This is a genomic window from Desulfobacterales bacterium (assembly GCA_028704555.1).
Taxonomy (GTDB): domain Bacteria; phylum Desulfobacterota; class Desulfobacteria; order Desulfobacterales; family JAQWFD01; genus JAQWFD01.
The window spans coordinates 1-57,671 of record JAQWFD010000005.1 but is presented as its reverse complement, the minus strand read 5'-3'; the positions used below and the strand labels follow the sequence as shown (position 1 = coordinate 57,671).

Genomic DNA, 57,671 nt, shown 5'->3' with positions numbered 1-57,671 from the left:
TCCAGAAGCCAGCGAACCGCCGGTCCGTTCATGTCCTCTGCCAGCTTTTCCACATTTGTACTGAACGCGGTTGAAAACATCTCCGGTAAGATAATCAGCTGCGTATCCTCCTGGATCGAATCTATTTTCCGGGTCAATATCGACAGATTGGATTCCACATCTTCCCAGATCAGCTCTGTCTGAACCAATGTAACCTTCAAATCACGCATATATTTTTCCCTGTCTACTCATCAGTTGAACTCCATGGATCAACTCAATACCCATTTCAATTGCAGACATCGTCAAATCCGTTGAGCCGAAAAATACAATCATCCATTCAGCAATCAGGGCCTCGGTAAATATCCAGTTTACCTGAAATCAGCGGTCCTGTGTCTGCAACCCCTAAACGACACGTCTGCCCTACCCGTTTGTTTCCGGACTGGAAACGCTCATCAGTGCCTATCTTATAAAAGTTAAAATCCCGGATAGACACCCGTTGACGGGGTCTGTAAAACAACCCGGTTATTTTACTCATAAAACCGCAGCCGTTACAACTGAAAATCAAGCTCACCCAAGCCCCGCGGCAATAAGATGCGGGAACACCATAGCTGAATATATGGCCGCAGTTATGATCAGGCCCGGATGAGGCTATCAGGTGTGAAATCGGGGATTCTGAAATTTACATAAAAAATGGCCCCTGCTTCTCACATACTGTGTGACGGGAGAAACAGAGGCCCTTTTCGTGGAGGATGGAACGCAAAAACAGTTTCATTCAGGATTCTAAGACCAATTCAGACGCCTTGGACGTGGCCGCTGCTTTTACCGGTTCAATCCAGGGTTTACCGACGGGCACAACAATGCCAAAATCGGCAAGAATGACATGCGCCATGACATACCATGCCAGAGCCGCGCATACGATCAGATCCCATGCCGCCACTTTGGTCATTGCCGGATAGCCGAAATGGCCCAGATCCAGCAGAATGAAGCCGGCCAGCAATGTCGCAAACGTCCATGCCAGAGCGCTGTTGGTTCTCATGGAACCGACAAACATGATAGCGGTGTAGAATGTCCACACGACAAGAAAACAGCCCACATCAGTTCCACTGGCCTTGTAAATGCCAAAATGGTTTAAAAGAAAAATAACGCCCAGGCAGATCCAGAACGCGCCGTATGAGGTAAAAGCGCTGAAACCGAATGCGTTGCCTGTCTTCTGTTCCAGAAAACCGGCGATCATCTGGGCCAGGCCACCGTAGATCAGACCGCAGGCTATAACTGGGCCTACACCACACCACCCCAGATTGTGAAACTGCAGAATCATGGTGGTTAACGCGAACCCTCCCAAACCGACTGCCGCCGGATTTACTAATTTTTGTTCAGCCATAATGTCCTCCTTTTGTAGTTTAAGTTACCTCGTGTCCGAACCAAACCTGTCAAGGCTCTCCGAATACGCCAGGTTTAAATTGCAATCCTCGGGACGCACACCGTATCGAGGATAAAATTTTTGTCTGATTTGCATTCGGGAAATGCTATCGGATTTTTGTTCCGGCATTTCTTATTCTCTCCGAAAAGAGAACTTGCACGATTTCAAACAAAACAAAAGACGGCCCTGTTTTTTCTCTGCTGTACGATGTACCAGTGGATTTTGAATCCACCTGAAATCTCACCAGAAAAGGTGGATCATTTACGGATTCTGCGTGAAATGAATTATTTTGATTTGTATAATTGAATTTCAATCGATGAAGTAAATTCATTTTATTACATCCAATGTGTTTGTCAATACATATTTCTCAGTAAAATGAACGTCCATCTATTGAAATTATTCCCGGCATAATGTAGAGGGGAAGGGAGGCTATCGCTGGCCAACCACGCTGTCGCGTCATGACATATGGCCCGGCTGTGAAGCAACACGCACATTCAGTATGGAGAAGCCCATTGAAACACCTGTTCAAAATCATAGTGATTCTGACGATTCTGATCATATCCGGCTTTCACCAGGGACGGGCCGAATCCGAAAATCCCCGGGTAAGGTTAGAAACCCGTCTCGGTCATATTCTTCTGGAACTCGATTCAAAGGCGGCCCCTGCCACTGTCAGCAATTTTCTTTTCTATGTTCGAAGCGGATTTTATGACGATACGATTTTCCACCGGGTAATCCCCCGCTTCATGATCCAGGGGGGCGGCTTTGATGCAACTTTAGCCAAAAGGGATACGGATCATCCCATTTTAAACGAGGCGGACAACGGGCTGAAAAATCTGCGCGGAACCATCGCGATGGCACGCACAACAGCTCCCCATTCGGCCACATCACAGTTTTTTATCAACACCGTGGACAATGATTACCTGAATTTCAAGGCAAAAAACCGCCGGGAATGGGGGTACTGCGTATTCGGCAGAGTCATCGATGGCATGGACACGGTCAATGCCATTGAAGGCGTCCCCACCACATCAAAGGGGGGGCTTCCGAATGTACCGTCCACGCCGGTCACTATCAACAAAGCCGTCATCATCCAGGAATAACGACTCAACAGCCCATGGACATCATAACATTAACCGACATTCACGGATATGCACCGGGCATCGACCGGATATCCGATCAACTGGCCGCTGCCGATCTGGTCGTCCTGGCCGGAGATATTACCCAATTTGGCGGAACGTCGGCGGCAAAACGCATCATCCACCACATCCGGAAGCACACGCCCCGTATACTGGCTGTTTCAGGTAACTGTGATTATCCGGAAGTCGAAGCCTGGCTGAACGAGGAGGGCCTGAGTCTTCATTGCCAATGCAAACGGGTACACGGAATTCAGTTTACCGGCATTGGCGGCTCTTTGCCCTGTCCCGGACTGACACCCAATGAAATGACCGAGAATCAATTCAAACGCTGTTCAGAGCAACTGGCCTCCGGGCTTTCAGTTACCGAACCGCATATTCTGGTCACGCATCAGCCGCCGTTTCAAACCATGAACGACACGACAACAGACGGCAATCATGTCGGCAGCCAATCCATCAGACAATTGATTGAAGATGTCAAACCGATGATGTGCATTACGGGCCATATCCATGAAGGCGCCGGCATCGATACGATTGGATCCACCCGGGTCTTTAACCCGGGACCATTTTTCGGGGGGTACTACGGCTGCATAACGATCGGACGACAAATCGAATTCATGGAGATTCGCTCGTATTCAAGCTAAGACATAATTTTTATTGAATAAGTGCCCTGCGGACGGCTTGAGGAGCGTTATCCGCTGGCGGGGCACTTCGGTTGAGACAAAATGTAAAAAAAGGGCTTGATCATAACTGCGGCCATATTTTGCTGTGCGCAGCCTCGGAGTCCCGCCCGTTGCCGGCGTACGACATGGCGCGATCCGGGGAAAAGATGTCGGGGCCATGAAGCGTTAAGAAGCGCAAATTGTTTGAGGCTTGCCGAGTTTTTGCGCTTTAGCTTCATGGGCCCGGCATCCCCCGGATCGTGCTGGAGAAGCCGGCAACGGGCGGGACGGACCCCGTGACATTGTGGCCGCAGTTATGATCAAGCCCAAAAAAACAATTCCGGCTTGCCGGGGCAAGGATACAATAGATCATGGAACTGCAGGACATTAAAAAAACGGATCGTCTTGAAAAACAAATTCAATTTATCATTGAAATTGACAAATTAAAAGCCATTCGCCGACAGACCCTTCTGATGAATCGGTCCCGGCAGGAAAATGATGCGGAACATTCATGGCATATTGCCGTCATGGCAGTTCTGCTTTCCGAATATACCGGCAAGCAGCAGCTCAACCTGCTTCGTGTTATTCAGATGCTGCTCATTCATGACCTGGTTGAAATCGATGCCGGAGATACCTTCTGCTATGATGAAATCGCCGCTCTGGACAAGGCCGAACGCGAACGCATCGCAGCGGATCGTATTTTCAACATACTGCCCGTTGACCAGGCAACCCTGTTCCGGGAACTCTGGGATGAATTTGAAAGCAGACAAACCCCTGAAGCCTGTTTTGCTTCGGCTATCGACCGGCTTCAGCCAGTTCTGCACAACTACAATACTGAAGGGGAAACCTGGAAAAAAAACGGGATAACCCGCACCCAGGTCGTATCCCGGAACCTTCCCCTGAAAGACACAGCGCCGGAACTATGGAACTATTTTACCCATATTATGGATAATGCGGTGAGCAAAGGACTCTTGAAGGACTGAGGACTGAGGCCTTCGCGCCCTTATATGTGTTTTATGCATCAGGGCCGCAGGTGGGCTGGGCGGTGGATTACTGCTGGCAAAATTTTTCTCATTGCAGGGTATGCCTTTTAAAACTCCCATATTATGCGCATCTGCTCCGGTAGGGTTCAATACACGGGTCTTCTCCTCCAGAACACGACTGGATGTTGAATTTGCCGCAAGCCTGGTTTTGATATCCGCGGCATCGGTTCTGCTATACATTCCTTTGCGCATCTCAATCTTACCCTGAAAAAAATTCAATAAGTTATGCCTTACTTTGATTTTTCATAACAGGTGTGCTTTTATACCAAAAGATAACCTTAATTATGAAGGAGGTCCTTCCTGATCATGAACATTCTGAAAAAGCTGTCCCTCCTTTGTCTCAGTACATCTTTTATCTGGGGGTGTGCGTCCGGCTCAACCATCACCCCGTCCAGATCATATGCCATCAGTTATAAGGGCAAGGCCAGACAATTTACCGAAAAATAATCAACAAAACTAAAGAGAAATCAAAGAGGGATAACATGAAAATCAGTACAGTTAAACAAATGAGAAATCTGGACAGAAACGCCATTGAGATATTCGGCATAAAAGATGAACTGCTGATGGAAAACGCGGGATTGGCATCCTGTACCGTGATGCTGACAGAATTTGGAATCAGAAATAAAACATTTATCGTTTTCTGCGGTATCGGCAACAATGGAGGAGACGGATTTGTTGTCGCCCGAAAGATCCACTCAAATGGCGGTATCGTAAAAGTATACATTCTGGGCGATCCGGCCAGATTCAAAGCGACTGCCGGGTTGAATATGGATATCGTCTCCCGGCTGCCCGTTGCCGTCAAGCAGGTTGACTCGATCGAATCCGTAAGGATGGACGTACTTCACAGCGACGCCATCGTGGACGCGATTTTCGGCACCGGTCTTGCCCGTGACGTCGGGGGCATCTATGCCGATGCCATCGACCTGATCAACGCCAGCGGTAAAACCGTTTTCAGTCTGGATATTCCTTCCGGTGTCAACGGCGATACCGGACAAATCATGGGCAACGCAGTAAAGGCCGATTATACCATCACCTTCGGTCTTCCCAAAATCGGCAACATTCTCTATCCCGGATACGACCTGTGCGGCAAACTCTATGTCACCCATATTTCCTTTCCGCCCGCCATGTATATGGGCGATGGTTTCAACATACAGATCAACAACCGCCTGCCGCTTCCGAAAAGAGATAAAAACGGGCATAAAGGCACATTCGGTCAGACCCTTTTTATAGCCGGCGCCGCCAGTTATTTCGGCGCCCCCTATTTTGCCGCCGAATCCTTCCTGAAAGCCGGTGGCGGCTATTCCAGACTTGCCTGCCCGAAATCCATCACCCCGTTTATCGCCGGCAAGGGAAGTGAGATCGTTTTCATCCCCCAGCATGAAACTCCTTCCGGAAGCATCTCACTGAAAAACAAACCGGATCTGCTTGAACTGGCCGATAAAATGGACATGATCGTTATCGGCCCGGGCCTGTCGCTGAATCCGGAAACCGGACAGCTGATCAGAGAGCTGGCCGAAGAAATCCACAAACCCATGCTGATCGACGGGGATGGGATCAGCGCCATATGCGATCATGCGGAAATCATCCGCCGGCGAAAATCGCCAACGATACTGACCCCTCACATGGGCGAAATGTCACGAATTACCCATATCAGCACGGCCGAAATCAACACCGGCAAAATCGACATCCTGAAACGCGCGGCAACGGACCTGAACGCGAGTATCGTCCTGAAAGGGGCCCACTCCCTGATCGGGCTTCCGGATGGACAGATATTTATCAACATGAGTGGAAATCCGGGGATGGCGACCGCAGGTTCCGGCGATGTCCTGACCGGCACCATCGCCGCCATGTCCGGTCTGGGTCTTACGATCGAAGAGGCGGTCCGAAAAGGCGTTTTCATTCACGGCCTTGCAGGCGATATGGCCGCAGGCGATAGGGGCGAAGACGGCATCACGGCACAGGATATTCTCAACTATCTGCCCGAAGCCTTGAAAGCAGACCGGAACGGTCTGAGCAAGATGCTGCAGGAACGCTACACAGGGGTTCGGGTAGTATAGTTACCGGCTATGGGTTATCTGCTATCAGGAAATAATTTACTGATATCTGATTATCGAGATGAATATGGGCCATCCTTCAAAAACGTTCATAACCCTTGGCGTCCTGTTCCTCCTCGGACTACTGACTGATGCCATCGGACGGCGCACCCGGCTGCCGAGAGTGACGCTTCTGCTGATACTGGGGATTTTGATCGGGCCTTCGGGATTACATTTTCTGACCCCGCAGGAAAATCCCTGGTGTCACATTGTGTCCAACATGGCGCTGGTCATGGTCGGGTTCCTCCTGGGGGAGAAATTTTCGCTGCCGGCTGTCAAGCACCATGGGCATCTGGTTCTCTGGCTGTCCATTACCGAGGTAATTGCAACCGTCCTGGCGGTTTTATCCGGGTTAATGTTAATCGGCGTTCCGGCAAATATAGCACTCCTTCTGGCCGGCATTGCAACGGCAACCGATCCGGTGGCGACCTCGGATGTGGTAAATGAAATCAAATCCGACGGAATATTTTCCAGAACCCTGATGGGAATTGTTGCCATCGACGATGCCTGGGGTCTGATTGCCTTCAGTCTGATGCTAACGATCAGCCAGACCCTCATCGGGCAACATCATGGGGTTACACTTATATTGACTGGATTATGGGAAATCGGTGGTGCCCTGATGGTCGGAATCATGCTGGGCATTCCCATGGCGTATCTCACCGGCCGGATAAAACCCGGAGAGCCGACGCTGATTGAAGCACTGGGGCTTGTTTTCCTCTGCGGCGGCATCGCTCAGTGGCTGGAGGTATCTTTTCTCCTGGCATCCATGATGATGGGGACCGTGGTCGCCAATCTGGCCCGGCACCATACCAGACCCTTTCATGCCATTCAGGGGATTGAGTGGCCATTTATGATTTTATTTTTTATGCTGGCCGGCGCTTCGCTTCATCTGAACTCACTTTATCGGGCAGGGCTGATCGGGTCTGCCTACATCGTTTTCCGAATTATCGGGCGATTGATCGGAAGCTGGGTTGGCGGCCGCATCAGCGGGGCACCTTCCGTCATTACCCGATGGATGGGCATGGCACTGATGCCCCAGGCAGGCGTTGCTCTGGGCATGGCGCTGATCGCCATACAGCGCCGGCCGGAACTGACGGATCTGATCCTTCCGATTGTTGTTGCATCCACCGTGCTGTTTGAGGTAATTGGACCTGTATTGACACGGACCGGAATCGTGCGGGCGGGAGAAGCTCGTTTGCAGAATTGAAGAAAAAAAATAATCAAGGAGAAACGTTGAATGCCAAAGGCAAGTGAATTTAAAAAAGGCATGATCGTCTCGATTGACGATCAGGTCTGTATTGTCAAACAGGTTGAAGTCCAGTCACCATCCTCACGTGGCGCCCCCACGCTTTATAAAGTCAGGTTTACCAATATTCAAACCGGTCGCAAGATAGATCAGTCCTTCAAAGGCGATCAGTTTCTGGCCAATGTTGAAGTGGATCGTCGCCCGGTGCAGTATTTATACCGTGACGGCGATATGTTAACCTTTATGGATATGGAAGATTACAACCAGCACAGCGTATCGGCCGATGATATAGAGGATCAGATGCCATGGCTTACCGACGGTATGGAAGGTATTACGGCACTGCTGATTGAGGGGTATATCCTGTCCATAGAACTTCCGCAGACGGTCGAACTGGAAATTATTGATACGGGACCGGCAATCAAGGGCGCTACCGCCAACGCCAGGACAAAACCGGCAACCCTGTCCAACGGGATTGAAATCCAGGTGCCTGAATACGTGGAAGCCGGTCTGATGGTAAAAGTGAATACTGAAACCGGAAAATTTCTTTCCCGCGCTTAAGGGGGTATGGATCAGCGGGCAGCGGTAAAACAGAAGGAATTACAATGAAAGGGATATTATTGATCGCTCACGGGAGCCGGCGCAGCGAATCCAACGAAGAAGTGCAACAGCTGACCTATACGTTACGCAACCGGTTAGACAGAAAAACAATCATCCTGTGCTGCGCGTTTCTGGAACAGGCCCGTCCGTCGATCCCGGAAGGAATTGATGCATGCATTCAGGCAGGCGCCCGCAGCATCCTGATCCTGCCGTATTTTTTATCCGCCGGCCGCCATGTCTCACGGGACATTCCCGAGCTGATTCACAACAAACAGATTCAATATCCGGATATCACCTTTCATCTTCGTCCCCATATCGGTTCATCCGAAGGCATGACAGACCTGTTACTGTCCATGATCCACCCGGAAGCAAAATAGTTTTTACTCAAAACCGGGGGTTCTGAAATTAAGTCTTGATTTTATTTGCCGGATACCTAAATATTGCCCATCCGGAAATACATTACTTACACAGACCCAGAAAGGAACCGCGATAATGCTCTATCTGGCAAATTTTTCATTCCAGTCATCAGACGATGCCCCGGAATACGGACACTTCAATTATCTTGCTGAAGCTGAAACCGTCAATGCGGCTTTAAATCTGATCAGAGAAAAACTGAACTCATTTCGCAAGGATTCAAACCTGTTTCAGGGAAACCATCATATTTACCTGAACCAGATCATAGAGGTCAGCCAGTTACCGCAGGACGGTATCATGACCCATTTGAGCATTCATTCGGGAAGGTATCCGGAGGTGATGGGCTGCTCACTGCCGGCACAGGATATCACCGGGGTTACTGCCTACAGCTCGGTCAGGGGAGATGACAAAGGAACGGATGTAACCCGTCTGCCCCCATTTGCCGTGTTTGATTAGTCTGACACCGGCTCATGGAAAGGATTTACCATGAACATTTATATCTGGCGGCACAGCAAGCAGTTCTCCAGCTGGTCGATGATGGATGAGCCCCATATCTGCAGGGACAATTACATCCGGGCAAACGTAATGGTTCTGGCAGAATCAAAACATCAGGCGCTTGAACTTCTCGGAAACGACAGCTACTGGAATGTTGATGAACTGCAACGGATCGAGCCCGAAGTGATCCGGGCTTCTGAAGCAGCGATCGTGGGCAAATTCATCTGCTGAAAATATTGTTTTACTCAGGTACCCGGATATCAAACGCCTCTTTTGCCCATTGAGTCAGGCTTTTGTATGGGCCGTAAAATCCGGTTTCCCCGTCAAATTCACCGGTATCCGGATCGATTCCCACAAAGGGGATATTTGAGTGCCTCGCGGCATTCAGATCCCCTTTCCCATCGCCAATGAGCACACATTTCAAAGAAGCAAAATGAAATTCATCCATCAGACGAACCAGAGATTCGGTTTTACTCCAGTCCCCTCCCCCGCGGACGATATCCAGTCGGTTGTCAAGCCCGTGAGCTGACAGGCATTTTCCGAGTTCTTCAATGGGGGTATTGGATAACGCCACCCGCGTACGGTGACACCGACCGAGTTCATCCAGCAGCTGCCTGCATCCGGCTGTCTGAGGAACGGTGAGCATGGCCTCTCCGGACAACTGCCTGAACCGGTTCCAGCGAATTTCAAATTCCCCGTCTCCAAACGGACGCTGAATCAGTTCATGCTGAATCCGTCGTATTTTGCTTCCCCTGTCAATGCCCGTCAGTTTCAGGTATAAATCGGAAATCTGAAGCTGAAGCGTCACATCTTCAGTAAAGGCTTTTGCCATGGCACCGGCATTGGCCAGATTTGAATTGATCAATACCCCGTTGACATCAAATATATAAACATCAAATTCTGTAAAATTCATGACTCTTTCCTGAACAAACAAGTAAGATAGGATTGATACGGTACACCATGCTATGCAAAAGAAAGTGTCGTGTCAACCGTCAATCCGCATTTCTCACCCGCCCGTCAGGGCGGCGACACGCAGGCGTTGTGACAGCGTCATGGTTTGATTTTTTCGGGCTTGATCATAACTGCGGCCATATTTTGCCGTGCGTAGCCTCTGAGTCCCGCCCGTTGCCGGTGTACGACATGGCGCGATCCGGGGAAAAGATGTGGGGGCCATGAAGCGTTAAGAAGCGCAAAGGGTTTGAGGCTTGCCGAGCAAATCTGCGGCAAAGTTATCCATATTCATTTTCACATTGAAAAACGAAATCGGGTAAGCTATGAAGATGAGATTCATTCTTATTAATCGAAATAAGGACTTTTCATGACGAATCAGATACGAATCAACAGCTGGAATGAACTCGTTGAAAAGCTCTATGATGATTCAATGGACACGGGGATCGGCCGATTCCGGTCCAGGAATGCCTTTCGGGGACTTTCGGACTCCGAATATCACCTTGAAACTACGTTAATCCGCCTCGGCGGGGATTATTCCGAGCTTGAACGGCATCTGCTGAGAAATTTTAAAAAATATGCGTATCGCAATGTCGTGGAAAGCGATTCCGTCTGGAACTGGCTCTCTGTCGCACAGCATCACGGGCTTCCAACCCGGCTTCTGGACTGGACCTATTCCCCCTTTATCGCCATGCATTTTGCGACGGCAAACATTGAAAAATTTAACACCGACGGGGCCATATGGGCCATCAATTATGTCAAGGCCCACCAGCTGCTGCCTGATTGTCTCAAGCAGGAACTTCACCAGGAAGGCGCCAACGTATTTACCGTTCCAATGCTGGCAAATTGTATGCATTCGCTTCAGGAGCTTTATGAACTCTCCCATCATGATTTTTCCATATTTTTCGAGCCGGCTTCTGTGGATGATCGCATTGTCAATCAATTTGGTTTTTTTTCGGTATTTTCCAACGCCATTGACCCGTATGATGACTGGCTCAACAACCACCCGGATATATGGTATAAAATCATTATTCCCTCGGAGCTGAAATGGGAAATCCGCGATAAATTAGACCAGGGGAACATCACCGAACGGGTTCTTTTTCCCGGACTTGACGGATTGAGCCGATGGCTCAAACGCCATTACAGCCCCAAGCTGTGATCTTGTGCCCTGCGGGCGGACCGAGGCGCGCTATCGCTTGAGGCAAAAAAAACCATAAGGACAGAGAGGTGAGCGATGCCCATCTATTCGTTTAACCGGATGAACCCCGAGATTGATCCGACGGTTTTCATTGCTCCGTCAGCCACCATCATCGGTGATACCATCATCGGAGAAAATTCTTCCGTTTGGTTTAACTGCGTGATCCGGGCTGACGGTGATCGGATTAGGATCGGACCTGAAACAAATATTCAGGACATGTCCGTGCTTCATTCCGATCCGGGGAGCCCGATTTGCATCGGACGTCAGGTCAGCATCGCCCATCGGTGTATCATTCATGGATGCCGCATCGAGGACCAATGTGTTATCGGCATGGGCGCAGTGATTATGAATGGCGCCGTCATCGGAAAAAACAGCATCGTGGCCGCAGGTTCCGTTGTTACCGAAAACACCGTCATCCCTCCATCATCACTGGTTACGGGGATACCGGGTAAAGTGAAACGTTCAGTCAATGAAGACGAAATCAGAAAAATATCGACTATCGCCAATGCCTATACCACCCATGCCGGAATGTACAAAAGGGCCGATATCGTGTCAGAGTTGACGGCGTCGTAAAAAATCCATGTGCGTTGCGCCTCATTCCGTATTCACTGCGGCTGCACAAGGACCTCGGCAGGCACCGATTGCGCTTGCCCCCCGGCTGTGTTGCAGGCGTCTGTTGCAAAATAATTATTTATCGTGTAAAAATAGTCACCGCAAAAAACTGATACAGAAAGTCACTCATGGAACATCCTGTACTGAATTTATGGACCGTGGCACTGATAGTGCTCATACTGAATCTTCCGTTCGGATTCTGGCGGGCAGGCGTTAAAAAATTTGCCATCCCCTGGTTTATGGCGGTCCACCTCCCGGTTCCCTTTGTGATCGGACTGCGTTTTATGACAGGCCTCGGGTGGCACTTTATTACGTTCCCTGTGTTGATCGGCGCCTATTTTTCCGGACAGATCGTGGGGGGCAGGATGTTCCGCTGGTGGAAAGACAGGGGCTGAGCCTTCAGCTTTTCCGTTTCACCGCATCCAGAGTTTCCCGGACCGCTCCCCCTATTTCCCGGATGACAAACAGTTTCAGGAGTATTTTTTTTATGCCGGCTTTCAGGGCTGTCTGTTGAATCAGCCGATCGCTGTATCCGGTATACAAAATTACCGGAATATCCGGTCGGATAGACATCACTTTTTCAGCCAGATCCACTCCGGTCATAATTGGCGCGGATAGTTTTTGCCGCGGATTTTTTCTTCTTTTGGCGTCTCAGAACATTGAGAAATACAGCCGGTTTTTAAAAAAAGAGGGGTGAGGGCTATCAGCTATCTTCCCCGGCATGCAGCACGATTCCCGATGGCAGGGATTCTCCAAAAATAGCGATTTGCTCCTGTCTTTCCATATGAACCACGTCTCTGACCAACCGGATTTGATTCTCCGAAATTCCGTTCCGGTTCATCCATTCAATGATTTGCTCCAATACGGAAGGGTCAACGTCCCTTACGCGGTCACCGGTTTTCCGGGCAATCTGGGATACGGCAGCGCCAACCGGATTCAGGTTCCGCCAGGGTTCCTTCAGCAGCTTTTCGGTCCACATGGAGGCTTCCTTTGGTGAAATCACCCGATCTGCCGGACCATACAACAGCTCCCTGGCCCCCAGTCGGGATAATGCCCAGAACTCCTGGGGCATACATTTTTTTGGCCTGATTTCATCCAGAAGCTGACGACCCCATTTGATCTTGTCCTTTACCATGAGCCGTTCCATATTGGCCACCGCCATCCATATTTCAAGGCGCTCCTGAGGTGCGATTCTGACTTTTGTCCCTTTTTTAGGCATTATCGCCGGTGTCAGGTCCTGAAGAAATTGTCTCTGCTGCCCGGATGTCAGTCCGCCGGCAATTCTTCTCCACATGATCCACCACTCCGAGCGGGACTGAGCATTGTTTTTAAAGCAGACACCGCCCTTATACATTTTCCAGATCTGCTTGATGCGATAGTCATCAAAACCATCTCCAAATCCGGGTCTGATGCAGAATCCGGCTAAATTCAACCACCGGCTTTCATGGTCCGGAGAAAGTTTTCGCGCATCAATCCGGTCGACCAGCTCATCGGCAATCGAACGGATCAGGCCCAGCGGCCATTTATCTTTGGGGCGCTGAACGATATCGACAATATCCCTGGCCAGGTTGTTCAGACAATTTTTATCGCCGTTTCCGCTGAATGCATCCCGGACTCGGCAACGGACAGCCTCTACCAGAGAGGTGTCAAAAATTTCCTGTTCCGCCACCTCTGCCGCGGACGTTTTATCTCTCAATTGAAACTGGAGTTTCCAGCGATGAGAACTTGTCAGTGACCGGCACCAGATAGCCAGGGTGCCGATTTCCGTGTAACTGGCTTCCACGTGAACCGGAATGGACGCTTCAGCCCCTTTTTTCCCGTAGGTGATCACGGTCTGAATCGGAGGCAGCGCTGTCAGGGTATCATCCACTGTCACCAGATCGCCGCATCTATCGCCGCTGCGATAACTGGAACTGTAAATTTCAAAATGTACCGGCTGATTGGCCAGCACTTCAAACTTTTTGTCTTTGAGCTCGATGTCCGACCCCTCTTCCAGTCCCCTTTCGATCAGACACATGGCCTGACGCTGATCCGCGGTATCTCCTTTTACGGATACGCCCAGGTAATAGGCCCTGGCACTGCCGCTGCCGACCCGGACACCGCGTCCGGTTTTAACCAGTCCGTAATAGGAAGCGCCCAGTGCCACGGACAGATCCGGGTCCGGATTTTCAAGGACCCGCGGGATCCCGGGGTTATCTTCCTTAAACCAGTATCGGATGGCTTCGCGGATCCGGTCCTGAATGACATCCGGCTTCAACGATCCCCCGTTGAAAAGGATCAGATCCGGGGCATATTGCTCTTTGCCCAGCACCTGTTTGACATTTTCCCCGTGTTTCTCGAGAAATTTTCCCAGATGAAGGGTAACCGCGGGTTCGGGCTCATAGGGAAGTCCGAATTCAGTGATCCCCTTTTTTGCCGGCGTGTTCATTGCGCCGGCTGTATCGATCAGCGGGAAAAACCCCTCCACAACCGCATCCTGCACTTCTTTTCGATCCAGATCCGCCGAAAGCGTTCCGGCGATCAATCGGCTGCCTTCGCCCATCAGCGTAATTCTTGCAGACTGGGCCCGTCCATCCAGCAGCAGTTCCTTGGCCTGCCGGCACTGGTGGCAAAGCGATTTCCACTTATCTCCGCTGACGGAAAATTTTTTCTGCTGAAAGCGCATTTCAATGCGTCTGGCAAGGGCAAGGTCTACATTGTCACCACCGAGTATCAGATGGTCCCCGACGGCGATTCGTTCAAACCGGGGAGTTCCATCCACTTCCCTCAAGGTGATGAGGGTAAAGTCCGTGGTGCCGCCGCCGACATCGCAGACCAGAATCAACTCGCCCGGCTGGACAAAATCGCTCCAGTTATGTTCATGCCGGATCAGCCAGCTGTAAAATGCCGCCAACGGCTCTTCCAGAAGCGTGATATGGGTTAACCCGGCCTGGTATGCCGCTTCAACGGTCAGATCACGGGCGACCTCGTCAAACGAGGCGGGTACCGTAATGATAACGACCTGATTTTCCAGGTACAGATCGTCATCCTCTCCCTTATCCGCATTCCAGGCATTTCGAATATGATTTAAAAAACTGGCGCTCGCCTGTACCGGGGATACCTTGGCCACCTCTTCACCCGAACCCCACGGAAGGATTTTAGCCCTGCGGTCGACTCTGGAGTGACAGAGCCAGCTCTTGGATGAGGATACCAGCCGGGCCGGCACTTTTGCGCCGTGGTCCCGGGCAAATGCCCCGACAAAATTGTCATCCCCTGTGTCCCACTGTTTGATGACCGCTTCACGGGATATATCATAGAGCCCCGGAATATAAAGAAACGAGGGCAGCACCGGAAGCCCGGACACTTCACCGGCGCCGGTCAGCTGGGGGATATTGAATATCCGGATCTGCGGAGCTTTTCCTTTCTCTACCTGAAGGTCCACATACGATACCGCTGAATTGGTCGTTCCCAGATCGATGCCTACGATGTAACGCTTGTCTTTAAGCTCCAACGGACTCTTTCTCCCTTACATTAAATTCCAGGTGCCACCGCTGACCGTCTTCTCCGGAAACGCACCACAATTCAAGCGTACCGACCCCGGTAACCTTGATTTCAAGGCTCACGGGTATCACCGTGCCATATTCTCCTTCCAGGGTGGTTTCCAGTGTGGTAATTTCCTCAATCCCGCCTTCCCAGTCCTCAACCACCGTTCCGATATGATCATCATGACGGGTGGACGATCCCAGAAAATCGAATTTAACCGGTTCTCCCACCACGAGCACGAAGGCCTGGGTTTCCACTGTAGCGGTGGTGCCTTCCTCCATACCGAATGGCGCCACGCACAGGGCTTTCATGGGAACGGGCATCCCCGGAACTGCCGGCAGAGACGCGGCCACACCGATATAATAGGACCGGCCCAGGCCACCGCGAATTCTGATTCCCTCCCCTCTCCGGGTCAATCCGTAATACGCCGCTCCCCTGGCTACGGCAAGATCAAGATTCCTGGATTCGATCTCACGAACGGCCGTGGTGCTGCCGGGTTCCATCCACGATGACACGACATCCAGAACCCGTTTTCTGGCAGGCGCGGCCTTCATCACACCGCCGTTGAACAAAATGGCGGTGGGCAGCTCCATGCCCCCCTGTTCCCCGGATTGCTGACGACTGACAAACTGTGCCAGATGATGGGTAATGGCAGGATCGGATTCATACCTGAGCCCCAGCTCCCGGATACCGGCTTTCTGCTGTTCAACCGGCCGGGCTGTTTTATCGCATATCGGGAAGAACCCGTCCAGGATCACCTGGTCTACCTCATTTGCGGTCAATTCCGCCTTCAGGGTCCCTCCGATCAGGCTGCTGCCCCGGCCAAGAATTGTCAGGGAATAATTTTCAATACCGGAGGCCGACAGTATCGTTTCCTTGGCTTTCCGGCAACTGTGCCACAATGCCCGTATCTGCCATGAATCCAGACGGGTGCCTTTTTTTGCCAGGGATCCGGCAACCGAATAGGCAAGGGCCAGATCCATGTTATCCCCCCCGACCAGAAGGTGACTGCCGACCGCAATTCTCTCAAGGGCCAGATCCCCGTCTTCTTCAGATACCCGGATCAGGCTGAAGTCACTTGTCCCGCCGCCGATATCACAGACGAGGATCAGATCGCCTTTTTGAATATGATCGCGCCACTGCTCGCCCATCGCTTCAATCCAGGCATAGAACGCTGCCTGAGGTTCTTCCAGGAGGGTAATATTGGACAGGCCGGCCATTTCCGCGGCTTTGACCGTAAGCTCTCTGGCGACCGCATCAAACGATGCGGGTACCGTCAGAAAGATATCCTGGCTTTCCAGACAAAGCAGTTCATCGTCTGAGGCCATGCGGTAATTCCAGGCGTCCCGAATATGGCTCAGCATGGCCGCAGAGGCTTCGACCGGTGATAACTTCGTGCTGTCTTTCGGGGCATCCCATGGCAAAATCGGCTTATGCCGGTCCACCATGGTATTGCAAAGCCACGATTTTGCGGAAGATATCAACCGATGCGGCAGTTCCTCGCCCCGGTTTTTCGCAAATTCTCCGATGCCAATCCGGCTGTCTGTTTTCCAGGGCAGTGCCAATGCGCCTTCCGGAACATCGAGTTCACCCGGCACCAGTATAAATGCCGGCAGCATATCCCGCGTTTCAACTGTTCCGACCCCGGTCACCTGTGGAATCTCAAAAATCCGGATCTCCGGTTTCTCCCCTTTCCGGATCTCCGCACGCGTATACGACACCACACAGTTGGTGGTTCCCAAATCAATGCCTACGATATAAACCGGTTCAGACAAAACAATTTATCCTTTCCACGTGTTTTCCTCTTCCTGATCCCAATCCACCAGCTTTTTTCCGCTTCCGGCTGTCTACGCTTTCCCGAGCCCATACGCCTTACGCTATCTGCCCTGTACCCTGGCCCCTGATTTAAAGGATCTCCACCTCGGCGGGGGCAATGACTCCCGGGTCCTGTGCACCGGACAATGTCGGAAGGTCCACTTTTTCCGCTTTCCAGCCTCTGTGACGCACCACACCGGCAAAGGGAGGCTCACCGGTCACATTGCCGGTCAACCGGACTGTATTGGGATCAAATCCCTTGTAAATGGTTATCTGCTCTCCTTCAGCTTCCGATACCACTGCCTGTGGCGCCAGATATTTATCCACCACCTTCTTGCAGTTTTCCTGGATATTTCTTACGGCAGCGCCTATCTGGGCATCCTCATAAACCGTCAGATCCTCGGAAAAAAAATCCATCAACCGCCCTTCCCGCTGCAGCACCGTCATCAGATGCACAAAGAGCCGTTTATCCTGATTTTCCTTTTCTTTCCGGGCCTCCGGTGATGTGGCTTTTTCGGACGGTTGTTTTTTTCGGACAGGCTGCTGGATGGATTTGATCACGCTGGCGGTCAGCCCCCTGGCAATGGCCCAGCTCAGAATAAAAAAGATAAAAAATATTCCGGCAGCAACCGGAACGGCGATCGTAACGAAAAAATCATTGAACATGGCGATCTGACCGGAGATATCCTGCGTTTCAGACAGGGACGGGTCTGCGTTGGCCAGCGTTACCAGAAGACTTTCGGATGCCATATTCAGGCCCAGATAACCGGCCGCTGCCACCGCGCAGAACAATAACAGCGTACCTGTGAAGAGCACAGCAAACAACCGCCGCGAACACGACTTGACTGGATCCATAATATTCAACTCCTTTTCAGTTTGCATCCCGGATGAGACGGCTTTTTCAAGTTATAGGAAGTCAAAGATTTTAAGCGGATGAATCCATGGCGTATCCGGAGGCTTAAAATCTTTGTTTCTGGCATCGCCGAATCAGTCATTAATGATTAATCGATCAACTGTCAAGAAGCTTATCGGATGGAGCAACCCGGACCGGCAACCCATATCCGTGCACCTGTACCCCATTTCTGCCACTGCTTACTCCCCGCTGCCATCTTCCCCAGCTGCTGTCAACGACAATACGGACCTGCACCGTACGCCGTCTACCCAGCCCCTGCTTTTATCCACCGGAGACCGGCAGCTGTCTAAACGGTTGTGATATGGTAATCATATATGATATGGTATTGCAAGAAAACGATTATCAATATCACAAAAGATGAAAAATGCCGACGCGGTGAAAAATCAACATGCAAAGCGGAAGGCGATAGATTTAAAACAATTTTTCGAATGAACCCATATGGACAATAAAAATTTTACTCACAGATTCGATTTCGATATCGGCTACCTTGTCAAAAGTCCCTGCAAAGGATGTGCAAACCGTGGAAATTTTCCGGCCTGTTCCGATGAGTGTGTCATACTGGATCAAATCCGGACCCGACTGGTCGGATGCGTATCCAGTACAAAAAATTATTCATCGGCTGACGACTATGCCTTAAACAATGAGGGGTAGACATCCGGTCAGCAGTGAACCCGGGGTGAAGCGCAACGCACAGAGGCTTTTTACGACGCCGTCATGACTGATCGGAAAAATCCGGAGAACACCATGATGTCAAAATACCCGTCACAATTGCAAGTCTGGACACGTCTTTGCGCGCATGCGGAGGTAATTGATCGGCCTGAAAATCATTTGCGGCATCTGATTCAACAGGAGCACCGGCTTGAAACTTTTTCAGCCGAAGGTTCCGGAGTTTTTTTGGATTACTCCCGCCAGCGGGTGAATGAAACCACGATGGGACTTTTGCTGGCGCTTGCCGAAGCGCGGGAACTCAAACAGCGGTTTACCGCCATGGCCACCGGCGAAAAAGTCAATCTGACCGAGAACCGGGCCGCGCTTCATATGGCATGCCGCCGCTTTTCAACCGGACCGCCTCTGGCAGACGGCCCGGATGTAATGGGTGACATTCAAGCCGAAAGAGAAAAAATAAAAAATTTTGCAGATGCGGTTCATTCCGGCCGGATTAAAGGCGCTGCCGGAAAGCCCTTCCGGCATCTGGTTGTCATCGGCATCGGGGGGTCATATCTTGGCACTGAATTTGTGGCCCGTGCGCTGAAATCCCGTGCGGCCGAAGGCCTGTCACTTCACTTTCTTTCAAATGTTGACATCCATAATTTCGGGCAGGTAGTGTCAGAAATTGACCCGGAATCCACCTTGTGGATCGTCATTTCAAAAAGCTATACCACACCGGAAACAACGGCCAACACGAATCAGGCCTATGCGTTCATGAGGTCCAAGGGCCTGGACCCGTCACGCCATGTAGTGACGGTCACCAGCAAGGGAAGCCCGGGAGATGATCCTGAAAATCCGGTACTCGAAACATTTTACATGTTTGATTTTATCGGCGGCAGATACAGTGTCACCTCTGCGGTGGGCGGCGTGCCGCTCAGCCTTTATCTGGGATACGAGTGTTTTGAGCGGTTTCTCAAAGGCGCAGAAGAGATGGACATTCATGCAACCGAGGCGCCGGCCGGAGAAAATCTTCCGCTCATTGCCGCGTTGATCTCGGTCTGGAACAACAATTTTCTCGGGTACCCGGCCCAGGCAATCATCCCCTATGCCGAACCGTTGAGCAAACTGGCGCCGCACATCCAGCAGCTGTACATGGAAAGCAACGGCAAATCCGTCACAGCGCAGGGCCGCCCGCTGGACATCTCCACCGGGGTCATTATTTTCGGAGAACCGGGCACCAATGCCCAGCATTCCTTTTTCCAGCTGGCGCATCAGGGCCGTGCGTTTCCCATTGATTTTATCGGTGTCATTCATCCGGATTACAACCAGTACCCATGCACGACAAAAGGGGTTACCAATCATCAGGAGCTGTGGGCCAATCTGATCTCCCAGCCGCTGGCGCTGGCAGCCGGAAAAGATGATCCCGATCCGGCCAGACGATTTTCCGGTAACCGTCCGTCGTCCACCCTGATCCTCACCGACCTTTCACCGGAAAATATCGGCCGGCTGCTTTCCTTCTATGAAGCCAGAACCATTTATGAGGCCTTTGTCTGGGGAATCAATCCGTTTGACCAGTTCGGAGTGGAGCTGGGAAAAATTCTGGCATCCGGTATCAGGGATCAGATGGCTGCCCGGAACACGGATACCCGTCACGCATTTGAAGGAACAGATTCGATCAGCCGTTTTTATCTGGAGATGCTGTTTAAAGGGGCAAGGGGCTGAGTTTCCCACAGCGCCCTGCTGAGCCCGGACGCACGCCGGATGGTTCGACCGATGGCTGAGGCCAGGACCCGGTCGGTTCCCCATACGGACACATGGTCCCTTGCGCGGGTAACCGCCGTATAGATCAGTTCCCGGGTCAACACGGGACTTTCCCTGTCCGGCAGTATCACGGCGATGCGGCCAAACTCGGATCCCTGGCTTTTATGCACGGTCATGGCAAACGCCGTCACATGCTCGGGGAGTCTGTATGGCAGAAACCGTCTGAGACGCCCGCCTTCACCTGCGAAATAGACATACAACTCATTTGCGGATGAATCCGGGGCCGCCAGGGTAATGCCGATATCACCGTTAAACAGATCCAGGCTGTAATCGTTGGCGGTAATCATCACGGGCCGGCCCGGGTACCAGGGATTTTCAGGGTCATGATCGGCTGGAATCAGGTTGTTTCGCCGCAGGATGTTCTCGATGAGCCGGTTAACCGCCGTTACCCCGTAGGGGCCGACCTTCAGCGCGCACAGTATTCTGAATTCGGCAAACCGGTCAAGGGCATCGCCGGGCTCCGGACTGGTCAGAAAGGCGGCGTAATTTTCCATAACGGCTGATGACAGTGCCCGGTCCAGATCAATTTCAGACCGGACGATTTTCCGGCTGACATGAGAATCCCCACCCGCATGGAGCAGGCCGGCAACTTGATCCGCCCGCCCGTTTTTAACCCCCGCACTCAGCGCACCGATGCCCGCAGCATCAGAAAACCGGTAGTTTTTCATCAACTCCACAATACAGTCCTGCAGACCGGTTCCGGATGTATTCCCGGAGCAGGAACCGCTGAGTCTCTCCCCACAGATTTTGGCAACCCTGTCGGAAAACCGGTCTGAAAAACCGCCCGCACGAGGCCCGCCGCAGATATCCCCGAGCACGGAACCGGCCTCGACCGAAGCAAGCTGATCCTTATCGCCGAGCAGGATCAGCCGAGCGTCCGGGGAAACCGCCTGGATCAGCTTGGACATCAGGGCAAGATCCACCATGGACGCCTCATCCACCACCACCACATCGGCGGGAAGCGGATTTTCTGCATGATGCCGGAAATAGGGAGAGCCGGGGATCGTTTTGAGCATCCGGTGAATGGTACCGGCTTCATCCGGAATACCGTCTTTGACAGCGCTGCTGCAGTCCAGAGCGGCCTTGACCGATCGAATGGATTCACTGAGCCGTGAAGCCGCCTTGCCGGTCGGGGCACACAGCATGATCCTGAGCCTGCGGTCAGCAGGCTGCTCCAAGAGAAGCGCCATGATCCTGGCGACCGTTGTGGTCTTTCCGGTACCCGGCCCCCCGGAAATCACGCAAAAACGCTTCAGCGCGGACACCACGGCCGCGACCCGCTGCCAGTGGGTCCCCTCGGATGGATCTTCGGGAAACAGCCGTCTGATACCGTCTGTTAACCGGGCTTCATCCACGGATCCGATGGCCTGCCCGACTCTTTTCCGAATCAGATCCGCCAGAATATGCTCATACTCCCAATAGCGGTAAAGATAAAGCCGGCCTGCTGCATCCAGAATCAATGGCCGGAAGTCTCCGGGCGCACCCACCACCGGAAGCTGCATCAATTTTTCCCGCCAGGGAAAAAGCGCAGGACATTTGGCAGACGATGCGTCACCGGATGAATCACTTAACACTTTTCCTGCAATCGATCCCAGATCCAGGCACACATCGGCCTGCTGGGTTGCCCGGCTGCACAGTGCGGCCGCCAGCGCCACATCCGAATCATCCTGATTATCCTGATTATCCGAACCGGACAGCCGCAGGATAAACTCCGCAAAGGCCACATTGATATCCGACAAATATCCTTTTTGATACAGGTATGTTATCCGCTTATCGTTCATATTTCACTTTAATTTAATTATGGATTAGCTGGCAGTGCCTTATTCCTCAGACTCTGTCAAAAAAACAAAAAAATTATTTTTCTATCTTAATAGCCGCAAAGAGTCACAAAAGTCGTAAAAAGACGTAAGAATCGTAAAAAGATTTTTGTGACTTTTGTGCGGCTGGTACTTTACGGAGATGCTTGGTTTTTCTTTGCCGGGATAGGGATGGATTCCATCCGAAACCCCGGGATCATCGCCTTTCCCAGGTCCTCGATCAGTCCGGCCGGCGGAACCTCGTGATAGATTCCGAAATCAGGCCCCTTGCGGCTGTCCACCCCCCGGATAAACACATAGAATACGCCGCCGAAATCCGATTCATACCGGAATCCGGGGATCCGATTCTGAAAATACTGATGCAGGGCAAGTGTATACAGGCAGTACTGAAGAATATAGCCGTGTGAGCTCATGGCAATGGAAAGCCGGGGCGTGTCGTAATCGGCGATATCCGTGCCCAGCACATTGGATTTCCAGTCCAGCAGATAAAAGCGTCCGTCGAAGCGGAACACCATATCCATAAAGCCTTTCATAAATCCCCGGGCCGGTGAGAACGTCAGTTTCCCAATCTGGCCGGCAAACGCATCACCAGCCGGATCTTTTCCGTAACGGGCAAAGATCTGGCTGAGCCCCCGGGGAGATACCGGAAGAATGGGAAAGTAAAACTCCATCTCGTTGAGTCTGTCCGCATTCCGGACCGCTGAGAGGACAAAATCGTTGCGGCCGGCTGCCAGCGGCACCGAAAGCACCTGTTCCACCATCCGGCAGACCGTATCGGCCCATATCGATTCAAACCCGTATTCACGAAGCTTGCAGGTGACCAGATCGGTCATTTTATCCGGATTTTCGGCGGCAAAATCAAGATGCTCAAAAATATCATGAAAAAACAACCCGGCACGCGCGCCTTTGGGAAATGAGAAAATATCCGTCAGATCCGTTATCCGTCCGGAATCCGAATCCAGGCTGCCGGATACAACCGGGCTATCGTCCCGGTCCGGCAGCTCGATTTCAAGCGCCGGTCTGCCGGAAAACATGCCGGAAACCAGAGCGGAAAAACTCGATATTTTCCAGCTGGTGTCAATATGACCGGCAAATTTGCGGCAGAACAGCCTGTCTTCGACCGTTTGAATGCGCCCATGAGCTTCGCAGGCGGTCTGGGGCAGCGGCTGGATGTCAATGCTTCCGTCCGAGGCTGCCGCCAGGCGCTTCAGGTCGACCATCAGATCCATATCGGTTTTGGAAGAAAACAGCGTTTTCATGGCGCCGGGTATATTGTCAGGATCGATTTTCTCGTCCGCATGAAACAGGTAGGCCAGTGCCGATGTCTGGGCCTTGTTGATCCGCCCCCAGACCAGATAGCACCGGGTTCTGGCACGGGTCAGGGCCACATAGAGCAGCCTCAGGTTTTCAGCCAGCAGCTCGTTTTGGGCTGCTTTTCGGTGGATCTCCTGATCCTCAGATCCCAGATCGCAGGTCAGCTGACGGCTCTCATCCATATCGTGAAACAGGATGTCGCTTCCGGTGACCTCTGATCCATGCCAGGAAAAGGGACAGAACACCACCGGATATTCAAGCCCTTTGCTTTTATGGATGGTAACAATTTTTACGGCAAATTCGTCACGCTCCAGCCGCAGCTGAAAGGCATCCGTGCGGGCAGCGGACGGATCTTTCTGCACGGCGAGCCACTTCAGCAGCCCCTTTATGCCCAGATGACGTTCAACGCTCTGCTGATGTAAAATTTCCGACAGATGAAGCACATTGGTAAGGCGGCGTTCACCATCGATAAATCCGAGGAGTCTGCTTTTTACATTTTCACGGGCCATGAACAGACGAAACATCCGGATAAATCCATGCCCGGCCCACAGATTCCGGTAGGCCCTGAAATCCGCCACTTTCTGTTCCCACCACAAAAAATCGTCCTGAACGGCATCGATCCGGTTTCCGCTGATTCCCAGCATATCGGCAGCCAGGGCCGCCCGGAGCCGGTCAAGGTCGGCCGGCTCCGAAAGGCTCAGCAGTATCCGCTGCATCTCGTCAGCTTCATGGGAATCAAACACATTTTCCGTACCGGTGACAACCGAGGGGATGTTCTGTTCCGCCACGCAGTCCCGGATCATGGCTGCCTGCCGATTGGTCCGGACCAGCACCGCAATATCACCGGCACGGACACGGGCTGTCCCCGGCTGATGAATCAGCCGGCAGATTTCATCGGCAACGGCCCGGGCGATAACGGGTTCGGCATCGGTTTTGTTTACGGGCTTGCCCTCTTTCGCGTACAGTTCTGATGACAGATACCACAGGGTCAGCGGCGCCCCGGACGCATCCGGTGCCAATTGATCCGTTTCAAATGCTTCCGGCTTGCCGGATATGGCCGGATCAAAACCGATTTGACTGAATACAAACGGATGCCGGGTGCCGGAGAATACCGTGTTGACCGCCTGGATCAGACGCGGGTGAGAGCGCCAGTTTTCCCTGAGCGTATACTGCTTTCCGGCATGATCCGCCGCATCCATATAGGAAAAAATGTCCGCTCCCCGAAAGCTGTAGATGGCCTGCTTGGGATCACCGATCATAAACAGGGTGCTGTTTTCCGCAGAAAAAAAGGTATTGAAAATATCATATTGAACCGGGTCGGTATCCTGGAACTCATCGACCAGGGCCACCGCATACCTGTCCCGGACGGCGGAAATGAGCCGGGAGCTTCCGCCGGCAATCAGGGCCTGTTTCACAAGGGTCAACAGGTCATCAAAAAATACGATATTGCTTTGCCTCTTTTGACGGGCCAGTTCCTTCCAGGCAAAATCAATAAACCGGCGCTTTGCCATCAGCAGGGCTTCACGCATTTCAGCCGTCAACAGATCCGCTTTTTTCCAGATTTCGTCACAAAGGCAAAACAAATCATGATCAGGTGTCGGCTGGCCCTTTTTAACACTGCTCTGAAGTTTGTCTGCCGTAAACCGTTCAAACTTGTCAAACAGGGGAAACCCGATATGCTTGTCATCTGCAAACCGGTCCATGTCCTCGAGCATCGCCGCCACGGTCGCCAGGCGTTTCGGAGGATCGGTCGTTCCCTTTTTCGGTGTTACCCCCCCGTAGACCGTGCCGTTCAGAGAGGGGCTCTTTAACAGCTCCGCTACCTCATCGCGCGACACCCGCCACCGGCTCCGAAGCCTGCGGATCAGGTTCCGGAATTCGTCCAGATGCTCGAACCCGAATCCTTCAGATGACGGGACGTTCATCCCGGGAATGATCCGGACAGACGGGCTCTTCAACCGGCCGAGCAGCGACAGAAAAACGCCGGGACCGCTGCCGCTCTGCCCCATACAGAAACTGACGAATTCAACCGGAGCCGTATACATGCTCTTTCGCCAGTAATCGTCCGCAACGGTCTGCAGCAACCGGCTCTGGTCGGTGACCAGCTCCGTATCAAAAAGGCCGGCGGTTTCAAACGCATGTTCCTGAAGCAGTCTCTGGCAAAATCCGTGGATGGTAAAAATCTGCGCCCGGTCAAAATCAACCAGCGCATCGTGTATCCGTTCAAGGCCGACCGAAGGATCATGGCAGCCATCCGCCAGGGCTCCGATCAAACCGTCCCGGCTGCCGCCCCTCAGGAACGCTTCCTTTGCTTCGATGAGCCGGCTGCGGATTCTGCCTTTCAGCTCATCGGTGGCTGCCCGGGTAAAGGTGACCACGAGAATCTGATCCACGGAAAAACCCTGCTCGATGACCAGACGCAGAAAGAGACCTGCGATCGTATACGTTTTTCCGGTACCGGCGCTGGCCTCAATCAGGTTGACACCGCTCAGGCGGCTGTGAATCAGGTCAAACTGTTCCATTCAATTTACCCTCTTTCCGGATTGTAAGATATAAGGATCATCTGTTTGCCAACTGCCTGCAAATGTGCTAACAGAAAGAACTTCAACGTTAAATATCAAAATAAAACAGGCACTGTCCGTATTAGTCCCGAACGGATCTTTGACCGCGCGGATATCAAGGCGCACAGGTTAAACACATAACACGAACAGCCAAGCACTCAGCTGTGGGGGAGCCTCTTGTCCGGAATCCAGGAAATCCTTCTGATAGCCGTCATCATTTTAATTCTGTTTATCATACCGAGAATGCCCACCTCCGGACGGCCGGACAGAGTCATGCGGTCCGTTCGTATTTTCCCGGCTGTGAATCTGTCGGGTCACATGCGGCTGGCCATTGTCATATCCGTTATCTGGCCGGTCGGATGCGCCGCCTGGCTCAGGCCATGGGAGGGGCCCCTGTTTCCGTTTCTGTATCTGGGCCTCTGTCCGGTAGCCGCGGCATGGGGCTTTGCATGGGTCATCCGGGGCTTTAAAAAATTCAGGAGATAGATCACAAATCAGGCCTTTACCTCCCGCCAATGCTCAAGCATGGGCGTAAACACCGCTTCGGAAAACGCCATGAATTCCTCATCCAGCGGATCAGCGCTGCAAAAGCACAGCGCGGTATACGGGTTGGAAAATTCACCCGGCCAGGCATCTGACCCCAGCCATTTACTTCTCGCACCGGCCAGCGCCTCTTCACTCGATTTGCCATGATGCATCTGAAGGGCATAGTGAAACGATGCCTCCGGGAAAAAATGAAGGGGTCGGGTCAATCCGGTCCAATACAGGTGAAGCAGTCTGGCGAGGATATCCGTCGCGTCTTTTACCGGGCTGTATTCGACCCTCCCGTCGCTGCATACCAGGCAGGTGCCGGAAAACGCGTTTTGCGGGCTGCTGCAGAGCGCCAGATGCGCAATCCAGGCGCTCAGGTAATCGCGCACCTTTTTACGGGCAAAACGAACACAAACCAGACGCTGTTCATAGAGACCGTCGATTTTTCCGCACAGGTGAAACCCGTCGATTTTAAGATCGATTTCAACGGCCCGCGGAATTTTTCCGTGTGTATACCGGTTAACGGTAGCTGCGAACCGGTCGGTATCCAGACTCATTTGGCTGTAGGCCACCTCGCCCACCGCAGCATGAGGCAACCGGCCGGAGGCCTTTTCCAGCGGGAAAAACGCCTTCAGATCCGGGGCTGACTGGCGGTATGCATACAAATCCTGATGAATCTGATACCGGTTCAGCCCCTCCGTGGAAAAATACTCCCGTTCATCCAGTACGGTTTCGGGTTCTTCCAGAAAAATACCCAGGCGGTTTTTGAGCAGAAGTCGCGCCGGATTGGCATAAAAGCGGGCCAGATGAGCCGGATCCATGCATCGGTATTCATCCGGAGCCGGCGGCAGGGCGCCTTCAATAAACGCCCTCTCTTCCCTGTCCTCGGGAGCTCCGGCAAGACTGGCGCCGGCGGCAAGATCTTCTTCCGAGTAGCTGAACAGCGCTGATCCGTCTGTGAAATACCAGGGGGAAAACGCCTGAAGTCTGTGGCGCGTCACGATTTTTTCCTGCAAAATGCCGTAACTGTCCCGAATGTAATCCAGCAGTTCGCTGACCGGCACGCAGGGGGGGATCGTTGAATTATCCTGGATGCTCTGCCCGACATAGCTGATATACAGCACTTTTCTGGCTGACATCACGGCCTCGAGAAAAAGGTAGCGGTCGTCATTCCGCCTTGACCGGTCTCCGGGTTGAGGCCGGCTGGCCATCAGATCAAACGCCGGGGGCCGGCTGTCCCGCGGAAACGCATCAATGTTCATTCCAACCAGGCATATGACATCAAACGGGATACTTCTCATCGGCAGCATGGCGCAGAACGTGACGCCCCCGGAGATAAAGCCCGATCCGAATCCGTCACGCTCAAGCTGATGCCCGAGATAGGCGCGAATCACCTCAAATTTGACCTCCCGGTCGAATCCGGCTTGACCGGCAATGCTTCCCATGTCATGAATGACAGAACGGATCGTCTGAATCTGCCGCATGGCGTCATCATCGGCCGGAAAAAACCGGCCCAGCAGATCGTCCAGGCATTGCTGCCATTGCGCCGGCGTTCTGGCCCTGCCGAACGCGGTCACCCGTTCAACGACCGTATTTACAAACCGGATCAGCCTGCCCAGCAGCGCGGCATCATTTCCTTCAACCGGATCATAGGCCAGCAGACCGCCAAACATCCGCCGGCCCTGACCCGGCATGGCATAGCCCAGCAGCATCCTGTCCAGACCGGCTTTCCACGTATTTTCTTCAATACCGGGCAGCCCCAGACTCTCCCGGGTGTGCTGATCGATGCCCCACCGGATGCCGGTTTCCCGAACCCATCGTTCAACCGTCGGCATATCGGACTCGGATATGTCGAACCGGTCGCGGATGTGCGGTGATTCCAGAAGGCCCATCAGGTCGGTCGCGCTGAAACGGCTGCCCTTCAGATCCAGTATGGCAAAAAAGGCCTCGATGATACGGCTTTCGGATCTCATGCTCTGATCGGCAATGCTGAATGGAATCCGGTGAGCCGGCTCGGTCTGGGCATCGAACACGGCCTGGATAAAGGGCGCATAGGTCTGGATATCCGGAGTCATGACGACAATGTCTTTGGGAAGAAGCACCGGGTCCTGTTCGAACATATCCAGAAGCTGGTTGTGCAGCACCTCGATCTCCCGCATGGGGCTGTGGCAGGAATGGATCTGAACGGATGGATCAGTCTGATTCGTTGCCGGGCATGAAACCGGTTCGGCCGGCGGTCCGGTCAGGTTCACGATATCCGACTGGATGCCCGAGAGCAGGTTAACAGACGGTGGATCATCAAACAGCTCAACCAGTTCAAAATCGGTTTCACTGATGAGCCGGAAAAAGTCTCTCCCCAGCATTCCCATGGAGGCCAGCAGCGGATTTCCTTTTTCCAGAAACAGATCCTGCTCTGAAAATTCACTGCCATAGCGTTTTTTCGTCTTCCGGATTTCACGTTCCGACAAGATATCGGCCCAGTACTCCCGACAGGGATTCATCAGAAACAGGTTTACCTCAATCAGGTGTGACAGCGCGGCAAATGCACGGAAATAAAACGGCGGCAGACTGGATATGCCAAAAATGGCGAGCCGTTCGGGAAGCAGACTGACATCGCCCGAAAACCGGTGGATCGTTTCCATCAGATGTTTCTGAAGAGATGCGCGATGGCCGGCCGCATTTCCCCCGAGGTTCAGGCTCAGCTCCCGCCACAGATGCGCCTGCCATTGGTGATCCGGCAGCGGCTCTTCCAGCCCTTTTTCCCATTGGAATATCATCTCCGGCCGAAATACCTGATACTGATCAAACAGACCGGCAATTTTCCCGGACAGCTGAAACAGTTTCAGCCCGTCCGGATCATCCGCCAGATAGCGCCCCAGGCTTTCAAAACCCGGCAGTGACAGACAGGCCGGCAGAATCTTCATGATCCGGAACGCCATGATCTCCGGCGTAAACAGATCCATTTGCGGCGATTCCCCCAGCAGGCTTGCGCTGATATCCTGCAGGAACCGATTGGGAAACGGAAACTGGCAGTTGGCGCAGATTCCCGTATGACGGGCAAGCTCAAGCGATATCCACCGCTGCATCCCCTTGCTTTGAACCACAATGACTTCCGGTGTAAACGCGGAACCCGGGGGGATGCGGATAACGCGGGCAAGCGCTTCTCCGAGAATTTCCAGCCGGTTGCTGGTATAGATGCTCATGCCGGGCATAAGTAATTTACCTTGTTTGAGGGTTACCCTGATATTGGATTCACTTATGGATTACCCTCTTTATCCCGGCCCGTCAAGCAAACAGAAGGGATACCCTTACGATTGACCAGACACTGTCAAGCCGGCAGGCCTCAGCCCTTGAACGAACACACTGAAGCCATCCCCCGTCATTTCTGACAGGCGCCAGGTGTATGCACTTTAAACAAGTTCATGCATTTTAAAACTGTCATTTGGGGCACAATGGTTATCCTGCCCTCTCAACCCATCTGGAATACAGATATGAGCGCCATCATCCAACTCAATTACTTTGATATGGGTGTTATACAGGTTATACAAATTGATTCGATTGATCATCTGTAAAGCGTCTCCATCCGCAATCACCTTTCCGGCCTTCAACATGACGACACGGTCTGAAAACCAAAGGGCATGGTCGGGAAAATGGGTGGTTTTGATAAAAGTATACCCATGACGCGCCAGATCCGTGATGCGATACAGCAGACGGATCTGGTTGCCATAATCCAGGCCATTGACCGGTTCATCCATGATAAAAATATCAGCGCCCTGGACGATAGCGCGGGCAATCAGCGTCATTTGGCGTTCACCGCCGCTGACCTCGGTGTAGGGCCGATCTTTAAGGTGGTCGATAGAAAGCCGTTCCAGGGCGTCAAGCGCTGCCTTCTGGTCGTCATTGCTATATTGGAAGAAAAACGGCTTATGAGGGATTCTTCCCATGAGGACAACGTCCATCACGCGGTAACCAAATGCAAGACGATGAGATTGAGGCACATAGGCAATCCGTCTGGCTATCTGTTTAGGCGGAATTTCGGAGACCGACCGGCCTTCAAACAACACCCGGCCTTCCTGAGGGCGGTATAATCCCAGCAGTATTTTGAGAAAGGTCGTTTTGCCGCTGCCGTTGGGTCCCAGAAGTGAGACAATTTCACCCCGTTTAAAAGTGAGCGAAATATCTTTGAGCACGGGTTTTCTGGAATAACCGTATGTGACATGATCGACTGAAATCAAGGTCATCAGTTTCATCCTTTTCTGGCGTTACGAACGACAAGGGCGAAAAAGGGGATGCCTACCAAAGAGGTTAAAATTCCGATGGGGATCTCTATACTGAACAGCAGCCGTGCGATATCATCTGCAATCAGCAGATAGGCGGCACCAATCAATGCGGATGCCGGCAGCAGGATGCGGTTATCCGGGCCAACGAGCATTCGGGCGATGTGCGGAATCAACAGCCCTACCCAGCCAATGACCCCGCCCATAACCACCGTCAGCGAACTGATAATGGTGGCCAGGAAAATGAACAAAAGACGCAGAAAACGAACATTGACCCCTAGTGAACGGGCTTCTTCATCGCCCATGCTCAATACGTTCAGATAACCGGAAAGCAGCAGCAGGCTCAGAATACCGATCAAAACAGGCCCGCACACAGCCAGAACCGTCACGCTGTCAATGGCGGAAAGTCCGCCCATGAGCCAGTAGATTATGGCTGGTAACTGTTCGTAGGGGTCAGCCATGTATTTAACCACTGAAAGTAAGGAAGTAAACAACGCACCGCTGATGATGCCGCCTAATATTAACATCAGAAGCTGATCCCTGCGACTGATCGAAGAGATTGCCAGGGCAGCAAGCACGGCGATCAAGCCGAAGGAAAATGCCCCCAGTTGAACCACAAACCAGCTCCTGGCGACGATCATGCCCACCGAGGCGCCAAAGGAGGCGCCGGCCAGGACGCCCAGCAGTCCCGGAGAAACCAGAGGGTTCATAAACATGGACTGAAAGACCGCACCGGAAACCGAAAGCGCCGCACCGATCAGGATGGCGGCCGTGATGCGCGGCAGCCGGATGTCAATCAGGATATTTTTCAGGATAAGGTATTGATGCTCGTCCGTGACCGGTTGATCCGATACCATCAGCCCCATAACCCGGAGGATGTCGCCGACACTGACCGGATAACGTCCAAGCGACAACGATATCAGGGCTGTCAGGCATAACACGACAAACAGGACGGAAATCATCATTGATGGTTTCATGGCTGTAAAAGCGCCCGGGTTGCCGCATCATCAAGGCAGATATTTAAAAAGAGCTTGTAAAAGGACTGCGTTTCAGCCATGAGATTGAGCGGATAGACCGAAGGATAGAGTGTATGCATGAGCCATTTGACCCCTAACAGCCGCATGAATGACGGGGGACGGTCAAACCAGTTGAACGGTTCTTTCGGAATTCTGTAAACGCGGCCATCCCGGACGGCGCGGATATTTTTCCATTTGGGATTCGCGGCGAGCCGGCTGAAAAACAGCGCCTCATGAGATATGATAACCTGAGGGTTGTATTTCAAAACCTGTTCCATGGATACCTTCTGCATGCCATAATTGCCCTCATCGCTGCAGCGGTGTACGTTTTTACCGCCGCTTAAGGAAATCAGCTGAGCATGAAGCGAGGTGTGGCATTCGGTGCTCAGGCCGTCGGCGCCTTCAGCATAATAGACCGTAACCCGGCTGTCCTCCGGAATGGCGGCGCGCACCCGGACAATCTCATCAAGGGTTTTTTGGGCATATCGGCTGAGCATTTGTCCCCGCTCCTGTTGGTTCAGCAGCTGGCCAAGGAAGCAGAAAACGTCCGGGTAATCGGCCAGAGCGTCCAGGGGAACATGCACCACCGGAATTTGAAACGGTTTGACCACCCGTTCGACCATCTCATTGGCAGCAGACTTCTGCCACATACAATCGAGTATAATATCGGGATGGACCTGCAATAAGGTTTCCAGATTGGGTACCCGCCCCTGACCGAACCAGCCGCCGATCAACGGCAGTTTCCGCAAACGTTGGTCCAGGAATTGCTGCTCCGATTGATTTAATGGAAAATTGAGTCCTGCCACCCGTCCGGGATCAACCGCATACACCATGTAGGTGGATGGTGGCGAAGTACCGTACACCTTTCGGATTTCATCCGGAACGGTCAGCCGCCGTCCGGTCATGTCGATTATGTCCCTGGCCGCAGCATAGGGACCGCACACGGTCATGATGATGAGCACAACAAAATAGCAAAGGCGGTTTTTCAACATCAGGTTTCCTCGGCCACCCGGCTTTTTTCCATTTTTTTGACGCGGCCCCCATCCGGGACATCCCACCAGATAACAGCCCATCGAACGGCCGGTGTGCCCGGCAGAACCCAGCGGCCGTTTTGCCGGGTCAGATGATTTTGAAGAAAATCCCTGAGCCGCTCTTCCTCAAAAGATGTCATATTGCTGAGCATCCACTGGCTTTTCTTGAGTGCATCTTCATGATTCGCGTAGGTCCGGTTAACCGGATGGAATGTAAACGAAAGGTTGGCATAGATACCCATCTGATACAGAAGGTTCAGAAGACAGATATAATCGGGGCCTGATTGGTAACCGCGGCCGACCGCCTTGAAAATGCGTCGATCAAAGGGGCCGTCGCCTACCACGGTGGAAACATAAATGCGTCGTCTGGCAAACCGATTCAGTTTGATGATGGCGCGCTTTAAATCTTCTACGTTCAAGGAACGAGATGCGATGATCACATCATGAACCTCGATTCCCAGACTTTCCCAGTCATCTTCCCAGGCCGCCTGAAGCGGTCTGATATTCGTAATTTTTTTCTGCGTGTATTCTTCTTTGAGTATGGAAAGCATGCGTTCTGAAAAATCCATGGCGGTTATGGAAGCCACTTGACTGGCTAACGGAATGGCTATCGTACCGGACCCGCAGCCTACATCCAGAACGCTCCACTCGGGTTCAGGATTCAGTATCCGGATCAATTGATACGGATAATCGCTTTTATGCTCCCGGTTATCTGAAAAATCGCGGGCACGCTTGTTCCAGAACGCGGCTCCCCGGGGTTGACAGTTTAAACGGCTTTTTCGCTGCGCGGTCTGCCAGGCGGCATTCCAATCGATTCGTTGAATATCGGTTTCCATGATGTGAGACTCCATGCCATTATTATCGCCCTCACAAGTTTTTTCCCTTTTCCGCCGTAACCCAAATTCTATAATCGTTCCTGGAAACAGGGTCCATGCGTTCAAATACTGTTTTGTAATTTATAAGTGATATTGAAGGCCTCCTAACATGTGCCGTTTATAAATGTCAATATGTAATTTTTAAGCTTATTATTTGCGTAAGGTGTCGGATGTAAGTGATATTTCTATCCCTCAGCCGGATTGGGCAGGAAAACAGGGTTATAAAAATAAGAATATTTTAACAGGCGGTTGAAAAGGAGGAAGGAAGCAATACCGATACGCTGTCCAAATCAGGTGCGCGGCAGCAGTGTTATAATCCGGCAATGGTCTTACCGGTCACTGCGCCATCGTAGCCCGGAATTGCGTCAATTTCCCTGCGCAATGCGGCAGACTGGAGCACGTCCAGAAGAATTTTGACCGTGGGATGGTTACTCATATCGGCCGGTATGACCAGATCACAGCGAGCGGCCGTAACAGGTACAAAATCCAGATTATAGACATCCGCAAGCGCCCTCAGGCCCAGAGCGGCATCCGCTACATTACAGGCGATACGATAGGCGCCTTCACGGTGCGAAGTGACTTCATTCTGATAGCCGTTGATGGCTGAACCGGGTATCCCGGCGCGCTGCAGGTGATCATCCAGCAGAATGCGCAGGGCAGCCCCTGGTTCCCGATTGACGAAGCGCACCATGGGCTGGGCCAGGTCGGCAACGGTACGAATTCCCAGGGGGTTGGCTCTGGCCACCATAAGGCCTTCCTCAAGAAGGGAAAAGCCGATGACAAGGCTCCGGATTCCGGCCAGCTTTTGAGCGGCCAGGGTTACATTGGATTCTGTCGTTCCCGTGTTATGCAGGTGGGTTCCAGCCACGTGAGCCAAACCGTTCGCCAGGCTGTCGATTGCATGATGGCTGGAAGCGAATCGACAGTATACGCGCACATCGGGTGCTTTGCTGGAAATGTGATAGCCCAGAATCCCGAGGGCGGGATCACAGCCCATCAGAATAATGGTTTTATTCAAGCGATCCGGAGTCGAGAGGATCTGCGTATTTTTTCCATCTTTACTCAACAAGCCGTCAGCCGGAGAAAAGCCAAATGGCATGGATTCGGCGCCCTGCAGGGGAAAGCCGATCAATCGATCGCGTACACGGCCCAGGATCAAACGGGTTGCCGGTTTTTGCTCGCCGTTGACCACGTGGACAGGCTCGATATCCGGCTGCTCCTCCTGAACAAACAGATCTTCGACGCGACAGCCGAAAACGCGGGCTAATCGAAGCGCGATAGCCGTATTGGGCAGATAGCGCCCGGATTCAATATCGTAAACCGCCTGACGCCGGACGTCGATTTTTTCCGCCAGCTCTTCCTGAGACCAGCCTTTGGCCAGACGGTATCGCTTTACATACGATTTGATGGGGTTATCCTGCTTTGTCATGGGTACCTCAACGGTTTTAACTGACATGAAGCAATGTCAGTCTAAAAAAATATTGACAAAATCCATACTGCATGTAACTTACTCAAGTCAATAAATGTTTAAAAACGTCATTTGGGCTATCGCTATTAATCATGTTCTAAACGTAGTGTTCTGTTTTAAGACAGATATCAGCCATAGAATAGATTGAAGCGGCGTTAAAATCAATAGCCTTTTCCGGTCACCGCCGGCCGGAGGGTTATATGGCCCCTTCATAGGCGGGGAGATGCTTGAGGGTTGGGGATGTTTCCGTATAAAACGAAACGACCAACGAAAATAATAATTAAAAAACGGAGATTGGACATGGCCAAGCAAATTCGGAAAGAGGCGCGAACAAAATCAACAAGCTGGAAGCTATACGGATTGTCAGTCATGATGATGGTCTGGATGGGAGCCGGGATCTTCCCGTTTTCTCCTGTCGCCAGTGCATCAGAAACGGAATTGGTGGTATTTGCGGCCGCTTCCACCACGAATGCCGTTACCGAAGTCGGAGAAAAATTTGCCGTCCGTAATCCGGGCCACATCAAAACGTCATTTGCCTCGTCTTCCACCCTGGCCAAACAGATTGCCAACGGAGCACCGGTGGATGTTTATATCTCAGCGAATAAAAAGTGGATGGATTTTCTTGAAGAAAAAAATTTATTGGCGCAAGGCAGCCGGTTTGATCTGCTGAGCAACCGCATCGTGCTCATTGTCCCGGATGACAGCCGTTTGGAACCGGTAACACTGGGGCCTGATTTTCCCCTGGCTGCCATGCTGGACGGCGGGCGCCTGTCTCTTGGCGATCCCGAGCATGTACCCGCCGGTATATACGGGAAAAAAGCCTTACAGTCCCTGGCGATATGGGAGAGTGTAAAAGATCATCTGGCCCCCATGAAGGATGTGCGGGCAGCGCTGACATTGGTGGAGCGCGGGGAAGCGCCTGTGGGGCTGGTATATGCCACTGATGCCGCCATTTCTAAAAAAGTGCGCGTGATCGGGGTGTTTCCCGAGGAGAGTCATCCCCCCATTGTGTATCCGGTAGCCGTAATGTCCGAACGGTTAACACCGGCAGCCGAGCGGTTTTTAAATTTTCTGAAGACCCCTGAAGCCATGGCGGTTTTTGAAAAATACGGGTTCAGCAGTATACGCTGATGGATTTATTTCGCCTGACGCCCCTGGAAATAGATGCCTTACGACTGAGTCTTGTGATATCCGGATGGGCCGTGGCCGCCAGTCTGCCGTTTGGAATTCTGGTAGCCTGGATATTGGCCCGCATGCGTTTTCCGGGCAAGAACCTTCTGGATGGTCTGGTACACCTGCCGCTGGTGCTGCCGCCCGTAGTGACCGGTTATCTGCTGCTTCTGCTTATGGGGCGAAATGGCCTTGTCGGGGCGGCTCTGTACAAATATATGGGGATAGTCCTTGCGTTTAACTGGAAAGGGGCTGTCTTTGCCGCTGCAGTGGTGTCTTTCCCCTTGCTGGTACGTTCGGTGCGCTTATCCCTGGAAAGTGTGGATCAAGGGCTGGAAGCCGCAGCGCGCACGCTGGGGGCGGGTCCGTTACGAGTTTTTTTTACGGTTACGCTGCCGCTGATGGTGCCGGGAACCATAACCGGTACGATTCTCGCGTTCGCCCGCAGCCTGGGGGAATTTGGTGCCACGATCACGTTTGTATCCAACATCCGGGGGGAGACCCAGACGCTGCCGCTGGCCCTTTACACCCTTACCCAGGTTCCGGATGGCGAGGCAGGGGCGTTGCGGCTGTGTATTTTATCGGTTATCGTGGCCATGGGCGCCTTGATATGTTCGGAAACGCTGGCTCGACGGTTTGCCGCCCGAATGAAAGGATGAATGCTCCTGGAAATTAACGTTAAACGCAAACAGGGCAACTTTGTCATCGATGCCGCATTCAAGGGCGCAGGATCGGGTATCACCGCCCTGTTTGGCCCTTCCGGTGCCGGCAAGACCTCTGTGGTCAACATGGTGGCAGGGTTGCTGCGGCCGGATAGCGGTCAGATCACGATCAATGGCTGCTGCCTTTTGGATTCGGCAAAACACATCAATCTGCCCCCTGAACGGCGTCGGATCGGATACGTTTTTCAGGATGGCCGGTTGCTGCCCCATCTTTCAGTTCGTTCCAACCTGACGTACGGGATGCGCCTTGTTCGGCCGGACCAGCGTTTCGTCAAATTTGATCCGGTAGTGGATCTTCTCGGGATCAGTCACCTGCTGGATCGTCGCCCGGCCAGACTTTCCGGCGGCGAAAAGCAGCGGGTGGCGATTGGCCGCGCCTTGCTGACCAGCCCCACCTTGCTGCTGATGGATGAGCCCTTGGCCTCACTGGATGCGGCGCGAAAGGCCGAGGTACTGCCGTTTATCATTCGGTTGGCCCGCAAGTTCTCCATCCCTGTTCTTTATGTCAGCCACGCCATGGATGAAATTCTTAATCTGGCGGATCACATGGTGCTGATGGACGCCGGGCGTGTGCTGGCTTCCGATTGTATTGAAAAACTCTTGTCCCGTACGGACTTTCAATCCCATTTAGGGCAGGCTCAAAACGTCAATGTGATTCCGACGGTCGTTGACGTTCCACGTGACAATTTTGGCCTCACCCACCTTCGTTTTGGCGGTGGAATCCTCAGGGTGCGTCACTTCCAGGCGCCCCGGGGCGCCATGGTAAGGGTAGGCATCCCGGCCAGCCACGTGGCTATTGCCCTGGAATCGCCCTGTCAGACAAGTTTTCAAAATATCTTTCCCGGTAAAATTCGAGAGATTTTCGATGATGGCGCTTCATTCATTAACGTGCGCATGGATATCGGCAGTACGATCTGTGCTCGAATCACCCGTCAATCCTGCCAGCACCTATGTCTGAAACCCGATCTGCCTGTTTATGCCCTAATCAAGAGCGTTTCGGTTTCTCTGGGGATATCGCCCGAATCAACGGGTTATAAAAATCACCTCACCCGCAGGCCATATTCAGATTGACAGAACCCATGATTCGTATATAACCATATGTTTTTTAGATCCCTTCTGGGGCCGAAACACCCGAATCAAAAAAATATCAACCGATCAGAAAAGGCTTTCATGTTAACCCACACGTTTCATCACATACCCGGTATCGGCGAAAAAAGCGAAAACCGCCTGTGGGCATCGGGTGTGACCGGCTGGAACTGCCTGGAAGCACTTGACACGATCAAGCTGCCGGCCCGAAAGCAGGATATCATCACAAACGCTATCCGCGAATCGATCCGGCATCTGGAAGCAGAAAACCCCTCGTACTTTGAGCAACGGCTGCCCGCACACCTGCTCTGGAGATTTTTCCCGGACTTCAGGCATCAGACCGCATACCTGGACATTGAAACCGACGGTCTGGATCGATACGGCGGACAGATTACCACCATCGCGCTTTATGACGGCCAGTCCATCTGCTGGTATGTAAACGGGGAGAATCTGGACCGGTTCGTCTCTGACATCCGACGGTATAAGGTCATTGTCACTTATAACGGAAAATGTTTTGACATTCCGTTCATCGAGGAGTTTTTCGGCATTCACATGCCCCATGCCCATATCGATCTGAGATATATTCTGGGCAGTCTGGGATACAGGGGCGGGCTGAAAAACTGCGAAATTGATCTGGGCATTGACCGGGGCGAGTTAAAGGGAATCGATGGACGTTTTGCCCCGCTGCTGTGGGAGGACTACCGAAGGAACCATAACCGAAAAGCGCTTGAGACGCTGATAGCCTATAACATTGAAGATGTCATCAATCTGGAAACATTGATGGTCATGGCGTTTAATATGAAGCTGGGAAATACGCCGTTTTCAGAATCCGACCGCATTCCCCTGCCCGAAGCACCGGAGATACCCTTTCGAGCGGATGCCAAAACCGTGGGAAAAATCAAACAAAGCGCCTGCTCCGATATATTTTATTGATAAAAAAAACGCGGTGAATGACCACCGCGTTTTATTATGCCTTCACAAACTGACACCTGGATTATTTAAGCCAGGCATTGACTTTGTCCGGATTTTCCGTTACCCATTTTTTTGCGGATTCGTACTCATCCATCCCATCCTGATTCCAGACCATGACCTGTCCGATATCAGCGGTGGTCCAGTAAAAGTTATCCAGAAATTTATAAACATCCGGCATGTCCGTATCCAGGCCTTTGCGCACGAGGGTATTGATGGTTTCTTCACTTCCGTATAACCCTTTAGGATCATCTAAAATTTTAAGGTCCCATCGGCCAAATTTCCAGTGTGGCGCCCATCCGGTCACCACAACCCATTTTTTTTTCTTGATCGCGTTACCCAGAACAGCGGTCATCATGGCACCGGAGCCTTCCATGAGCTCAAATTTATCAAGCTTATATTCGGCAAGTACGGTTTCCGTTGTTTTCATCATTCCGGCGCCCGGGTCGATTCCGGTTATTTTGCCGTCAAATTCTTTCGCATGCGCATTGAGCTGATCAATCGAATCGATGGTAACATAGGCCGGAACCACCAGGCCCAGTCTGGCGCCATGTAAATTCGGCCCCAGATCCACCACCTTATCTTTTATTTTTGCAAGATAATCCTTGTGCGTTACCGGAAGCCATGCAGTTGTCATGGCATCGATATCACCGGTTGCAAGCGCCTGAAACATGGCCGCGGCAGATACCGATGTGAGTTCGCATTCATATCCGAGTTTTTCCTGAATCACCGCCTTTACCACATTCGAGCTTGCGGTAGCACATGCCCATTCCACATAGGCGATCTCAACCTTTTGTTTTTTGTCTGCTGCTGAAGCCAGACCCGCCATCATGACACACATCACAATGGCCAGTACCCATGTAATCGTTTGTTTTGCTTTCATTTACTTACCTCCTGGTCCGGCCGGGCCGGAACCATAATATTCGCACGTTATAATGAATGTCATTCATATCAGTCTAATATTTTTCGTCTGCCCAGCTGCTGCATAATCCGATCCAGGACTATGGCGAGAATCACGATACTGAGCCCCGCTTCAAACCCCTTTCCCGGCTGTAGTCTCTGGATGGCTTTCCAGACTTCGCCGCCAAGGCCTTTGGCGCCAATCATAGAGGCAATGACAACCATCGAAAGCGCCAGCATGATCGTCTGATTTACTCCGGCCATGATGGTGGGCGTCGCCATGGGTATCTGGAGTTTAAACAGTTTCTGCCACCGATTAGAACCAAATGAATCTGCCGCCTCAATTAGGTCATCAGGCACCTGTTTTATGCCGAGGCAGGTTAATCGGATCGCCGGAGGCACCGCAAAAATCACCGTTGAAAAAATAGCCGCCACTTTGCCCAATCCAAAAAACGGTATCGCCGGAATCAGATAAACAAAGGCCGGCATGGTCTGCATAAAATCAAGAACCGGCATGAGTATTTTGTAAACCACATGATTCAAAGCAGCCAGAATACCTAACGGAATTCCCATCGCAATCGTTGCCAGCGTTGCGATGCAAACCAGCGCAAGCGTACTGATCATGGTCTGCCACAAGCCCATATTGTCAATCAGAAAAAAGCCCAGAAAGCAGAATATGGCAACCCCTTTTCGTTTGGTCACACCCCATGCCGCTAAAGACAAAAGTACAATAAACAGCCATGGAGGTATAAACCCCATCACATCGATCAGCAGGTCAATCCCACTTTCGGTAATATCCGAAATCACCTTCGTCATACCCGAAAAATGATCAACCAGAAAATCAATAAGCGATTCAACAGCCTCTCCAACCGGTATGCCAGGTATGAAAGCTCCCATCATGAGCGGCCTCCATTTGCCAGTGCTGCCAGCAGTGTCCCTCGCACAATCACCCCGATGAGCTTGTTGCCGTCAGAAACAACCGCCAGGGGATATGGCAGATCTTTCATAATATCGACCAGATCGGAAGCCGGCGTATCGGGTGGTACCGTCGTGATATCGCTTCTCAGAATCTTTTCAAGATCATGGTTGTTCGCTTTCAATGCAATGGCTGCATCTTCGGCAGATATGATTCCCCTGAGCGTGTTGTCTTTTTTAACAATGAACAGACTTGAAATATCGGCCTGCTCCATTTTTCTCAGCGCTGTTCGGGGCCCGTCATTTTTCAAATTCCCAACCGCCTTACTCTTTTTCATTATGGATTCGGCGGTCAGGACTTTTGAGATATCGACGTCTGCCACAAACCGGGCCACATAGTCGGTTGCCGGATTTGTGAGAATATCCTCTGGCGTGCCTGCCTGCACGATCTGCCCGTCCTTCATCAATATGATCCGGTCTCCGAGCTTCAGTGCTTCGTCCAGATCATGACTGATAAACACGATGGTCTTTTGCACCCGTTCCTGAAGATCCAGCAGTTCATCCTGCATATTTTTCCGGATCAGCGGATCCAATGCGCTGAAGGCCTCATCCATCAATAAAATATCCGGATCCAGGGCCAGCGCCCTTGCCAGCCCCACCCGCTGCTGCATTCCACCGCTGAGTTGGCTGGGATAAGAATTTTCCCAGCCGGCAAGACCCACCAGTTCAAGGGATTCCATTGCTTTTTTATGCCGTATGGATTTTTCCATGCCCTTTACCTCGAGCCCGTACCCCGTATTCTGCAGCACTGTGCGGTGAGGAAACAGCGCAAAATTCTGAAATACCATTCCGAATTTCTGCTGCCGTACCATCCGAAGCTCCAGGGGCGTCAATGTGGTAATATCCTGACCATCCACGTAAACCTTCCCCCGGGTGGGCTCTATCAGCCGGTTGATACATCTGACGAGGGTCGATTTACCACTTCCCGAAAGCCCCATAATAACCAGGATTTCTCCCTCTGCCACATCAAAGCTGACATCGGCGACCCCGACACTCTGTTTTGTCTTTTTAAAAATTTCATCCTTTGACATCCCGGCATCAAGCATTTTCAATGCCTTCTCCGGATGCTTGCCAAAGATTTTTATCAAATTACTGATTCTGATTTTGTTTCCCATATGACTTTCTATTGATTAGCTGTTACCAGTTATTGGTTATCCGAGCTCCGAGCTCCGATCCATGCGATTGGACAAATTGCATTGTATCCAATATTTATACATGTCTTTAGCGCTAAAAACAATGGCTTTATTATTTTTACCGCTTTATAATCCAAGCATCTTTGGTTAAATATACATTATAACCCATGTATATATGGTTTCATCGTGTTCAATATATTTGTTCCATTTTACAAACTATTTTATATTGGGCAGGCTTAATATCAGACTCGATCAAACCGGTTACCTCCACCACCTGGGACTGTCAGTGGAATCAAACTTGAAAAAAATATCTGAACAGGATATTTTCGAAAAATTCAGGATACACAAAATGCACGATGGGCGGTGGGACAGGATTTCGCCATGTTATTTATTTTTCAACCATAAAGGCACACATTATGAATCAATCAGAAACACACAATAACAAATCGCCGCAGTTGTGCAAAGAAGTGCTTATTTCGCTCCGGAAAATCATTCAGGCCATTGATCTCCACTCCAAAAAACTGAGCCGTGAATATGGGTTGACCGGCCCCCAGCTGGTCATTCTCCAGGAGATATCAAATCACGACCAAATGTCCGTTACCGAGTTAGGCAAATCAATCAGTCTGAGCCAGGGGACAGTTACGGACATATTGTCACGCTTGATAAAAAAAGAGCTCATCACCAAAAAAAGAAGCCCTTTCGATAAAAGACGGGTAGAGATCCAACTGACTGAAAACTGCCGGCAATTACTTGATAAAGCCCCTCCGCCCCTTCAGGAAACATTCATGGAACAATTTTCAGAAATAGAAGAATGGGAACAATTAATGATCCTGAGTTCACTGCGACGGCTGGTCGATATGATGTCCGCAAAAAAAATCGAGGCCTCCGCCATACTGGCGGCAGGGCCTCTGCATGACGAGAAGGCGTGAAGGGACAGATTAGCCAGAGATCAAAAGTCAGAGGTCGGAGATAAAATCCGTAAAATCTTTTCCCCGGATCGTGCTGGAGAAACCGGCAATGGGCGGGACGGAGTGGTGGCCGCAGTTATGATCAAGCCCGCCCCAGGGGACAGGCCCGGGGCACTGAGGGATTTTTCCCGGAGGCAAGGCGTACTGAAGTACTGAAAGTGTATTGGAATTTTCGATAAAAACTGTCCTATATATCAATATTTGATATTTGACATATCAATATTTCCTATTGTACAAGGCGTCATCTTGGTTTGCTTATCAAAATGGTGTTATGCCGTAAAAAAAATCGAAAAAAAAATGAGTAACGTGCGTGGACTGCGTATCGGGATCGATTGCGCCATGAGAGGGCAAAGTGGAAATGGCTGAAAGTCAGGGGTGCAGGGTCAACGAAGTATTTCCGGAAGGAAAAGGTTATCGAATCACAATTACGAAGGGATAAGCCGTGCTCAGATTCTTCAAAAAGAGAAAACCGACACCAAATAAAAAACAGCGGGGCCCGTCCGCCGATTTTGGCATTCTGGTTTTCGAAAATACCAGTGACGTTATTCAAGCCGAAAAGATTCTGAAGCAGGCGGGATGGTGTATTCGGGTCATGGGCCCGCCCCCGTCTATTCAAACCGGATGCGATCTGGTCATCGAATTTCCGCTGATAGAAGAACTCAATATTTTGCGGGAGCTTGACAATGCAGACATATCTCCCCTTAAAGTTGTTCCGGTGACAGCACCGCTCCTTGAACCCGTCAGCCTTTTTCAAACCAAGGACTTTGGTGAATACCTCATGGTGCGCGCGGCCAACATGAAAATCACCATCAGCAAAAAGGACAGGAAAATAGTAAACATCTCCGGTGGGGGGTGCCCGGATGTTCCGTATCTGGCCCAGGAAATGGTAGGCAAAACTTTGGCTGAAGCCCCCCGACCCAAAGATTTGGGGCACACCCTTTGTGGGTACGCCCTTGAGCTGGCATATGAGGAGTTACTTCGAAAATGATAGGCATCGTCGGTACTGTTCCAGACCTTCAATTACCCTTGATTCACGGAAAAGCCCGTTTGATCGACAACCAGATTGAAATAAATGGCCGACGCATCGACATCAATCGATGCACCCCGGCGCTCATCGGAGCTGCACTCAAGGCTTCCGAGTGCGTCCACTGCCCGGAGATTTATGCTTTTTTGGTTGGGGACACAGGCAAGGGAGACGGCAGTCGCAAACTGTATCAATTTCTCGCACAGCATTTGCAAGAGTTTGATTTCCAGGTTTTGACTTTTCACTACCTGCAACCGGATGTAGACTGGCACAACAAAGTCCTGCTTGCCGTTGAAACGATGCAAAAGCGACCGATCCTGATTGCCGACGCCGGTTTTATGTACGCCGCCAAAATGAGCGGCCAATCCGAATCCTATGATTTTTTCACACCGGATGTCGGCGAATTGGCTTTTCTTGCAGATGAACTTGCACCCCACCCTTTTTACACGCGAGGATTTATCCTTCACGCCAATGACAATGTGCCCGACTTGATCCGTCAGGCCTATCAGCACCATAATGCTGCCAGGTATCTGCTGGTCAAAGGTGAATCAGACTACATTGCTCATGAGAAACAGCTGGTCCAAACTGTGGATCATCCCTCCTTTGAGGCAATGGAGGCGATTGGCGGCACGGGAGATACAATGACCGGATTGCTTTCCGTCCTGTGCTGCGCTGATTTTAAAATGACAGACGCAGCTGTTCTGGCTGCAAAGGTTAACCGCTGGACCGGCTATTACGTCAATCCAAGTCCTGCAACCCAGGTTTTTGAACTGATTGAAAAAATTCCGCAGGCCCTAAACAGGGTGCTGAATGAAGACAACTAAATTTTAATGCTTGCCTTGCATCATAAATCAATTAAAATAAACAGTAGCCCCCTTCGCTGAAAAAGTCGACTTCACACTCACGATATCCGGATATGACATGACGGGTTTCCCACCTGTTTGTAATTATAAATTTACAGCATTGGAACTTCAATTTTTTAGGGCTTGATCATAGAGGATGTTACAAAATAAAAGCTTCTTACGTTTTGCCTTTTGCCTCAAGCGATAGCGATCCTCAATACGCAATCAAAAAAACAGGAACAGGCCATGTACGCCATCGCTCTGAAGATGCTCATCGGCGATCGGGGCAAATATCTGGGCATAATTATGGGCCTGACATTTGCTTCACTGCTCATTACCCAGCAGGCAGCCATTTTCACCGGATTGATGACCCGCACCTATGGTACGATTACCGATTTGTCGCAGCCGGACATCTGGGTGATGGACCCCAAAGTGCAGTTCATCGACGATATAAAACCCCTCCAGGACACGCAGCTGTACAGCGTCCGGGGGGTCCGGGGGGTCGACTGGGCGGTACCCCTGTACAAAGGGCTTCTCAAGGCCCGCCTCGAGAATGGAAACTATCAGATCTGCAACGTTATCGGCCTGGACGATGCCACTCTGATCGGCGGTCCGCCCGAAATGATACAGGGGCGGTTAAGTGACCTGCACCGGCAGGACGCCATCATTGTCAATGACGCAGGGGCAAGGACGCGGCTGGCAAAACCTCCAGATGTCCCCGGCGGCGCTCCCCGGCCCCTGAGCGTCGGAGATACCCTGGAAATTAACGATCATCGGGCCGTCGTGGTGGGCATCTGCCGGGTGTCCAGAACCTTTCAGTCCCAGCCGGTGGTGTTTACCACCTACACCCGGGCCACGATTTTTGCGCCGCGGGAACGAAAGCTCCTGTCCTTTATTCTGGTCAAAGCAGTTGAGGGCGAAGATATCGGCGCGCTCTGCGATCGTATTGTGCAGCAGACAGGACTGTCAGCTTACGCGGCAGAAAAATTCAAGGATCTGACCTATGACTATTTCATGAAAAATACCGGAATTCCCATCAACTTTGGCATTGCGGTTGTGCTGGGCTTTATCATCGGCGCCGCCATCGCCGGCCAAACTTTTTATAACTTTATCCTCGAAAATCTTCGATATTTCGGCACATTGAAAGCCATGGGGGCCGGAAATGCGATGCTCCTGCGTATGATTCTTCTTCAATCTTTGGTGGTCGGCGTCATCGGATACGGACTGGGCGTGGGCGGGGCGTCGGCTTTCGGGCACCTTCTGGGTGGCACAGAGCTGTCCTTTCGCCTGACCCGTGAGCTGCTGATGCTTTCAGGAGGGGCCATCATCCTGATATGTTTATTGTCCGCCCTGATCGGCATTCGGAAGATCATACGGCTGGAACCTGCAATCGTATTCAAGAGCTGACAGGATGGAAGAAAAAAACCCAACGTCTGCCGTCTTCTGCCGGGGCATCGTCAAGAGCTATGCAACCGGTCCGTCAAAGGTCATGGCCCTGCGAGGCGTGGATCTTGACGTAAGCATGGGGGAGCTGCTCCTGCTTGTGGGTCCTTCGGGCTGCGGCAAAACCACCCTGATTTCGGTCATCGCCGGAATCCTGGATCTGGATGAAGGCCAGTGCCGTGTATTTGACCACAACATGGCCGCAATGGGGGCGAGAGGCAAAACAAAATTCCGCGGGCAGAATCTCGGATTTGTCTTCCAGAGTTACAACCTGCTGCCCACCCTGACCGCCGTGGAGAATGTGGCCGTCCCCCTGCTGATTCTGGGCAGGTCACAAAAACAATCATTTGCCCTGGCCGCGCAACTTCTGGAAAAGGTGGGATTGCAGGACCGGGCCCTTGCCCGGCCGTCCGAGCTTTCCGGCGGCCAACAGCAGCGCGTGGCCATTGCCCGGGCCCTGGTCCACCAGCCCCGGCTGGTGGTATGCGACGAGCCCACCAGTGCACTGGACGCCGATACCGGCCAGAGGGTCATGAAGATTCTCAGAGAGACAGCCCTGTCCGAAAACCGTGCCCTGATCATTGTCACCCACGACAGCCGTATTTTTAACTTTGCAGACCGCATCGCCCGGATGGATGACGGCCGGATCACGGCGGTCGAGTCCCAGATCGCCCATTAAACGAGGCCTGTTTATGATTCGAAAGTACCTGTTTCCCATACTGGCTCTTGCCGGGTTTATCTTTGGCCTGTGGATGGTAATGCAGTCGGAAAAACCGGTTCCGGCATCTGCTCCCATCGCCGATCCCCCCCGATCCCCTTTTTCCGATAAAATTTCCGGTTCCGGCATCGTCGAATCCGGTACCCGGAATATTTCCATCGCTGCGCCGGTTTCAGGCATTGTCACCCGCGTGTTTGTAAGGGTCTCCGATCGAGTCCGTGAAGGGGATACCCTGTTCATGATTGACGATCGCCAGGCGCGCGCTGCCCTGAACGCTGGTAAAACAAAAGTGGCCGAAGCCCGAAAAACGCTGGAGCGACTGCTCAAAGCGCCCCGGAAGGAATCTGTTCCGCCTCTTCGGGCAAAGGTGTCTGAGGCACGGGCCGAACTTGAGAATCTGAAATTTCAACTCCAAACCGCCGAAAGCATAACAGACCCCGGGGCCCTGAGCCGTGAAGAGCTGAACAACCGCCGGTATGCGGTTCAGACCGCGGAAGCCCGGCTGGCCCTGGCAAAGGCGAACCTGGCGCTCCAGGAGGCCGGTGCCTGGCAAGCGGACATCGATGTGGCCGAGGCGGTCGTTGCCGGTGCCGAAGCCGAGGTTCAGAAAGCAGAAACGGATATCGATCTGCTGCGGGCACAGGCGCCGGTCGAAGGAAGCATCCTTCAGGTCAACATCCGTCCGGGCGAATATGCACAGAGCGCCGTCGTATCCCCTGCCCCAATTTTGCTGGGCAACCTGGACCGTCTCCATGTCCGGGCGGATATCAATGAAAATGACGCCTGGCGTTTCAGGCCCGATGCCCGGGCCGTGGCCTCCGTCCGCGGCAACTCGAAGTTAAAGACCCAGCTGACCTATGAATATACCGAACCGTATGTCATTCCCAAGCGTTCGCTGACCGGGGACAGCACCGAACGTGTCGATACCCGTGTTCTGCAGGTCGTATACAGCTTCAGCCGGCAGGATCTGGCGGTCTATCCCGGCCAGCTGATGGATGTATTTATCGAGGACCTTTCCGGCACCGATGCACCGCCTTCGGGCTCCCGTTCATCCGGAGAATCCTCATGATGATGCGCCGGCTTGCGATATGCGCCGCCGTGCTTTTCATCTGCGCCTGTTCTGCGGCAGGACCCGACTATCAACGTATCGATCCGTCCATGCCGGACCGTTTCAGCTCCCTTGAGCCGGAAATGATTTCGGAAGCAGCCGCAGCCGGCAACACCCCGGAGGCATGGTGGAAAGCGTTCGATGATCCGGTGCTGGACATGCTGATGGAACAAGCCGTGAGCGGCAGCCCTGACCTTCAGGTTGCCACCGCCCGGGTGCGACAGGCCAGGGCGCTTCGGGGAATCGCATCCTCAAAATATTTGCCGGAAGGAAACGTGACTGCCGAATACCAGCATCAACGACGCACGGAATCCGGGCTTTCAGGTACCGCATCCGGCATTTCGCCGAGCGGCGATTTCAACGACCGGCAAAGCGATCTGTACCAGGCCGGGTTCGATGCCTCCTGGGAGATAGACATATTCGGTGCTCTGCGACGCGAAGTGGAAGTAGCGGATGCGCAGCTGGCTGTTTACGAAGAAGCCCGGAAAGACACGCTTATTGCTCTCCGGGGAGAAGTGGGCCGAAATTACATGGAACTGCGTGCGCTGCAGCTTCGCCTGGACATCGCCGGAGAGGACATACTCTCAAGGCAAAAAATCGTAGCGCTAAACCGAATCCGCTATGAGTCCGGTCTGATCAACGAACTGGAACTGGCCCGGGCCACGGGAGCACTGGCCAATGCCGAATCCACCGTTCCTGCCCTGGAACGATCTGTCCATGAGGTCATGCATCGGCTGGCGGTGCTGTCCGGGCTTCAGCCCTCGAGCCTCGTGCAGGAGCTGAGCCGCCCGGCCGATCTGCCGCAGGTTCCCGAACATCTTCTGGTGGGGCTTCCCTCTGACCTTCTTCAACGCCGTCCGGACATTCGAAAGGCGGAACGCGAACTGGCGGCCTCCACGGCCCGAATCGGCATTTCAACCGCCGAATTGTTTCCCCGCTTTTCGCTCACCGGCGCATTTGGCTACCTGAACTCAAAACCGGATGATCTCATGACAGAGCGCAGCAATTTCTGGAACATCGGCCCTGCTCTGCACTGGAATATCGTAAATCTCAAACGAATTTTAAACACCATCGAAGCAGGCAAGGCCGAGCGGGACGGGCTCCTGGCCCGATATCACCAGCAAATCCTTATCGGTTTGGAAGAAGTGGAAAATGCCCTTGTCGGCACCTCACGGGAAAAGATCCGAACAGCATCCCTTCATAAGGCGGTAAACGCCAACCGGCTTTCGACACAGCTGGCCGAATCACGCTATATAGCCGGCCTCGAAAACTACCTGTCGGTGATTGACGCCCAACTGGCCCTGCGCACGTCTCAGGACCTGCTTGCCCTCAGCCGCAGGAACCTGGCGATTGCATTCATATCTCTTTACAAGGCACTTGGCGGTGGCAACTGACGTCATACGGATCGAAACAGCATCACGCCGCCGGCCGGGCCCAGGCGAAAAAGAGAGGAATATATGATACAGATCGGCAAACCCGCACCGGTTTTTGAAACCACCGCCTTTCACCGGGGACAGATCAAACCCATCCGGCTTTTTGATTACCGCGGCCAGTGGGTCCTGCTGTTTTTCTATCCGGCCGATTTCAGCAGGGTCTGACCGACCGAACTGGCGGCAGTTGCCGTCAAATATCCCGCGTTCAGGGAACTGGATACCGAGGTGCTGTCAATCAGCACCGACAGCGTCGAGTCCCACCGGAAATGGCAGGAAAAAAAATTATCGCGTATGGTTACCGGAGGGGTCGTGTTTCCGATGCTGACCGACCCCGGCGGCCGGATCGGACGATGCTACGGGGTGTTTGATGATGAAAAAAAAAAGGACGCCCGGGGTTGTTTCATTATCGACCCCCGGGGCGTTGTTCAGGCGGTCGAAATCATGGCAGACCCTGCGGGGCGTAACGTCACGGATATTTTACGCCGACTGCGGGCCCTGCGGCATTTTTCTGAAACAGGCGACTACCTTCCCTGCGGATGGGAACCCGGAAAGCCGACACTGCCCCGTGATCCGGAAGCCGCCGGAGTCGAAAAATCGTGGGAAACGCGGCATGCGTTCTGATAAAAACACCTGGCATCAAAATAAAAAAATATGACCCGCGTCAATTTATTCTTTGTTTTTAACCCTTATTTGATTCTTCTTAGATCCCTTTTTGATATTGAGCGTCAGTTGAGGGGTGAATACTTTGCTGGAGTTTCTTTTTTGCATCGGGATTTCCATTGAGCAGATTTTCAAAAAGTTTTATTATCCCGGATTTATCCGTCTCTATTCTGGTTTCGGTTTTTATCTCCCTTAAATCAATGAAAAAACCGGAAAAAATATCCGGCAAATCAGTAACGATATCTGTATTCAAGAAATTGTCATTATTATAGATACAATGATAATTCCCCTTTGTTTTTTCAATAAAAAGAGGAATCTGTTTTAAATTTGTAATTAATGAAGATTTATCACACTTTTGAATACATTCCTCATCAATCCTATCTTTTTCACATCCAATAACCTGATGAAATAAACATTGTCTGCTGGTTAGAAGTAAAATAGGGTGATAAATGCTATAGTATAGTTTGAAATTTTCAGGGCGAATAATACTTTTTATCTGATATTTGCTGATCTCATTTGAAATAAATGAGCCATAACAGTTAAAATTTTCTTTTAAAGATATAAGGCTAAAGGAATTAACCAGATTAAGATAGGGTCCTGCTATCCAGGGGATTTTATTTTTATAAGCTTCATAAGCAATTCCGGTATTATTTGTTACAATAAGTTCGGGGCGCACCTGTTGAAGAAATTCAACCGCAGCAGTATAGTTTTCTCCTATTAAAACAGCTGGAAACCAGGGAATTATTTTTTTATTTTTAAAAAAAAGATCTATAAACCCGGAATATCCATCTTTGAAACCATTGGGGAGTTGGAAAAAAAAATTTGCAGAGGTCTTATTACAAAGATACAAATCCTTCTGGGAAGAGATTAATACGGCAAGATCGGGTTTAATTTTTGATGTGCTTTGTTTTTTTAAGATTGGAACGCCGATTGGGGCAATAATTTCTTTTGAATCATTTAAGATGGAGAAAACCCTTTTTTTAATTATAGTCAGCGCTTTAAAAGGTAGAAAAAGATCACTTTTAAGATCTTCCAATTCTATATGCTTAATGTAATATTCCGTATCATTTAAGGCTTTAAGCCTTTCAAATAAAACATCATAATTCAGGCACATCGCCGTGCTTTTCTTGCTTTTTGGAGTAAGCTTTCTGCTATCTGGCGGTATTGATCTTTGGTTCAGACTGCGCCGGTTCAGGGGGGTGGATGTACCTGATTTTGAAAGATTAATTTCAGAAAGTACAACAAATGACGTATCCGGAGTTTTTACAGATACCTTTAAAGGGGTATCAAGTTCTCCTGAAATGTTTATTATTAAAGGAATTTTATCTATACTTAAATTTTTAATTTTATTTTTAACATTCTTTGAAATTTCTTCTTTTTCTTCAAAAAATTCTATTTGATCTTCTTCTTTTTTTTCATTCGTAGAATAATTATTAATATCAGAAAGATGTTTAATTGAATTATCCCTGGGATTATCAATAAACATATTTTTATTAATATCTCCCTTTAAATAGGAATTTGAAAAATCCCGGTTAAATACCTTATAAAAATCGCTATTGTCATTATTCAGGCTGTCCTGGTCATAAAAACTCCGGATTTGTTTTTTCCAGCAATTTACCACCGTATATACGTATTCAAATTTCTTTATTCTTCCTTCAATCTTTATCGAGTCAACCCCTGCATCAGATATTTTTCTTAGATCAAAATATGCCGAATTATCTTTAAGATTAAGAGGAAAATTTTTACCTTCAGGCGTGGTTAAATATCTATTTCTACAAGGTTGACTGCATCTGCCGCGATTTCCAGAGTTCCCTTCAAGGACAGAACTCATATAACAAATGCCTGAAAACGAGATACAGTAGGACCCGTGGACAAATACTTCAGTCGAGATATTTTTTTCATGACCGGTCAGAGTTAACGCTTTTATCTCATGAATATTTAACTCTCTTGCGAGATTGACCCGGGTAGCAGTCAGTTTGCTTAAAAATTTTATCTGACCCTCATTATGCGTATTAAGCTGTGTAGATGCATGTATTTTAAGCCCTTTGAAATATTTAGATAACAGATAAAACAGTCCTATATCCTGAATAATTACGCCATCGATACTTGTATTTATCAGTTTATTCAGTAACCGTATAATAGTCGGGATCTCACATTCCACTATAATTATATTAAGGGTTAGAAAAACTTTGCAGTTTTTTCTATGAGCAAGATTTAAAATCCCGTTTAAATCTTCAAAGGTTATATTTGTTGCCCGGTCTCGAGCATTAAATTTAATCAGACCGCAGTATATAGCATCAGCCCCTGCTGCAATTGCAGCTTTTATAGAATCAATATCGCCACCGGGTGCAAGTAATTCAATTTTTCTTTTCATAGGATGAACTGTAACTCAATTAAAATCGGTGATAGAAAAAAACGCTTTTCTAAAATTTCAGATATGTATCTGTGATGATGAAATTCATCAGTGTGTCATGCGGTATCATTCGTTCGCAGTCCGGAAGGCCCGCTTCCTTTGCACCTCGTCTGACGCCGAAGACCGGCCCGCTTCCCGTATCCGGTTACCCTGACACAGGGGACCGCTGCTACGCGATGAACGAGCAATTATCACGGCTGACGCCTTTCAGTCAACAAGCCGCATCAGGCTTATCCTGGCGCTCAGGAAAAACACGAAAAAATTGTCAGTCATTTAGCACCTGCCCGAAAGTGTAAAGGCTTTCGACTCCGGCCATGTTTCATATTCTCACCGCCCGCTTCGCTTGAGGCGCTGAGAACGCAGAGTAAAAAAACAGTTTTGCCCTCAGCGTTCATAGGGCCTCAAGTCAAATGCCTTTCCCTTGTATCCGGGAATAGAATGCATGTTTGCTCTTGCCCTTGATGAATTTTATGCTGCCAGCCTGGCCCACGATAAAACCCGTGCAGGAAGAGAATGCGCCAGGTCCCATTTAATACTCATCGGGCGTGAGCCTTCATGACGCCTGTAATTCAATGGACCCGCGAACAGATAAGGGGCCGTAAGTCCGTTTGAAAGCTTGTTCCGGTTGCGAATAAACAGCAACGGGGTATAGTTTTGCTGTTGATGGTGAATATAACGCAGACCGGTAGGGGTGTCTTCGCCTGTCGTAGATTGGCTCTGCCAATGAAAAAGTCTCTCATTTACGGCATAGTCCTCATACATGGTCGTTGGCGAAAAATCTGCTTCGCTTTTGTTGATGTCGGCAAAAAACACATCGAGTTTGCGTTCCGGAACATGCAGAACGCCCTCTCGTGAAGCCCTTGTTTTTTTAAAAGAACCCAGTCCAAGAGCGAGGAGGACCTGCTCTCGCGTATAAGACGCATGTAAAACAAGGGGTCCGGTTTTTTCCGTAAATTGGATGAGTGGCAGGGGCGTACGATGTTGAAGTAACCAATCGAGAAGTTCGATCAGATCTTTTTTGAGTCCGGAACGGGATGCGAAAAAACTATGTACCTGTTCGAGGGTACCCGCTTGGGGCCTTTTGTTATTCCATAAAACGCTGTGCAATAAAACCCGGGTCAAATCGGATTGAGCCTGACCGGTTGTGATGAGCTTTCCGGCATCTCCTATCAGATGCGGATCATCCATTAGACAAAGGCGTCGAAATCCTTTTGCGATTTCCGTATCAAACTCAATCATATCATCTTCTACAGCTTCGCCTTCAGCCCTGGCAATCAGTACGTGCGGCAAACCGCGCTTGAAGATTTCATCAGGTGTATCGAGGCTCAGAAAATCCAGAATATTCTGCAAGCTGATATGTCCTTGAATACGGTTTCTGAGCTGGCGAAGTTCTCCAAGCAGGCGCTCACCGCGCAGGCAGGCAGTAGCTGCACGAATATTGTTCAGCACATGCTCCTGAGCCTGCTTTTCAAGATGTATCAGACAGCCGGATGGAATAAACGGAAAGCCATTTTTAATCTGGTTGTCAATCCGCAATTCCGGTCGGCTGGTCAGCGCTTGAAAACGTTTCGCAAAGCTGAACTTGTGGTGCTGTGGCGCAATAAAATCAAGCACCGTGAGGTGTGATTTTTCTTCATGCAGGCGAAGACCCCGGCCAAGTTGCTGCAAAAACAGGGTGAGGCTTTCTGTTGGACGTAAGAATAGAACCGTATCAACGCAGGGAATATCAATCCCCTCATTGTATAGATCCACCGTGAAAATAAAGTTGATCTGGCGATTCGATAGTTGTTGCTGAGCCTGGTGTCGAACGTCTTTGGGAGATTCGCCATGCAGGGCAATGGCTCGGATGTTATGTTCATCGCAGAATCTGGCCATAAATTTTGCGTGTTCAACACTGACACAAAAACCCAATCCGGCTACCTGCCTGATATCGGCGACATAACGCGCTGTCTGGCTCATAACCCATGCAGCACGTTTCTGATTATCTTCCAGACATTCACGCAGCTGGGTGATATCATAACCACCGCGTTTCCAGGCAAAAGCAGAAAAATCAAGCTCATCTAAATCAGGAATGCCATAATAGTGAAACGGGGATAAAAGAGCGCGCTCAATGGCTTCCGGAAGCCGGATTTCATGGGTAAAGGCGCCACCGAAATCCTGCCGGATATCCTTGCCATCCATACGCTCCGGAGTAGCAGTCAAGCCCAGTAACGTGAGCGGCTTTATGTGATCAATTAAATTTTGATAACTGCCAGCACTGGCATGGTGGGCCTCATCCAATACAACATAATCAAAATGGTGCGGTGCAAAACGATTAAATCCCCGGCTGTTCCAACTTTGCACCGTACAGAACAGATGGTCAGTTTGTGTATTTGTTGCACCACTTGAAACAAGGTCGCCGTAGCTGCCGTCATGTAAAACCTGGCGAAACGCATCACGAGCCTGCTTAAGGATTTCTTCGCGATGCGCTACAAACAGCAACCTTGAACCCCTGCCTTGTTCTGAGCAGAATCGTTTATAGTCAAAAGCGGCAATCATCGTTTTGCCGGTACCCGTAGCCGCAATTACCAGATGCTTATGCTTCCCGGATTTTCGCTCTGCATCGATGTCTTCGAAAATGGTTTGCTGGTATCCGTAAGGGCGCAGATCAAAAAAAGAAACGGTATCATTTTCTGTTGATTCACCCCGTTCCCGCAACAGTGCATGTTCTAATTCTGGAAGGTCCTCAGCAAGGCAGGGGGTAAATTCTGCGCTATCCTCCCAATGCGACTCAAATGTGGCAACCGCGTATCGCCATAAGTGCTCTGTCTCATATTGGCTGATTTTAGCCGTCCATTCCAGGCCTTCATCGAGTGCTGCTTTCGAAATATTTGCAGATCCGATGTAGGCAGAGCCGAATCCTGTAGCGCGGTGAAACAGATAGGCCTTGGCATGCAGGCGCGTGCGCCGGGTGTCATAAGAAATCCGTATCTCGGTGTTGGGAAGTTCTGATAAAAATTTAATGGCTTTAAAATCAGTTGCACCCATGTAAGAAGTCGTTGCGATACGCAATCGCGGCCCCCCGTCAGGTGCGGGTTGCCGTGTAAATTCCTGTAAAACATGCAGCATGGGTACGATGCCGGAGTATTTGATAAAAGACACAAGCCAATCCGCCCGATCGCATGTTGCCAATTCTTTCATCAACTGGATTCGAAGTGCCGGACTTCGTGAACTGCCTGTAAGAAGCGCAGAAACAGACAAAGGGGTGTCCGGGCGGACTCCGGGTGCTGTTAATGGGGGTTCAGGCTTAATTTGTTGAAGGGTATCGGAAGAAACCAGAGACAGATCTTTCAATATCGACCGCATTGTTTCCGGTGTTTGAAGGGCCGCCTCAAGGGCATCTTTCAAAAATTCGCTTTTTATCCCGGCGATCGTTTCTGCAATAAAGGCAGCTATCTCTCGTGCCAACGGGATAACCAGGAGATGGGGCAACTCTTCAGGGTCTATGGATGCCCATTCGGCACGATCCAACAAACCTTCATTTTGCAACCGCTGGTGCAGCTCATGTGTGTGTAAAAGGTCATATAGACCCGTTGGAAGACTTGTCACCCTGCTTCCCTTATATTTTTCTGAGGCGTTTTTCACCCTATTTTGCACAGCGCTTCGTTGATGCCCCGGGTTCCGGGAGTGATGTCTGGATCAAGCGGCATTAAAGAGCGCCTTTATTTTGTTTGCGATAGGAATATCTGCCGGCGCCAATTTATAATTCAGGAGATCATCAAGATCGACCCATTCCGCCTTATCGTGAACAGATAATGTGAAATCCCCATTATCCAAAATTTCTGTGAGCAGGGCCAGAATCTTAAATGCCCCATGCGCGTAATGGTATTCACTTTTGGCCAATATCAGACCTGCCCTGGTATTCAGGTTCAGCTCTTCCTTCAGTTCACGTTCGAGACATGCCTGAGGGGTTTCGCCTTCCTCAATTTTTCCCCCGGGAAATTCCCAGTAACCCGATAGCGCTTCACCATGTTTCCGGCGGGTGAGAAGGACTTTTTTATTTAATATGATGACGGCTGCAGTAACTTGTTTCATGGTTATATAAGATATACTCTTAAATTCACATTCGTCGATTATAGAAGTGTTTGCTTGTTTTAATTTATCCAAAAGCTGCATGAAGCTTTTGCCAACCGTTTTTTCCTCTTCGTTTCGATAGCCGAACCTTTCCATAAAATCTTATAAAAGAGCAATGACTTTTTGTCATATCCTCCATTTTTGTATCAAAAAAGAGGCTATTGACCTGAAATGAGGCAGTTTTAAGACAGCTTTTTTTGTTTATTTTCAGCTAATTATATTGGTACGGCTATTTGTTCTTGCCATTGATGTAAAAAAATTCTTTTTGGAAATCGAAAATATGATTCCGGATTTCATAAAATTTTCTTAGAGACCTCTTTTGGGTATCGAAAAGAGGACTTTAAACCGAATTCAGGGTGGTTTTTTTAAGTTAATTGTTTTTAATTCAGTACGTTAACTTGGTCAGACCCCGGTTTCTGCCGTGGTATCATGATAAGCCTCTCTTTCTTACAGGGCCCCGGCCATCAGGCGATCGGTTTCACATTGGTACTGAGGGGTGTCCAGACGCGGCCGTCGGGTATCGCCGTGCTTCAAAGCGGTTTGCTTCC

Annotated in this window: 50 protein-coding genes (1 of these 50 running past the window's edge); 29 read left to right on the top strand and 21 right to left on the bottom strand. The window is 51.0% G+C overall.

Going from position 1 to position 57,671, the window contains the following annotated elements; all coding sequences use genetic code 11:
• Together PHQ97_03425 and PHQ97_03420 are read right to left on the bottom strand one after the other, a co-directional pair.
• On the bottom strand, positions 1-209 hold the 5' end (the start) of the coding sequence (locus PHQ97_03425; GenBank protein ID MDD4391786.1) for an amidohydrolase. 589 nt of this gene lie to the left of the window's left edge; 209 of the gene's 798 nt are visible here — the first part of the coding sequence; the start codon lies at positions 207-209; its stop codon lies off the left edge, out of view.
• 542 nt (positions 210-751) lie between these two features.
• Positions 752-1,360, bottom strand: a complete 609-nt coding sequence (locus tag PHQ97_03420) for an acetate uptake transporter (protein MDD4391785.1) — start codon at positions 1,358-1,360, stop codon at positions 752-754.
• A 497-nt stretch (positions 1,361-1,857) separates the two neighbouring features.
• Here PHQ97_03420 and PHQ97_03415 point away from each other — a divergent pair, with 497 nt between their 5' ends.
• From PHQ97_03415 to PHQ97_03370, 10 genes are all read left to right on the top strand, one after another.
• On the top strand, positions 1,858-2,496 hold the full coding sequence (locus PHQ97_03415) for a peptidylprolyl isomerase (GenBank protein ID MDD4391784.1): 639 nt from the start codon (positions 1,858-1,860) through the stop codon (positions 2,494-2,496).
• Between the two features lie 14 nt (positions 2,497-2,510).
• Positions 2,511-3,173, top strand: coding sequence for a metallophosphoesterase family protein (locus PHQ97_03410; GenBank protein ID MDD4391783.1), 663 nt, complete (start codon positions 2,511-2,513; stop codon positions 3,171-3,173).
• A gap of 389 nt (positions 3,174-3,562) precedes the next feature.
• Positions 3,563-4,174, top strand: coding sequence for an HD domain-containing protein (locus PHQ97_03405; protein MDD4391782.1), 612 nt, complete (start codon positions 3,563-3,565; stop codon positions 4,172-4,174).
• 366 nt (positions 4,175-4,540) lie between these two features.
• On the top strand, positions 4,541-4,681 hold the full coding sequence (locus tag PHQ97_03400; protein MDD4391781.1) for a hypothetical protein: 141 nt from the start codon (positions 4,541-4,543) through the stop codon (positions 4,679-4,681).
• A 35-nt stretch (positions 4,682-4,716) separates the two neighbouring features.
• Positions 4,717-6,291: an NAD(P)H-hydrate dehydratase gene (locus PHQ97_03395; GenBank protein ID MDD4391780.1), complete on the top strand. Its 1,575-nt coding sequence runs from the start codon at positions 4,717-4,719 to the stop codon at positions 6,289-6,291.
• Positions 6,292-6,355: 64 nt separating this feature from the next.
• Positions 6,356-7,534 carry a cation:proton antiporter gene (locus tag PHQ97_03390; GenBank protein ID MDD4391779.1) on the top strand — a complete coding sequence of 393 codons (1,179 nt, stop codon included), beginning with the start codon at positions 6,356-6,358 and terminating at the stop codon, positions 7,532-7,534.
• Positions 7,535-7,564: 30 nt separating this feature from the next.
• Positions 7,565-8,131, top strand: coding sequence for an elongation factor P-like protein YeiP (gene yeiP / locus PHQ97_03385; GenBank protein MDD4391778.1), 567 nt, complete (start codon positions 7,565-7,567; stop codon positions 8,129-8,131).
• 44 nt (positions 8,132-8,175) lie between these two features.
• Complete coding sequence (locus PHQ97_03380; GenBank protein MDD4391777.1) at positions 8,176-8,547, top strand: CbiX/SirB N-terminal domain-containing protein; 372 nt, start codon at positions 8,176-8,178, stop codon at positions 8,545-8,547.
• A 115-nt stretch (positions 8,548-8,662) separates the two neighbouring features.
• A complete protein-coding gene (locus PHQ97_03375) occupies positions 8,663-9,040 on the top strand; it encodes a hypothetical protein (GenBank protein MDD4391776.1) in 378 nt (125 codons plus the stop codon).
• A gap of 30 nt (positions 9,041-9,070) precedes the next feature.
• Complete coding sequence (locus PHQ97_03370; GenBank protein MDD4391775.1) at positions 9,071-9,310, top strand: hypothetical protein; 240 nt, start codon at positions 9,071-9,073, stop codon at positions 9,308-9,310.
• 10 nt (positions 9,311-9,320) lie between these two features.
• Here the strand turns inward: PHQ97_03370 and PHQ97_03365 are convergent, their stop codons facing one another.
• Positions 9,321-9,992: an HAD hydrolase-like protein gene (locus tag PHQ97_03365; protein ID MDD4391774.1), complete on the bottom strand. Its 672-nt coding sequence runs from the start codon at positions 9,990-9,992 to the stop codon at positions 9,321-9,323.
• Positions 9,993-10,397: 405 nt separating this feature from the next.
• Here PHQ97_03365 and PHQ97_03360 point away from each other — a divergent pair, with 405 nt between their 5' ends.
• From PHQ97_03360 to PHQ97_03350, 3 genes are all read left to right on the top strand, one after another.
• Positions 10,398-11,186: an FRG domain-containing protein gene (locus PHQ97_03360; GenBank protein ID MDD4391773.1), complete on the top strand. Its 789-nt coding sequence runs from the start codon at positions 10,398-10,400 to the stop codon at positions 11,184-11,186.
• A gap of 75 nt (positions 11,187-11,261) precedes the next feature.
• Positions 11,262-11,798 carry a gamma carbonic anhydrase family protein gene (locus PHQ97_03355; protein ID MDD4391772.1) on the top strand — a complete coding sequence of 179 codons (537 nt, stop codon included), beginning with the start codon at positions 11,262-11,264 and terminating at the stop codon, positions 11,796-11,798.
• Between the two features lie 167 nt (positions 11,799-11,965).
• The gene (locus tag PHQ97_03350; protein MDD4391771.1) at positions 11,966-12,232 is read left to right on the top strand and encodes a hypothetical protein; all 267 of its coding nucleotides are present in this window, start codon (positions 11,966-11,968) and stop codon (positions 12,230-12,232) included.
• 4 nt (positions 12,233-12,236) lie between these two features.
• Here the strand turns inward: PHQ97_03350 and PHQ97_03345 are convergent, their stop codons facing one another.
• The 4 genes from PHQ97_03345 to PHQ97_03330 form a co-directional block, all read right to left on the bottom strand.
• Positions 12,237-12,440, bottom strand: a complete 204-nt coding sequence (locus PHQ97_03345) for a hypothetical protein (protein ID MDD4391770.1) — start codon at positions 12,438-12,440, stop codon at positions 12,237-12,239.
• Between the two features lie 100 nt (positions 12,441-12,540).
• Positions 12,541-15,327 carry a hsp70 family protein gene (locus tag PHQ97_03340; protein MDD4391769.1) on the bottom strand — a complete coding sequence of 929 codons (2,787 nt, stop codon included), beginning with the start codon at positions 15,325-15,327 and terminating at the stop codon, positions 12,541-12,543.
• Positions 15,317-17,134 (bottom strand): Hsp70 family protein, encoded by a 1,818-nt coding sequence (locus PHQ97_03335; GenBank protein ID MDD4391768.1) that lies wholly within the window; start codon positions 17,132-17,134, stop codon positions 15,317-15,319. The genes PHQ97_03340 and PHQ97_03335 overlap by 11 nt, the downstream gene beginning before the upstream one ends.
• Before the next feature lie 130 nt (positions 17,135-17,264).
• Positions 17,265-18,029, bottom strand: a complete 765-nt coding sequence (locus PHQ97_03330) for a DUF2760 domain-containing protein (GenBank protein MDD4391767.1) — start codon at positions 18,027-18,029, stop codon at positions 17,265-17,267.
• Between the two features lie 142 nt (positions 18,030-18,171).
• Between PHQ97_03330 and PHQ97_03325 the strand changes: the two genes are divergently transcribed.
• The 3 genes from PHQ97_03325 to pgi all read left to right on the top strand — a co-directional run bounded on the left by PHQ97_03325 (position 18,172) and on the right by pgi (position 20,457).
• Positions 18,172-18,387: a hypothetical protein gene (locus tag PHQ97_03325; protein ID MDD4391766.1), complete on the top strand. Its 216-nt coding sequence runs from the start codon at positions 18,172-18,174 to the stop codon at positions 18,385-18,387.
• A gap of 138 nt (positions 18,388-18,525) precedes the next feature.
• A complete protein-coding gene (locus PHQ97_03320) occupies positions 18,526-18,738 on the top strand; it encodes a hypothetical protein (GenBank protein ID MDD4391765.1) in 213 nt (70 codons plus the stop codon).
• Positions 18,739-18,831: 93 nt separating this feature from the next.
• On the top strand, positions 18,832-20,457 hold the full coding sequence (gene pgi / locus PHQ97_03315; protein MDD4391764.1) for a glucose-6-phosphate isomerase: 1,626 nt from the start codon (positions 18,832-18,834) through the stop codon (positions 20,455-20,457).
• On the opposite strand, the gene recD is transcribed toward pgi, so the two are convergent.
• Both recD and recB read right to left on the bottom strand, forming a co-directional pair.
• Positions 20,421-22,337, bottom strand: a complete 1,917-nt coding sequence (gene recD / locus PHQ97_03310; protein ID MDD4391763.1) for an exodeoxyribonuclease V subunit alpha — start codon at positions 22,335-22,337, stop codon at positions 20,421-20,423. The two genes, pgi and recD, sit on opposite strands and share 37 nt — an antisense overlap.
• 170 nt (positions 22,338-22,507) lie before the next feature.
• On the bottom strand, positions 22,508-26,209 hold the full coding sequence (gene recB, locus PHQ97_03305; protein MDD4391762.1) for an exodeoxyribonuclease V subunit beta: 3,702 nt from the start codon (positions 26,207-26,209) through the stop codon (positions 22,508-22,510).
• 216 nt (positions 26,210-26,425) lie between these two features.
• Here recB and PHQ97_03300 point away from each other — a divergent pair, with 216 nt between their 5' ends.
• On the top strand, positions 26,426-26,734 hold the full coding sequence (locus PHQ97_03300) for a hypothetical protein (protein ID MDD4391761.1): 309 nt from the start codon (positions 26,426-26,428) through the stop codon (positions 26,732-26,734).
• A gap of 8 nt (positions 26,735-26,742) precedes the next feature.
• Here PHQ97_03300 and recC read toward each other — a convergent pair whose 3' ends face one another.
• The 6 genes from recC to PHQ97_03270 all read right to left on the bottom strand — a co-directional run bounded on the left by recC (position 26,743) and on the right by PHQ97_03270 (position 35,434).
• Positions 26,743-29,991 (bottom strand): exodeoxyribonuclease V subunit gamma, encoded by a 3,249-nt coding sequence (gene recC / locus PHQ97_03295; protein MDD4391760.1) that lies wholly within the window; start codon positions 29,989-29,991, stop codon positions 26,743-26,745.
• Between the two features lie 198 nt (positions 29,992-30,189).
• Positions 30,190-31,020, bottom strand: a complete 831-nt coding sequence (locus PHQ97_03290) for an ABC transporter ATP-binding protein (protein ID MDD4391759.1) — start codon at positions 31,018-31,020, stop codon at positions 30,190-30,192.
• A 5-nt stretch (positions 31,021-31,025) separates the two neighbouring features.
• Positions 31,026-32,021 (bottom strand): iron ABC transporter permease, encoded by a 996-nt coding sequence (locus PHQ97_03285; protein ID MDD4391758.1) that lies wholly within the window; start codon positions 32,019-32,021, stop codon positions 31,026-31,028.
• A gap of 8 nt (positions 32,022-32,029) precedes the next feature.
• Positions 32,030-33,064, bottom strand: coding sequence for an ABC transporter substrate-binding protein (locus PHQ97_03280; GenBank protein ID MDD4391757.1), 1,035 nt, complete (start codon positions 33,062-33,064; stop codon positions 32,030-32,032).
• Positions 33,064-33,939 carry a class I SAM-dependent methyltransferase gene (locus tag PHQ97_03275; GenBank protein MDD4391756.1) on the bottom strand — a complete coding sequence of 292 codons (876 nt, stop codon included), beginning with the start codon at positions 33,937-33,939 and terminating at the stop codon, positions 33,064-33,066. Before PHQ97_03275 ends, PHQ97_03280 begins: the two co-directional genes overlap by 1 nt.
• A 349-nt stretch (positions 33,940-34,288) precedes the next feature.
• Positions 34,289-35,434 (bottom strand): substrate-binding domain-containing protein, encoded by a 1,146-nt coding sequence (locus PHQ97_03270; GenBank protein ID MDD4391755.1) that lies wholly within the window; start codon positions 35,432-35,434, stop codon positions 34,289-34,291.
• 312 nt (positions 35,435-35,746) lie between these two features.
• On the opposite strand from PHQ97_03270, the gene modA reads away from it, so the two are divergent.
• From modA to PHQ97_03250, 4 genes are all read left to right on the top strand, one after another.
• Positions 35,747-36,577, top strand: a complete 831-nt coding sequence (gene modA, locus PHQ97_03265) for a molybdate ABC transporter substrate-binding protein (GenBank protein MDD4391754.1) — start codon at positions 35,747-35,749, stop codon at positions 36,575-36,577.
• Positions 36,577-37,275: a molybdate ABC transporter permease subunit gene (gene modB / locus PHQ97_03260; GenBank protein ID MDD4391753.1), complete on the top strand. Its 699-nt coding sequence runs from the start codon at positions 36,577-36,579 to the stop codon at positions 37,273-37,275. The genes modA and modB overlap by 1 nt, the downstream gene beginning before the upstream one ends.
• On the top strand, positions 37,276-38,409 hold the full coding sequence (gene modC / locus PHQ97_03255) for a molybdenum ABC transporter ATP-binding protein (GenBank protein ID MDD4391752.1): 1,134 nt from the start codon (positions 37,276-37,278) through the stop codon (positions 38,407-38,409). It begins immediately after the preceding gene.
• 99 nt (positions 38,410-38,508) lie between these two features.
• A complete protein-coding gene (locus PHQ97_03250; GenBank protein ID MDD4391751.1) occupies positions 38,509-39,357 on the top strand; it encodes a ribonuclease H-like domain-containing protein in 849 nt (282 codons plus the stop codon).
• Positions 39,358-39,418: 61 nt separating this feature from the next.
• Here the strand turns inward: PHQ97_03250 and PHQ97_03245 are convergent, their stop codons facing one another.
• The 3 genes from PHQ97_03245 to PHQ97_03235 form a co-directional block, all read right to left on the bottom strand.
• The gene (locus PHQ97_03245; protein ID MDD4391750.1) at positions 39,419-40,276 is read right to left on the bottom strand and encodes a glycine betaine ABC transporter substrate-binding protein; all 858 of its coding nucleotides are present in this window, start codon (positions 40,274-40,276) and stop codon (positions 39,419-39,421) included.
• Positions 40,277-40,344: 68 nt separating this feature from the next.
• Positions 40,345-41,193, bottom strand: a complete 849-nt coding sequence (locus PHQ97_03240) for a proline/glycine betaine ABC transporter permease (protein MDD4391749.1) — start codon at positions 41,191-41,193, stop codon at positions 40,345-40,347.
• Positions 41,190-42,383: a glycine betaine/L-proline ABC transporter ATP-binding protein gene (locus PHQ97_03235; protein ID MDD4391748.1), complete on the bottom strand. Its 1,194-nt coding sequence runs from the start codon at positions 42,381-42,383 to the stop codon at positions 41,190-41,192. The genes PHQ97_03240 and PHQ97_03235 overlap by 4 nt, the downstream gene beginning before the upstream one ends.
• 434 nt (positions 42,384-42,817) lie before the next feature.
• On the opposite strand from PHQ97_03235, the gene PHQ97_03230 reads away from it, so the two are divergent.
• The 8 genes from PHQ97_03230 to PHQ97_03195 all read left to right on the top strand — a co-directional run bounded on the left by PHQ97_03230 (position 42,818) and on the right by PHQ97_03195 (position 50,558).
• The gene (locus tag PHQ97_03230; protein MDD4391747.1) at positions 42,818-43,330 is read left to right on the top strand and encodes a MarR family transcriptional regulator; all 513 of its coding nucleotides are present in this window, start codon (positions 42,818-42,820) and stop codon (positions 43,328-43,330) included.
• 481 nt (positions 43,331-43,811) lie between these two features.
• Positions 43,812-44,357, top strand: a complete 546-nt coding sequence (locus PHQ97_03225) for a DUF3343 domain-containing protein (GenBank protein MDD4391746.1) — start codon at positions 43,812-43,814, stop codon at positions 44,355-44,357.
• Positions 44,354-45,217, top strand: a complete 864-nt coding sequence (locus tag PHQ97_03220; protein MDD4391745.1) for an NAD(P)H-hydrate dehydratase — start codon at positions 44,354-44,356, stop codon at positions 45,215-45,217. Before PHQ97_03225 ends, PHQ97_03220 begins: the two co-directional genes overlap by 4 nt.
• 264 nt (positions 45,218-45,481) lie before the next feature.
• Positions 45,482-46,642: an ABC transporter permease gene (locus PHQ97_03215; GenBank protein ID MDD4391744.1), complete on the top strand. Its 1,161-nt coding sequence runs from the start codon at positions 45,482-45,484 to the stop codon at positions 46,640-46,642.
• Positions 46,643-46,646: 4 nt separating this feature from the next.
• Positions 46,647-47,357 (top strand): ABC transporter ATP-binding protein, encoded by a 711-nt coding sequence (locus PHQ97_03210; protein MDD4391743.1) that lies wholly within the window; start codon positions 46,647-46,649, stop codon positions 47,355-47,357.
• A gap of 13 nt (positions 47,358-47,370) precedes the next feature.
• A complete protein-coding gene (locus tag PHQ97_03205) occupies positions 47,371-48,465 on the top strand; it encodes a biotin/lipoyl-binding protein (GenBank protein ID MDD4391742.1) in 1,095 nt (364 codons plus the stop codon).
• The gene (locus PHQ97_03200) at positions 48,462-49,898 is read left to right on the top strand and encodes an efflux transporter outer membrane subunit (protein ID MDD4391741.1); all 1,437 of its coding nucleotides are present in this window, start codon (positions 48,462-48,464) and stop codon (positions 49,896-49,898) included. Before PHQ97_03205 ends, PHQ97_03200 begins: the two co-directional genes overlap by 4 nt.
• Before the next feature lie 63 nt (positions 49,899-49,961).
• Positions 49,962-50,558, top strand: a complete 597-nt coding sequence (locus PHQ97_03195) for a peroxiredoxin (GenBank protein MDD4391740.1) — start codon at positions 49,962-49,964, stop codon at positions 50,556-50,558.
• A gap of 79 nt (positions 50,559-50,637) precedes the next feature.
• On the opposite strand, the gene PHQ97_03190 is transcribed toward PHQ97_03195, so the two are convergent.
• From PHQ97_03190 to PHQ97_03180, 3 genes are all read right to left on the bottom strand, one after another.
• The gene (locus PHQ97_03190) at positions 50,638-52,971 is read right to left on the bottom strand and encodes a U32 family peptidase (protein MDD4391739.1); all 2,334 of its coding nucleotides are present in this window, start codon (positions 52,969-52,971) and stop codon (positions 50,638-50,640) included.
• 507 nt (positions 52,972-53,478) lie between these two features.
• Positions 53,479-56,520, bottom strand: coding sequence for a DUF3427 domain-containing protein (locus tag PHQ97_03185; GenBank protein MDD4391738.1), 3,042 nt, complete (start codon positions 56,518-56,520; stop codon positions 53,479-53,481).
• A 168-nt stretch (positions 56,521-56,688) separates the two neighbouring features.
• Positions 56,689-57,156 (bottom strand): (deoxy)nucleoside triphosphate pyrophosphohydrolase, encoded by a 468-nt coding sequence (locus PHQ97_03180; GenBank protein ID MDD4391737.1) that lies wholly within the window; start codon positions 57,154-57,156, stop codon positions 56,689-56,691.
• Between the last annotated feature and the right edge of the window lie 515 nt (positions 57,157-57,671).

Excerpts from the sequence above, each read along its gene's own strand:
- PHQ97_03420 (MDD4391785.1), bottom strand. The coding sequence starts at position 1,360 with ATGGCTGAACAAAAATTAGTAAATCCGGCGGCAGTCGGTTTGGGAGGG.
- PHQ97_03415 (MDD4391784.1), top strand. The coding sequence starts at position 1,858 with ATGACATATGGCCCGGCTGTGAAGCAACACGCACATTCAGTATGGAGA.
- PHQ97_03410 (MDD4391783.1), top strand. The coding sequence starts at position 2,511 with ATGGACATCATAACATTAACCGACATTCACGGATATGCACCGGGCATC.
- PHQ97_03405 (MDD4391782.1), top strand. The coding sequence starts at position 3,563 with ATGGAACTGCAGGACATTAAAAAAACGGATCGTCTTGAAAAACAAATT.
- PHQ97_03400 (MDD4391781.1), top strand. The coding sequence starts at position 4,541 with ATGAACATTCTGAAAAAGCTGTCCCTCCTTTGTCTCAGTACATCTTTT.
- PHQ97_03395 (MDD4391780.1), top strand. The coding sequence starts at position 4,717 with ATGAAAATCAGTACAGTTAAACAAATGAGAAATCTGGACAGAAACGCC.
- PHQ97_03390 (MDD4391779.1), top strand. The coding sequence starts at position 6,356 with ATGGGCCATCCTTCAAAAACGTTCATAACCCTTGGCGTCCTGTTCCTC.
- yeiP (MDD4391778.1), top strand. The coding sequence starts at position 7,565 with ATGCCAAAGGCAAGTGAATTTAAAAAAGGCATGATCGTCTCGATTGAC.
- PHQ97_03380 (MDD4391777.1), top strand. The coding sequence starts at position 8,176 with ATGAAAGGGATATTATTGATCGCTCACGGGAGCCGGCGCAGCGAATCC.
- PHQ97_03375 (MDD4391776.1), top strand. The coding sequence starts at position 8,663 with ATGCTCTATCTGGCAAATTTTTCATTCCAGTCATCAGACGATGCCCCG.
- PHQ97_03370 (MDD4391775.1), top strand. The coding sequence starts at position 9,071 with ATGAACATTTATATCTGGCGGCACAGCAAGCAGTTCTCCAGCTGGTCG.
- PHQ97_03365 (MDD4391774.1), bottom strand. The coding sequence starts at position 9,992 with ATGAATTTTACAGAATTTGATGTTTATATATTTGATGTCAACGGGGTA.
- PHQ97_03360 (MDD4391773.1), top strand. The coding sequence starts at position 10,398 with ATGACGAATCAGATACGAATCAACAGCTGGAATGAACTCGTTGAAAAG.
- PHQ97_03355 (MDD4391772.1), top strand. The coding sequence starts at position 11,262 with ATGCCCATCTATTCGTTTAACCGGATGAACCCCGAGATTGATCCGACG.
- PHQ97_03350 (MDD4391771.1), top strand. The coding sequence starts at position 11,966 with ATGGAACATCCTGTACTGAATTTATGGACCGTGGCACTGATAGTGCTC.
- PHQ97_03345 (MDD4391770.1), bottom strand. The coding sequence starts at position 12,440 with ATGACCGGAGTGGATCTGGCTGAAAAAGTGATGTCTATCCGACCGGAT.
- PHQ97_03330 (MDD4391767.1), bottom strand. The coding sequence starts at position 18,029 with ATGGATCCAGTCAAGTCGTGTTCGCGGCGGTTGTTTGCTGTGCTCTTC.
- PHQ97_03325 (MDD4391766.1), top strand. The coding sequence starts at position 18,172 with ATGATTAATCGATCAACTGTCAAGAAGCTTATCGGATGGAGCAACCCG.
- PHQ97_03320 (MDD4391765.1), top strand. The coding sequence starts at position 18,526 with ATGGACAATAAAAATTTTACTCACAGATTCGATTTCGATATCGGCTAC.
- pgi (MDD4391764.1), top strand. The coding sequence starts at position 18,832 with ATGATGTCAAAATACCCGTCACAATTGCAAGTCTGGACACGTCTTTGC.
- recD (MDD4391763.1), bottom strand. The coding sequence starts at position 22,337 with ATGAACGATAAGCGGATAACATACCTGTATCAAAAAGGATATTTGTCG.
- recB (MDD4391762.1), bottom strand. The coding sequence starts at position 26,209 with ATGGAACAGTTTGACCTGATTCACAGCCGCCTGAGCGGTGTCAACCTG.
- recC (MDD4391760.1), bottom strand. The coding sequence starts at position 29,991 with ATGCCCGGCATGAGCATCTATACCAGCAACCGGCTGGAAATTCTCGGA.
- PHQ97_03290 (MDD4391759.1), bottom strand. The coding sequence starts at position 31,020 with ATGACCTTGATTTCAGTCGATCATGTCACATACGGTTATTCCAGAAAA.
- PHQ97_03285 (MDD4391758.1), bottom strand. The coding sequence starts at position 32,021 with ATGATGATTTCCGTCCTGTTTGTCGTGTTATGCCTGACAGCCCTGATA.
- PHQ97_03280 (MDD4391757.1), bottom strand. The coding sequence starts at position 33,064 with ATGTTGAAAAACCGCCTTTGCTATTTTGTTGTGCTCATCATCATGACC.
- PHQ97_03275 (MDD4391756.1), bottom strand. The coding sequence starts at position 33,939 with ATGGAAACCGATATTCAACGAATCGATTGGAATGCCGCCTGGCAGACC.
- PHQ97_03270 (MDD4391755.1), bottom strand. The coding sequence starts at position 35,434 with ATGTCAGTTAAAACCGTTGAGGTACCCATGACAAAGCAGGATAACCCC.
- modA (MDD4391754.1), top strand. The coding sequence starts at position 35,747 with ATGGCCAAGCAAATTCGGAAAGAGGCGCGAACAAAATCAACAAGCTGG.
- modB (MDD4391753.1), top strand. The coding sequence starts at position 36,577 with ATGGATTTATTTCGCCTGACGCCCCTGGAAATAGATGCCTTACGACTG.
- modC (MDD4391752.1), top strand. The coding sequence starts at position 37,276 with ATGCTCCTGGAAATTAACGTTAAACGCAAACAGGGCAACTTTGTCATC.
- PHQ97_03250 (MDD4391751.1), top strand. The coding sequence starts at position 38,509 with ATGTTAACCCACACGTTTCATCACATACCCGGTATCGGCGAAAAAAGC.
- PHQ97_03245 (MDD4391750.1), bottom strand. The coding sequence starts at position 40,276 with ATGAAAGCAAAACAAACGATTACATGGGTACTGGCCATTGTGATGTGT.
- PHQ97_03240 (MDD4391749.1), bottom strand. The coding sequence starts at position 41,193 with ATGATGGGAGCTTTCATACCTGGCATACCGGTTGGAGAGGCTGTTGAA.
- PHQ97_03235 (MDD4391748.1), bottom strand. The coding sequence starts at position 42,383 with ATGGGAAACAAAATCAGAATCAGTAATTTGATAAAAATCTTTGGCAAG.
- PHQ97_03230 (MDD4391747.1), top strand. The coding sequence starts at position 42,818 with ATGAATCAATCAGAAACACACAATAACAAATCGCCGCAGTTGTGCAAA.
- PHQ97_03220 (MDD4391745.1), top strand. The coding sequence starts at position 44,354 with ATGATAGGCATCGTCGGTACTGTTCCAGACCTTCAATTACCCTTGATT.
- PHQ97_03215 (MDD4391744.1), top strand. The coding sequence starts at position 45,482 with ATGTACGCCATCGCTCTGAAGATGCTCATCGGCGATCGGGGCAAATAT.
- PHQ97_03210 (MDD4391743.1), top strand. The coding sequence starts at position 46,647 with ATGGAAGAAAAAAACCCAACGTCTGCCGTCTTCTGCCGGGGCATCGTC.
- PHQ97_03205 (MDD4391742.1), top strand. The coding sequence starts at position 47,371 with ATGATTCGAAAGTACCTGTTTCCCATACTGGCTCTTGCCGGGTTTATC.
- PHQ97_03200 (MDD4391741.1), top strand. The coding sequence starts at position 48,462 with ATGATGATGCGCCGGCTTGCGATATGCGCCGCCGTGCTTTTCATCTGC.
- PHQ97_03190 (MDD4391739.1), bottom strand. The coding sequence starts at position 52,971 with ATGAAAAGAAAAATTGAATTACTTGCACCCGGTGGCGATATTGATTCT.